This is a genomic window from Nocardia vulneris (assembly GCF_001613425.1).
Classification (GTDB): Bacteria; Actinomycetota; Actinomycetes; order Mycobacteriales; family Mycobacteriaceae; genus Nocardia; species Nocardia vulneris.
Window position 1 is genome coordinate 55069 of record NZ_BDCI01000030.1, and the last position, 57671, is coordinate 112739.

At 68.7% G+C, this 57671-nt stretch carries 52 protein-coding genes and 1 pseudogene (2 of these 53 only partly in view); 21 read left to right on the forward strand and 32 right to left on the reverse strand.

What is annotated here, in order from left to right:
* Together NVU01S_RS28820 and NVU01S_RS28825 are read left to right on the forward strand one after the other, a co-directional pair.
* Positions 1-2220, forward strand: partial view of a PEP/pyruvate-binding domain-containing protein gene (locus tag NVU01S_RS28820; protein ID WP_043669451.1) — the 3' portion only. It extends 390 nt beyond the left edge of the window; the window shows 2220 of its 2610 coding nt (coding positions 391-2610); its start codon lies beyond the left edge, outside the window; it ends in the stop codon at positions 2218-2220.
* A gap of 14 nt (positions 2221-2234) precedes the next feature.
* Positions 2235-3053, forward strand: a complete 819-nt coding sequence (locus NVU01S_RS28825; protein ID WP_052280525.1) for an alpha/beta hydrolase — start codon at positions 2235-2237, stop codon at positions 3051-3053.
* A gap of 4 nt (positions 3054-3057) precedes the next feature.
* Here NVU01S_RS28825 and NVU01S_RS28830 read toward each other — a convergent pair whose 3' ends face one another.
* Positions 3058-3861: a transporter substrate-binding domain-containing protein gene (locus NVU01S_RS28830; RefSeq protein ID WP_052280526.1), complete on the reverse strand. Its 804-nt coding sequence runs from the start codon at positions 3859-3861 to the stop codon at positions 3058-3060.
* Positions 3862-3866: 5 nt separating this feature from the next.
* Complete coding sequence (locus NVU01S_RS28835; protein ID WP_029892701.1) at positions 3867-4217, reverse strand: hypothetical protein; 351 nt, start codon at positions 4215-4217, stop codon at positions 3867-3869.
* A 60-nt stretch (positions 4218-4277) separates the two neighbouring features.
* Here NVU01S_RS28835 and NVU01S_RS28840 point away from each other — a divergent pair, with 60 nt between their 5' ends.
* Complete coding sequence (locus NVU01S_RS28840; protein WP_063048184.1) at positions 4278-5243, forward strand: quinone oxidoreductase family protein; 966 nt, start codon at positions 4278-4280, stop codon at positions 5241-5243.
* A 6-nt stretch (positions 5244-5249) separates the two neighbouring features.
* Here the strand turns inward: NVU01S_RS28840 and NVU01S_RS28845 are convergent, their stop codons facing one another.
* Complete coding sequence (locus NVU01S_RS28845; protein WP_042258969.1) at positions 5250-5846, reverse strand: TetR/AcrR family transcriptional regulator; 597 nt, start codon at positions 5844-5846, stop codon at positions 5250-5252.
* A 93-nt stretch (positions 5847-5939) separates the two neighbouring features.
* Between NVU01S_RS28845 and NVU01S_RS28850 the strand changes: the two genes are divergently transcribed.
* The gene (locus NVU01S_RS28850; RefSeq protein WP_043682263.1) at positions 5940-7367 is read left to right on the forward strand and encodes an FAD-dependent monooxygenase; all 1428 of its coding nucleotides are present in this window, start codon (positions 5940-5942) and stop codon (positions 7365-7367) included.
* 7 nt (positions 7368-7374) lie between these two features.
* Here the strand turns inward: NVU01S_RS28850 and NVU01S_RS28855 are convergent, their stop codons facing one another.
* Positions 7375-8364 (reverse strand): heme o synthase, encoded by a 990-nt coding sequence (locus NVU01S_RS28855; RefSeq protein ID WP_042258886.1) that lies wholly within the window; start codon positions 8362-8364, stop codon positions 7375-7377.
* 386 nt (positions 8365-8750) lie between these two features.
* On the opposite strand from NVU01S_RS28855, the gene tkt reads away from it, so the two are divergent.
* The 6 genes from tkt to NVU01S_RS28885 all read left to right on the forward strand — a co-directional run bounded on the left by tkt (position 8751) and on the right by NVU01S_RS28885 (position 17829).
* A complete protein-coding gene (gene tkt, locus NVU01S_RS28860; protein ID WP_043682260.1) occupies positions 8751-10892 on the forward strand; it encodes a transketolase in 2142 nt (713 codons plus the stop codon).
* A 6-nt stretch (positions 10893-10898) separates the two neighbouring features.
* Positions 10899-12029, forward strand: a complete 1131-nt coding sequence (tal, locus tag NVU01S_RS28865) for a transaldolase (RefSeq protein ID WP_043682256.1) — start codon at positions 10899-10901, stop codon at positions 12027-12029.
* A 4-nt stretch (positions 12030-12033) separates the two neighbouring features.
* Positions 12034-13593 (forward strand): glucose-6-phosphate dehydrogenase, encoded by a 1560-nt coding sequence (gene zwf / locus NVU01S_RS28870; protein ID WP_043682253.1) that lies wholly within the window; start codon positions 12034-12036, stop codon positions 13591-13593.
* Positions 13590-14498 carry a glucose-6-phosphate dehydrogenase assembly protein OpcA gene (opcA, locus tag NVU01S_RS28875; RefSeq protein WP_014986390.1) on the forward strand — a complete coding sequence of 303 codons (909 nt, stop codon included), beginning with the start codon at positions 13590-13592 and terminating at the stop codon, positions 14496-14498. Before zwf ends, opcA begins: the two co-directional genes overlap by 4 nt.
* Positions 14491-15264 carry a 6-phosphogluconolactonase gene (gene pgl / locus NVU01S_RS28880; protein WP_052281406.1) on the forward strand — a complete coding sequence of 258 codons (774 nt, stop codon included), beginning with the start codon at positions 14491-14493 and terminating at the stop codon, positions 15262-15264. Before opcA ends, pgl begins: the two co-directional genes overlap by 8 nt.
* A 348-nt stretch (positions 15265-15612) precedes the next feature.
* On the forward strand, positions 15613-17829 hold the full coding sequence (locus tag NVU01S_RS28885; protein WP_043682251.1) for a thiamine pyrophosphate-dependent enzyme: 2217 nt from the start codon (positions 15613-15615) through the stop codon (positions 17827-17829).
* Between the two features lie 47 nt (positions 17830-17876).
* Here NVU01S_RS28885 and NVU01S_RS28890 read toward each other — a convergent pair whose 3' ends face one another.
* The 7 genes from NVU01S_RS28890 to NVU01S_RS28920 all read right to left on the reverse strand — a co-directional run bounded on the left by NVU01S_RS28890 (position 17877) and on the right by NVU01S_RS28920 (position 24338).
* Positions 17877-18716 carry a type IV toxin-antitoxin system AbiEi family antitoxin gene (locus NVU01S_RS28890; RefSeq protein WP_244467553.1) on the reverse strand — a complete coding sequence of 280 codons (840 nt, stop codon included), beginning with the start codon at positions 18714-18716 and terminating at the stop codon, positions 17877-17879.
* 309 nt (positions 18717-19025) lie between these two features.
* Entirely contained in the window at positions 19026-20243 is a 1218-nt protein-coding gene (locus tag NVU01S_RS28895; RefSeq protein WP_043682245.1) for a cytochrome P450 family protein, read from the reverse strand.
* On the reverse strand, positions 20240-21520 hold the full coding sequence (locus tag NVU01S_RS28900) for a cytochrome P450 (protein ID WP_043682243.1): 1281 nt from the start codon (positions 21518-21520) through the stop codon (positions 20240-20242). Before NVU01S_RS28900 ends, NVU01S_RS28895 begins: the two co-directional genes overlap by 4 nt.
* Positions 21517-22131 carry a GTP-binding protein gene (locus NVU01S_RS28905; protein WP_043682240.1) on the reverse strand — a complete coding sequence of 205 codons (615 nt, stop codon included), beginning with the start codon at positions 22129-22131 and terminating at the stop codon, positions 21517-21519. Before NVU01S_RS28905 ends, NVU01S_RS28900 begins: the two co-directional genes overlap by 4 nt.
* The gene (locus tag NVU01S_RS28910; RefSeq protein ID WP_029903214.1) at positions 22112-22483 is read right to left on the reverse strand and encodes a DUF742 domain-containing protein; all 372 of its coding nucleotides are present in this window, start codon (positions 22481-22483) and stop codon (positions 22112-22114) included. The genes NVU01S_RS28905 and NVU01S_RS28910 overlap by 20 nt, the downstream gene beginning before the upstream one ends.
* On the reverse strand, positions 22480-22986 hold the full coding sequence (locus tag NVU01S_RS28915; protein ID WP_082032467.1) for a roadblock/LC7 domain-containing protein: 507 nt from the start codon (positions 22984-22986) through the stop codon (positions 22480-22482). Before NVU01S_RS28915 ends, NVU01S_RS28910 begins: the two co-directional genes overlap by 4 nt.
* Complete coding sequence (locus NVU01S_RS28920; protein ID WP_043682237.1) at positions 22983-24338, reverse strand: sensor histidine kinase; 1356 nt, start codon at positions 24336-24338, stop codon at positions 22983-22985. Before NVU01S_RS28920 ends, NVU01S_RS28915 begins: the two co-directional genes overlap by 4 nt.
* Before the next feature lie 508 nt (positions 24339-24846).
* Between NVU01S_RS28920 and NVU01S_RS28925 the strand changes: the two genes are divergently transcribed.
* Positions 24847-25323, forward strand: a complete 477-nt coding sequence (locus NVU01S_RS28925; RefSeq protein ID WP_043682235.1) for an SRPBCC domain-containing protein — start codon at positions 24847-24849, stop codon at positions 25321-25323.
* A 5-nt stretch (positions 25324-25328) separates the two neighbouring features.
* Here the strand turns inward: NVU01S_RS28925 and NVU01S_RS28930 are convergent, their stop codons facing one another.
* Complete coding sequence (locus NVU01S_RS28930) at positions 25329-25931, reverse strand: DUF7691 family protein (RefSeq protein WP_014986401.1); 603 nt, start codon at positions 25929-25931, stop codon at positions 25329-25331.
* A gap of 59 nt (positions 25932-25990) precedes the next feature.
* Complete coding sequence (locus tag NVU01S_RS28935) at positions 25991-26980, reverse strand: alpha/beta hydrolase (protein WP_043682233.1); 990 nt, start codon at positions 26978-26980, stop codon at positions 25991-25993.
* Positions 26981-27036: 56 nt separating this feature from the next.
* On the opposite strand from NVU01S_RS28935, the gene NVU01S_RS28940 reads away from it, so the two are divergent.
* Positions 27037-27885: an SDR family NAD(P)-dependent oxidoreductase gene (locus tag NVU01S_RS28940; protein WP_043682231.1), complete on the forward strand. Its 849-nt coding sequence runs from the start codon at positions 27037-27039 to the stop codon at positions 27883-27885.
* Positions 27886-27889: 4 nt separating this feature from the next.
* On the opposite strand, the gene NVU01S_RS28945 is transcribed toward NVU01S_RS28940, so the two are convergent.
* The gene (locus tag NVU01S_RS28945) at positions 27890-28789 is read right to left on the reverse strand and encodes a LysR family transcriptional regulator (RefSeq protein ID WP_052281405.1); all 900 of its coding nucleotides are present in this window, start codon (positions 28787-28789) and stop codon (positions 27890-27892) included.
* Between the two features lie 68 nt (positions 28790-28857).
* Here NVU01S_RS28945 and NVU01S_RS28950 point away from each other — a divergent pair, with 68 nt between their 5' ends.
* Entirely contained in the window at positions 28858-29991 is a 1134-nt protein-coding gene (locus NVU01S_RS28950; RefSeq protein WP_043682228.1) for a YbfB/YjiJ family MFS transporter, read from the forward strand.
* Here the strand turns inward: NVU01S_RS28950 and secG are convergent.
* The 5 genes from secG to NVU01S_RS28975 all read right to left on the reverse strand — a co-directional run bounded on the left by secG (position 29978) and on the right by NVU01S_RS28975 (position 35334).
* Entirely contained in the window at positions 29978-30211 is a 234-nt protein-coding gene (secG, locus tag NVU01S_RS28955; RefSeq protein ID WP_043682225.1) for a preprotein translocase subunit SecG, read from the reverse strand. The two genes, NVU01S_RS28950 and secG, sit on opposite strands and share 14 nt — an antisense overlap.
* Positions 30212-30283: 72 nt before the next feature.
* A complete protein-coding gene (locus NVU01S_RS28960) occupies positions 30284-31879 on the reverse strand; it encodes an MFS transporter (RefSeq protein WP_043682222.1) in 1596 nt (531 codons plus the stop codon).
* 244 nt (positions 31880-32123) lie between these two features.
* Positions 32124-33038, reverse strand: a complete 915-nt coding sequence (locus NVU01S_RS28965; RefSeq protein ID WP_043682219.1) for a DMT family transporter — start codon at positions 33036-33038, stop codon at positions 32124-32126.
* A 1125-nt stretch (positions 33039-34163) separates the two neighbouring features.
* On the reverse strand, positions 34164-34691 hold the full coding sequence (locus NVU01S_RS28970; protein ID WP_052281423.1) for a hypothetical protein: 528 nt from the start codon (positions 34689-34691) through the stop codon (positions 34164-34166).
* Between the two features lie 4 nt (positions 34692-34695).
* A complete protein-coding gene (locus tag NVU01S_RS28975) occupies positions 34696-35334 on the reverse strand; it encodes a TetR/AcrR family transcriptional regulator (protein WP_043682506.1) in 639 nt (212 codons plus the stop codon).
* Positions 35335-35504: 170 nt separating this feature from the next.
* Here NVU01S_RS28975 and NVU01S_RS28980 point away from each other — a divergent pair, with 170 nt between their 5' ends.
* Genes NVU01S_RS28980 through NVU01S_RS28990 form a run of 3 tightly spaced genes read left to right on the forward strand, consistent with a single transcriptional unit; the run spans position 35505 to position 38742 of the window.
* The gene (locus tag NVU01S_RS28980) at positions 35505-36926 is read left to right on the forward strand and encodes a lipase family protein (RefSeq protein WP_043682509.1); all 1422 of its coding nucleotides are present in this window, start codon (positions 35505-35507) and stop codon (positions 36924-36926) included.
* Positions 36927-36974: 48 nt separating this feature from the next.
* Positions 36975-37763 (forward strand): META domain-containing protein, encoded by a 789-nt coding sequence (locus NVU01S_RS28985; protein WP_052281424.1) that lies wholly within the window; start codon positions 36975-36977, stop codon positions 37761-37763.
* Positions 37764-37818: 55 nt separating this feature from the next.
* On the forward strand, positions 37819-38742 hold the full coding sequence (locus NVU01S_RS28990) for a hypothetical protein (RefSeq protein WP_043682513.1): 924 nt from the start codon (positions 37819-37821) through the stop codon (positions 38740-38742).
* Positions 38743-38799: 57 nt separating this feature from the next.
* Here the strand turns inward: NVU01S_RS28990 and tpiA are convergent, their stop codons facing one another.
* The 8 genes from tpiA to NVU01S_RS29030 form a co-directional block, all read right to left on the reverse strand.
* Positions 38800-39585 (reverse strand): triose-phosphate isomerase, encoded by a 786-nt coding sequence (tpiA, locus tag NVU01S_RS45000; protein WP_043682517.1) that lies wholly within the window; start codon positions 39583-39585, stop codon positions 38800-38802.
* Between the two features lie 3 nt (positions 39586-39588).
* Positions 39589-40803 (reverse strand): phosphoglycerate kinase, encoded by a 1215-nt coding sequence (locus NVU01S_RS45005; protein ID WP_043682520.1) that lies wholly within the window; start codon positions 40801-40803, stop codon positions 39589-39591.
* A 4-nt stretch (positions 40804-40807) separates the two neighbouring features.
* Positions 40808-41827 carry a type I glyceraldehyde-3-phosphate dehydrogenase gene (gap, locus tag NVU01S_RS29005; RefSeq protein WP_014986416.1) on the reverse strand — a complete coding sequence of 340 codons (1020 nt, stop codon included), beginning with the start codon at positions 41825-41827 and terminating at the stop codon, positions 40808-40810.
* 843 nt (positions 41828-42670) lie between these two features.
* Positions 42671-43654 (reverse strand): DNA-binding protein WhiA, encoded by a 984-nt coding sequence (gene whiA, locus NVU01S_RS29010; protein ID WP_014986417.1) that lies wholly within the window; start codon positions 43652-43654, stop codon positions 42671-42673.
* A complete protein-coding gene (locus NVU01S_RS29015; RefSeq protein WP_014986418.1) occupies positions 43645-44691 on the reverse strand; it encodes a gluconeogenesis factor YvcK family protein in 1047 nt (348 codons plus the stop codon). The genes whiA and NVU01S_RS29015 overlap by 10 nt, the downstream gene beginning before the upstream one ends.
* Positions 44688-45668, reverse strand: coding sequence for an RNase adapter RapZ (gene rapZ / locus NVU01S_RS29020; RefSeq protein ID WP_029903176.1), 981 nt, complete (start codon positions 45666-45668; stop codon positions 44688-44690). Before rapZ ends, NVU01S_RS29015 begins: the two co-directional genes overlap by 4 nt.
* Before the next feature lie 175 nt (positions 45669-45843).
* Positions 45844-47850 (reverse strand): excinuclease ABC subunit UvrC, encoded by a 2007-nt coding sequence (gene uvrC / locus NVU01S_RS29025; protein WP_043682525.1) that lies wholly within the window; start codon positions 47848-47850, stop codon positions 45844-45846.
* 180 nt (positions 47851-48030) lie between these two features.
* Positions 48031-48726 (reverse strand): HAD family hydrolase, encoded by a 696-nt coding sequence (locus NVU01S_RS29030; RefSeq protein ID WP_043682529.1) that lies wholly within the window; start codon positions 48724-48726, stop codon positions 48031-48033.
* A 138-nt stretch (positions 48727-48864) separates the two neighbouring features.
* On the opposite strand from NVU01S_RS29030, the gene NVU01S_RS29035 reads away from it, so the two are divergent.
* The gene (locus NVU01S_RS29035; protein WP_043682532.1) at positions 48865-50829 is read left to right on the forward strand and encodes a gamma-glutamyltransferase family protein; all 1965 of its coding nucleotides are present in this window, start codon (positions 48865-48867) and stop codon (positions 50827-50829) included.
* Positions 50830-51461: 632 nt separating this feature from the next.
* Here the strand turns inward: NVU01S_RS29035 and NVU01S_RS29040 are convergent.
* The gene (locus tag NVU01S_RS29040) at positions 51462-52001 is read right to left on the reverse strand and encodes a GNAT family N-acetyltransferase (RefSeq protein ID WP_043682535.1); all 540 of its coding nucleotides are present in this window, start codon (positions 51999-52001) and stop codon (positions 51462-51464) included.
* Between the two features lie 172 nt (positions 52002-52173).
* Between NVU01S_RS29040 and NVU01S_RS45010 the strand changes: the two are divergent.
* Positions 52174-52320 (forward strand): annotated as a pseudogene (locus NVU01S_RS45010) (ATP-binding protein); the annotation flags it as partial.
* Here the strand turns inward: NVU01S_RS45010 and NVU01S_RS29045 are convergent.
* Both NVU01S_RS29045 and NVU01S_RS29050 read right to left on the reverse strand, forming a co-directional pair.
* Positions 52304-52711, reverse strand: coding sequence for a nitroreductase/quinone reductase family protein (locus NVU01S_RS29045; RefSeq protein ID WP_043682561.1), 408 nt, complete (start codon positions 52709-52711; stop codon positions 52304-52306). The pseudogene NVU01S_RS45010 and the gene NVU01S_RS29045 overlap by 17 nt on opposite strands.
* Before the next feature lie 426 nt (positions 52712-53137).
* Positions 53138-53986: an SDR family oxidoreductase gene (locus tag NVU01S_RS29050; protein WP_043682564.1), complete on the reverse strand. Its 849-nt coding sequence runs from the start codon at positions 53984-53986 to the stop codon at positions 53138-53140.
* Positions 53987-54142: 156 nt separating this feature from the next.
* Here NVU01S_RS29050 and NVU01S_RS29055 point away from each other — a divergent pair, with 156 nt between their 5' ends.
* Positions 54143-54466: a winged helix-turn-helix transcriptional regulator gene (locus NVU01S_RS29055; RefSeq protein WP_244896322.1), complete on the forward strand. Its 324-nt coding sequence runs from the start codon at positions 54143-54145 to the stop codon at positions 54464-54466.
* Positions 54467-54553: 87 nt separating this feature from the next.
* Here the strand turns inward: NVU01S_RS29055 and NVU01S_RS29060 are convergent, their stop codons facing one another.
* Entirely contained in the window at positions 54554-55135 is a 582-nt protein-coding gene (locus NVU01S_RS29060) for a TetR/AcrR family transcriptional regulator (RefSeq protein WP_043682541.1), read from the reverse strand.
* 146 nt (positions 55136-55281) lie between these two features.
* On the opposite strand from NVU01S_RS29060, the gene NVU01S_RS29065 reads away from it, so the two are divergent.
* Positions 55282-56448, forward strand: a complete 1167-nt coding sequence (locus NVU01S_RS29065) for an EstA family serine hydrolase (RefSeq protein WP_043682545.1) — start codon at positions 55282-55284, stop codon at positions 56446-56448.
* Positions 56449-56584: 136 nt separating this feature from the next.
* Complete coding sequence (locus NVU01S_RS29070; RefSeq protein WP_244467564.1) at positions 56585-57100, forward strand: SRPBCC family protein; 516 nt, start codon at positions 56585-56587, stop codon at positions 57098-57100.
* 84 nt (positions 57101-57184) lie between these two features.
* Here the strand turns inward: NVU01S_RS29070 and NVU01S_RS29075 are convergent, their stop codons facing one another.
* Positions 57185-57671 carry the 3' portion of a PH domain-containing protein gene (locus tag NVU01S_RS29075; protein WP_052281425.1) on the reverse strand. Its footprint extends 8 nt past the window's final position, so the window shows 487 of its 495 coding nt (coding positions 9-495); the start codon falls outside the window, past its right edge — the gene reads right to left on this strand; the stop codon is at positions 57185-57187.

Here is a 57671-nt window from a genome sequence, read left to right on the forward strand (position 1 = left end):
TCCTTCGCGGGCCAGCAGGAGACCTATCTCAATATGCGCGGTGCCGACGAGGTCATGGCGGCGGTGCAACGCTGCTGGGCGTCGCTGTGGACCGCGCGTGCCATCGACTATCGCGCCCGGCAGGGGATCGAGTCGGACGAGGTGGACCTGGCCGTCGTGGTGCAGCGACTCGTGCCCGCCGACGCCGCGGGCGTGCTGTTCACCGCGGATCCGGTGACGGGCGCGCGGGACCGGGTGATGATCAATGCCGCGTGGGGTCTCGGCGAGGCGATCGTCAGCGGCAACGTCACGCCGGACACGCTGCTCGTGGCGAAGGCCGACCGCAGCATGCTGCGGCAGGACATCAGCGACAAAGATACGATGACCGTGCGCACCGACACCGGCACCGCCGAGGTCCCGGTGCCTGCCGCGCAGCGGCGCGCCCCGGTCCTGGACGCGGCGAAAGCCGGGGAGCTCACCGAGATCGCGCTGCGGATCGAGCAGCTGTACGGGCAGCCGATGGACATCGAGTGGGCGCTGCACGGCGCGGAGCTGTTCATCGTGCAGGCGCGGCCGATCACCGTACTGCCCGATGCGGCGGCGCAACAGCAGCCGGCCCAGTGGCGGCTGCCCGATCCCAAGGGCAAGTACATGCGGGCCAGCGTGCTCGAACTGCTGCCGAATCCCTTGTCCCCCTTGTTCGCCACGCTGGGCCTGCCCGCCGTGGCACAGGCCACCAAGGACCGGTACCACTCCCTCGGCCTGCCGTACCTCGACAACCCGCTGGTGGTCATCAACGGCTACGGCTACTACGACATCACCTACCCGCCGGGCATGCTCGCCCGAATGGCGTTGGCGCAGCCACGTTTTCTGGCCAGAACCCTCCCCCGCGCGTTGCGTACGGCACCGCAACGCTGGCGCGCGGCGCACGCCCGGTACGCCGAAATCACCGCGGCCGAACGCGCGACGGACCCCGACGCACGGACGGCCACGGATCTGCTCGCCGCGGCGCGCGCGCTCGTCGAGGAGGCCGGCCGCTACTACCTGACGCTGCAGGGCGGCATTCTGCCCGCGACCTATATCAGCGAGGGGCTGTTCACCGCCGCCTACAAGACGATGCGGCGGCGCACCGATCCACCGGCGCTGACATTCCTGCTCGGCTTCGACAGCAAACCGTTGCGCGCCGAGCAGTCGCTCTACGGGCTCGCGCAGTGGGTGGCAACGCAGCCCGGGCTGGCCGAGCGGATCGAAAAGCTCTCCGGCACAGAGATTCTCTGCGAAAGCGCCGCCGATGATCCGGCGCTGACCGAGTTCACCGATCGTTTCGCCGACCATCTGGCGACCTATGGCGACACGGTGTACGACTTCGATTTCGCCGCCCCGCTCCCGGTCGACGATCCGGCGCCGGTGCTGCACACGCTCGAATTCTTCGGCAGCCCAGCGGCGCAGGATCCGAGCGCACGCCAGCGCGACGCGCAGGCACGCCGCGAGCAGGCCGTGCGCGGCCTCGAAGCACGCCGCTTCGGGCTGCGCCGCGGCTTGACACTGCGCCTGCTCCGCTGGGCGCAGACGATGAGCCCGCTGCGCGAGGACGGCCTCGCCGACGTGGGACTCGGCTGGCCGACAGTGCGCCGGTTGCTGCAGACGATCGGCGCACGCCTGGTCGCCGCCGAGGTGCTCGACGCCCCGGACGACGTGTTCTGGCTGCGGCTGGATGAGGTGACCGCCGCGGCCGCCGCGCTGGATGCCGCTCGCGCGCCGCAGGATTCGCGTGCCCTCGTCGCCGAGCGCCGAGCCACCTGGACGGCGCAGCGGACCGTCACGCCGCCACACGCGCTCCCGGTCGGCGGCGGCACCAAGCTGCTCGGCCTCGATTTCGGCAAGCTGCTGCCCGCCGGCTCGGACGAGACGTCCGACGCGGTGGTCAAGGGCGTGCCCGGCAGTCCGGGGCGGGTCACCGCACCGGCGCGAATCATCGACGGCCCGAGCGACTTCGGGCGGCTGCGTCCGGGTGACGTCCTGGTCGCCAAGATCACGACGCCGGCCTGGACACCGCTGTTCGCGGTGGCCTCGGCGATCGTCACCGACGTCGGCGGCCCGTTGAGCCACAGCTCGATCGTGGCCCGGGAGTATCACATTCCCGCGGTGCTCGGCACCGGCGTCGCGACCGAGCGGCTGACCGACGGCGCCCCGGTCACCGTCGACGGGGATGCCGGAACGGTCACCCGCGCCACCGCCTGAGCCGAGGAATTCGCATGCACACCAAGACATCCGAAGAGATCATCCCACTCCGGCCCGACTCGGGCGGCTCGGCTGCCTACGGACAGGAGACCGTCGTCCCCGAACTGTTCGGGGACAAGGAGGTCGGACTGATCCGCAACGTGACCGCGCCCGCCTTGACCGTGCACCGGCCCGACCCGGCGCGAGCCACGGGGACGGCCGTGATCGTGTGCCCGGGCGGGAGTTTCGTCACGCTGACCCACGGCACCGGCCGTGCGATCGCGAAGGCCATTGCCGCCCAGGGGCATACCGCGTTCGTCCTGCGCTATCGCCTATTGGCGACGCCGCCGCGGGACGCGGATTTCCTCGAGCACTGGGCGACCCACTATTCGATGGACGACATCAAGGCGCAGTCCTACACCGCGACGGCCGACGGCGGCAGCGCGGTCGGGTTCGTCCGGGCCCGGGCGGCGGACTGGGATCTCGACCCGCACCGCATCGGCATCCTCGGTTCCTCGGCGGGTGGTCTGGTAACCGTCGGCGCCGCAACGACATACGACGAAGCCCACCGCCCGGACTTCGCGACCGTCCTGTATCCGCCCACCTGGCACGAATACACCGTCCCCGCCGACGCTCCCCCACTGTTCGTCACGTTCGCCGCCGACGATCCGGACGCGGGCGTCGTCGACGGCAACCTGGGGCTCTATCGTGCCTGGCGCGCCGCGGATCGTCCGGTCGAACTGCACGCCTACGCCGCGGGCGGCCACGGTTTCGCCATGGCCGCGCGCGGCCTGCCCTGCGACTCCTGGCTGGACCGCTGGCACGACTGGCTCGGCTCGCTCCGCCTGCCCTGATCGTCTACGCGGTGGCGTCCGGCCCGATCCACTGGGCGAAGAGGCGATCCGTTGCGCCCGTGGCGATCTGGGCACCCAGCCAGGCGTTCAACGCGAAGCCCAGGCACGGATCGTCCTTGCGCACCAGCATGATCTTGCCGAACGAGTCGAACGGTTGGTCCGGATGCAGGACCTGCAGGCCGGGATGCTGCCGGACGCGATAGCGGCCCTCCACGGCATCGGTGACGAAGACGTCCGCACGGCCCTGCTCGATCTCGTCGAAGATGGTGCGGTTCTCCGGCCAGAGGGTGAGCTGGGCGTCGGGGAAGTGCCTGCGGGCGAATTCCTCGTTGGTACCACCGCGATTGGCGATCACCCGGACGCCGGGGCGATTGATCTGCTCGATGGTCGCGTACTCGGTCTCGGTGCCGCGCCGGGTGATCGGCGTCTTCCCGTCGGTGCCGTAGGTGATCGAGAAATCGGCGAACGCCCGGCGCGCGGGCGCGTCGGAGATGCCGCCGACGGCGATATCGCAGTGCAGCGCGGCGAAATCCGTCTTCAAGCTCGCCCAGGTCAGCGGGACGAATTCGATCGGACGGCGCATCGCGTCGGCGAAACCGCGGGCCAGATCGATGTCGACGCCGCGATAGCCACCCTCGGTGGTCGCGTACGGCGGGTAGTCACCGGGGGTGCACACGCGCAACTCGGGTGCTCGGGCGACGGCCGGAACGGCCGGGGCGACAAGCAGACCCGCCGCGAGCACCGCACCGGCGCGGGCCACGAGCCGAAGCAGCCGGCCCCGGTCCGTGGTCCGTGTGCGCCTGCGCATCCGGCTCACTTCTCGTTGCGCGCCTTGGGGAATCGGGTCTGCCGAGCCACCCAGCCCGCCATCTGCGCCCAGTGGCTGCGCCGCGGGGTGACGATCGAGGTCAGCTCGCGCTCCCATTCGTCGGCCTCGGTGAGGCCGTCGACGGTGGCGACGAGTTCCTTCGCGGTGGCCATATCGTCGACGACGCGGTCGCCGAGGATGCCGTCGGCGCCGACCAGGGTCACCCGCACGCCGATCCGGCCGATCGGTTGCAGGACCGCGGTGGCCGAACCGTCGTGATCGGCGACGAAACCCTTGACGGACTCCACGAGGGCGCCCGACAACTTCACTGGAGCCGTGGCGGCATGAGCACTCATGCTCCGGAGTTTACCGGCCAGTAGGAAACGGTCCAGCCCTTCGGGTGTAGAACGGATCTCATGCGCGCCATTCAGGTATCCGAGCACGGTGGTCCCGAAGTCCTGCACTACGTCGAGCTGCCCGACCCGCAGATCGACGCCGACCAGCTGCTGGTGGACGTGCAGGCGACCGGCATCAACTTCATCGACACCTACATCCGGACCGGCCGCTACCCCCAGGATGTGCCCTATGTGCCGGGCTCGGAAGCCTCCGGTGTGGTCGCCGAGGTCGGCGCGAACGTCACCGAGTTCGCGGTCGGTGATCGAGTGGCGTGGGCGAGCGCGCCGGGCAGTTACGCCGAACGCGTCGCGGTGCGCGCGGACGTCGCGATCAAGGTGCCGGACGGCGTCGAACCGCCGGTTGCCGCGTCGGCGCTGCTGCAAGGCATGACCGCGCACTACCTGCTCGAATCCATCTACACCCCGGAACCCGGGGAGACGGTGCTGGTCCACGCGGGCGCGGGTGGCGTCGGGCTGATCCTGACCCAGCTCGCGGTGGCCCGTGGCGCACGCGTCATCACGACCGTCTCCTCGGATGCCAAAGAGAAGCTGTCCCGCGAGGCAGGCGCCACCGACGTGCTGCGCTACGACGACGATCTCGCCGAGGAGGTCCGCACGCTGACCGACGGCGTCGGCGTGGCCGCGGTCTACGACGGTGTCGGCGCGTCCACCTTCGAGGCCAGTCTGCGCTCGCTGCGCGTGCGCGGCATGCTCGCCCTGTTCGGCGCGGCCAGCGGTCCGGTGCCCCCGTTCGACCTGCAGCGTCTCAACGGCGCGGGCTCGCTCTTCGTCACCCGCCCCAGCCTCGCGTTCTACACCCGCGACCGCGCCGAATTGCTCTGGCGCGCCACCGATATCTTCACCGCGATCGCCGAAGGCAGCCTGCAGATCCGGATCGGCGCCACCTACCCGCTCGCCGAGGCCGAACAGGCGCATCGCGATCTGGAAGCGCGCAAGACCACCGGATCGATCGTCCTGCTCCCCTGACCGGGATCAGTAGTCGCGGCCGGTGAGGCCGCGGTAGATGAAGCGGGTCAACCCGTCGACGGCCTGCCGGTCGGTGAGTTCGACCGTGCCCTCTTCCACCGCCTGGAGCAGGCCCGTGGTGAGCAGGAACATCATGGCCAGACTGGCGTCCGGGGTACTCGGCAGAGTCGGTCCGCCGGGCCCGAAACCGTCCAGGTGGTCGGCGATGTCGCGGCGCTGCTGAATCGCGAATTGCCCTGCCTGCCTGGCGAATTCCTCGTTGACCAGGGCCGCCTGCTGCATCGAGCGGAAGACCGCCCAGTGCTGCCTGGCCGCGGCCCAGTACTGCTCCACATGGAAATGGATCGCCGCCGGATCGGTGAAGTCCGGATTGTGGTCCGGGCCTTCGGCCGTCACGTCGCCTTGCGTCGCCACGTCGTTCAGCAGCGCCTGGAGTAGCTCCTCCTTGCCCGCGAAGTGGTTGTAGAACGAGCCGGCCGCGCGATTGGCGGCCGTCGTGATGTCGGCGATCTTGGTGTTCAGGTAGCCGCGCTCGGCGAACAGCCGCAATGCCGCGGCCTTCAGCGCGTGCTCGGTTTCGGCCGACTTCTCCTTGCGACTCATCGACACCCGCACCCACCTCCTCTTGACAGGCAACCTACCAACTCCAATACTGAATCCACATTCATTGAATCTCAATTCACCCTTGGAGGAAGCGTGCCCGAACAGGTGCTCATCGCAGGCGCCGGCCCGACCGGACTGACCCTCGCCATCGACTTGGCCCGCCGCGACATCCCGGTACGGATCGTCGACCAGGCCACCGAGTTCTTCGCCGGCTCGCGCGGCGACGGCATCCAGCCGCGCACGCTCGAGGTGTTCGACGACCTCGACGTGCTCGACGCGGTGCTCGCGGCGGGACGATCGGCGCCGACCATGCGGGTCCATCTCGGCGGTGACTTCATCGGCGAGCGGATCATGCGCGCGCCGGTCGACCCGACGCCGGACGTCCCTTACCCCAACGCCTGGATGCTCGGCCAGTCCAGGACCGAGGCGATCCTGCGCGATCGGCTCGCGGAACTGGGCGTACAGGTCGAACTCGGCACCGCGCTGGCCACTTTCACCCAGGACGCGGCCGGCGTCACCGCGACCCTGGGCCGCGACGGCGGGTCGGAGACCGTGCGCGCGGCCTATCTGGTCGGCGCCGACGGCGGTCGCAGCACGGTGCGCAAGACGCTCGGCGTCGCGTTCGAGGGCTCCACCGACGAGTCGATCCGGATGCTGCTGGGCGACGTCCGCGCCGACGCGCTCGACCACGAATTCGGCTACTGGTTCGCGGCGGCCGACCGGCCGATGGCCGGAATCGCACTGTCCCCGTTGCCCGGTGGACGGCAATTCCAGTTCGCCGCCCCGCTGGACGACGACGCCGCACCGACCCTCGCGGTGCTGCAGGAGTACCTCGACCGCTACTCCGGGCGCACCGACGTCACGCTGACCGACCTCACCTGGGTCACCGTGTGGCGGCCGAATGTCCGGTTGGCCGAACGATTCCGGGACGGCCGGGTGTTCCTGGCCGGTGACGCGGCACATGTGCACCCGCCGACCGGCGGGCAAGGATTGAACACCGGTATCCAGGACGCATACAACCTCGGCTGGAAGCTCGCGGCCGCGCTGCGCGGGGACGAATCACTGCTGCACAGTTACGAATCCGAACGCCGCACGGTCGCGGCCCGGGTGCTCGGCGTCAGCTCCGCACTGCTCGACAAGCTGAAGGACGGCGCCGAGGACGCGATGGAACGCGGCCCGGAGACCCAGCAATTGGATATCAGCTACCGCGATCCGGCCGCGCACGGGCCGCTCGTCCCCGGCGATCGCGCGCCCGACGCGCCGCTGAAAGACCTGGCGGGCAAGCCGATTCGCCTGTTCGACCTGTTCCGCGGTCCGCACGCGACCGTGCTGTGCTTCGGCGAAACCGGTGCGCTGCCCGCGATTGCGGACGCCCAGGTGTATGCGGTGGTCCGGCCCGGGACCGCGGCGCAGGGGCGGCACGTCATCGATGTGGAGGGCCACGCGTTCGCCGCGTATCACGCGCTCGACGGCACCCGGATCACGGTCCGGCCGGACGGTTACCTCGGTCGCCGCGCCTGAATCGGCCTCAGCCGAAGAAGCTGCCGACCGTATCCCAGCCGAGCACCGAATCGACCGCGAGACCGCAGAACACCACGGCCAGATAGTTGTTCGACTGCAGGAACAGCCGCAGCGGCTTCACCGACTCGCCGCGCCGTACGCCTGCGTACAGCTGGTGCGCCATGAGCAGGAACCACGCGCCGGCCACCAGCGCGACGGCGGCGTAGACCACGCCGGTGGCGGGCACCAGCGCCAATGTGGTGAGCACGGTGAGCCAGGTGTAGATGACGATCTGCTTGGTCACCGCCTGCTCGGTGGCCACGACCGGCAACATCGGCACGCCCGCCGCGCGGTAGTCCTCCTTGTAGCGCATGGCCAGCGCCCAGGTGTGCGGCGGCGTCCAGAAGAAGATGACACCGAACAGCGCGATCGCGGGCCAGCCGATGCCGCCCGTCGCCGCGGACCAGCCGACCAGGGCGGGCATGCAGCCGGCCGCACCGCCCCACACCACGTTCTGCGAGGTGCGGCGCTTCAGGCCGAGGGTGTAGACGAAGACGTAGAACAGGATCGTCGCGACCACGAGCGCGCCGCTGAGCAGGTTCGCCTGCCACCACAGCCAAGCGAACGAGGCCAGGCCGAGCACGACGCCGAACACGAAGGCGTGCGAGGTGGGCACCGCCTCCCGGGCCAGCGGGCGCTTCGCGGTGCGCTTCATCACCTTGTCGATATCGGCGTCGGCGACGCAGTTCAGCGTGTTCGCGCTCGCCGCGCCCATCCAGCCGCCGAACAGGGTGACCAGGATGAGCCGGATATCGATGGTGCCGCGGTCGGCGAGCAGCATCGTCGGGATCGTCGCGACGAGCAGCAATTCGATGACGCGCGGCTTGGTGAGCGCGATGTAGGCGAGCACTCGTCGCAGCACTCGGGACGGCAGGCCCGGTCCGGTGAACCGTTCGGTCAGCACCGTCGGAGCGGAGCCGTGCGCGCCATTGCCACCCGGCTGTTGCCCAATCCGCACTGTTTCTCCTCGCACGCTGTGCATCGCCTCCGGCATGGACCAAGCAGCGCGCGCGTTTCCCGCTGTGCTGGATGCGCGAGACCTGGACATACGTCCGCCTCGGCGCCCCTACAGCCGATGCGGCGCGGCTACTACTACAGAGGATGGTAGACCCCCACCGACCCCGCCCCCTCCAGAGCCCCAAGCAACCGCACCCGAATTGTGGTCCACCACACGATGGATCGCCGCGCCCGCGCGGCAAATAAACACAGGGTTACTCGTATGCCGCTCATGGGGCACATCTAGGGTGGTTGGGTACACACCCGGTATGCACACCGTCGCTGCCGCGCGTTCATCGCCGCCAGCAAGCCGCCGTCGACGAAACCAATGTCAGGAGAACCTCGGTCGTGTCAGTCACAGACGACATCCGCGCCCTCACTCAGCCGAACCACCCGGACGACTGGACGGATCTGGACACCAAGGCCGTCGACACTGTCCGAGTGCTTGCCGCCGACGCGGTGCAGAACGCCGGGAACGGGCATCCCGGTACCGCGATGAGCTTGGCGCCGTTGGCGTATTCGCTCTATCAGCGCACCATGCGGATCGATCCGAGTGATCCGTCGTGGGTCGGCCGGGACCGTTTCGTGCTGTCCTGCGGGCATTCCAGCATCACCCAGTACATCCAGCTCTACCTGGCCGGTTTCGGTCTGGAGCTCGATGATCTGCAGAACCTGCGCAAGTGGGGTTCGCTCACGCCGGGTCACCCCGAGTTCCGGCACACCGACGGCGTCGAGATCACCACCGGCCCGCTGGGTCAGGGTCTGGCTTCCGCGGTCGGTATGGCGATGGCCGCGCGTCGCGAGCGCGGCTTGTTCGATCCGAGCGCCGCGCCGGGTACCAGCCCGTTCGATCACTTCATCTATGTCGTCGCGTCCGACGGTGACATGGAGGAGGGCGTCACCTCCGAGGCGTCGTCGCTGGCGGGCACCCAGCAGCTCGGCAACCTCGTGCTGATCTACGACGACAACAAGATCTCCATCGAAGACGACACCACCATCGCGTTCACCGAGGATGTCGCCAAGCGCTACGAGGCGTACGGCTGGCACGTGCAGGTGGTCGAGGGCGGCGAGGACGTCGTCGCCATCGAGGGCGCGCTGGCGGCCGCGAAGGCCGAGCTGGATCGCCCGTCGATCATCATCCTGCGCACCATCATCGGCTACCCGGCCCCGAACAAGATGAACACCGGTGCCGCGCACGGCGCCGCGCTGGGCGCCGAGGAGGTGGCCGCCACCAAGAAGGTGCTCGGTTTCGATCCGGAGCAGACCTTCGAGGTCGCGCCCGAGGTCATCGCGCACACCCGCAAAGCGGTCGAGCGTGGCCAGGCGGCGCACGCGCAGTGGCAGCAGCAGTTCGACCGGTGGGCGCAGGCCAACCCGGCCGGCAAGGAGCTGTTCGACCGGCTCGCCAAGCGCGACCTGCCGGCCGGCTGGGCCGCGAATCTGCCGACGTACGAGGCGGATCCGAAGGGCATGGCCACCCGTAAGGCGTCCGGCAAGGTGCTCGCCGCGCTCGCGCCCGTGCTGCCGGAGCTGTGGGGCGGCTCGGCCGACCTGGCCGAGTCCAACAACACCACGATGCCCGACACCCCGAGCTTCGGCCCGGAGTCGATCTCGACCGGTATGTGGAAGGCCGATCCGTACGGCCGCACGCTGCACTTCGGTGTGCGCGAGCACGCGATGGGCGCGATCCTGAACGGCATCGCGCTGCACGGCCCGACCCGGCCGTACGGTGGCACCTTCCTGGTGTTCAGCGACTACATGCGCCCCGCGGTCCGGCTGGCCGCGCTGATGCGCGTGCCCGCCATCTACGTGTGGACGCACGATTCGATCGGCCTCGGCGAGGACGGTCCGACGCATCAGCCGATCGAGCACCTCGCCGCGCTGCGCGCGATCCCCGGCCTGAACGTGGTACGCCCGGGTGACGCGAACGAGACCACCTACGCGTGGCGCACCATTCTCGAGCGCGACAGCAGCGAGCACACCTCGCACTTCTCCGTCTCCGAGCCCGCGCACCAGGACGGTCCGTCGGCGCTCGCGCTGACCCGCCAGGATCTGCCGATCCAGGAGGGCACCAGCTTCGAGGGCGTGGCCAAGGGCGGCTATGTGCTCGCCGAGGCGTCCACCGGCACGCCGCAGGTGATCCTGATCGCCACCGGTTCGGAGCTGCAGCTCGCCGTCGCGGCCCGCACTACGCTGGAGGAGCAGGGCATCGGCACCCGCGTGGTCTCGATGCCGTGTGTGGAGTGGTTCGACGCGCAGGACAAGGCGTACCGGGACGAGGTGCTCCCGCCGTCGGTGGGTGCGCGTGTCGCGGTCGAGGCCGGTATCGCGATGCCGTGGCACCGGTTCGTCGGTGACGCGGGCGAGATCGTCTCGATCGAGCACTTCGGTGCGTCCGCCGATTTCAAGACCCTGTTCCGCGAGTTCGGGATCACTGCCGAAAACGTCGTTGCCGCCGCGCAGCGCACACTCGAGAACGTGAAGGGATAAGCGCTCATGGCACAGAACGAGAATCTCGCCGCCCTCTCCGCGGCAGGCGTGTCCGTATGGCTCGACGACCTGTCCAGGGACCGGATCCAGTCCGGCAATCTCGCCGAGCTGATCGCCACCCGCAGCGTGGTCGGCGTGACCACCAACCCGACCATCTTCCAGGGCGCGCTGAGCCAGGGGCACGCCTACGACGGACAGCTGAAAGAGCTTGCCGCCCAAGGCGCCGACGCCGACGCCGCGATCCGCATCATCACCACCGACGACGTGCGCTCGGCCTGTGACGTGTTCACCGAGGTGTTCGAGGCGTCCAACGGCGTGGACGGCCGGGTCTCCATCGAGGTCGATCCCCGCTTCGCGTTCGACGCGGACAAGACCGTCGCGCAGGCCATCGACCTGTGGAAGACCGTCGACCGGCCGAACCTGTTCATCAAGATCCCGGCCACCGAGGCGGGCCTGCCCGCGATCAGCAAGGTGATCGCCGAGGGCATCAGCGTGAACGTCACGCTGATCTTCTCGGTCGCGCGCTACCGCGCGGTGATGGGCGCCTACCTCGACGGTCTGCGCAGCGCCAAGATCGCGGGCCACGATCTCGGCAAGATCCATTCGGTGGCTTCGTTCTTCGTGTCCCGGGTGGACACCGAGATCGACAAGCGGCTCGAGGCGATCGGCACCGAGGAGGCGCTGGCCCTGCGCGGACAGGCCGGTATCGCCAACGCCCGCTTGGCCTATGCCGAATACCAGGACGTGTTCGACGGCGGCAAGCACACCTCGACCTACAACCACCTGGGCGCGGCGGGCGCGAACCGGCAGCGGCCGCTGTGGGCCTCGACCGGCGTGAAGAACCCGGAGTACTCCGACGTCATGTACGTCACCGAGCTGGTGGGCAAGAACACGGTGAACACCCTGCCGGAGAAGACGCTCAAGGCCGTCGCCGATCACGGCGCGGTCCGGGGCGACACGGTCAGCGGCACCGCGGCGCAGGCCCAGGAGGTCTTCGACAAGCTGTCCGCGGCCGGGATCGACCTCGACGACGTGTTCCAGGTGCTCGAGACCGAAGGCGTGGACAAGTTCGAGAAGTCGTGGGGCGAACTGCTTTCCGCCACGACCGAAGAGCTCACCGCGGCCGGGAACAACTGACCCGATGGCCGGCCCGAAAACTCAGACCTGGCAGAACCCGCTGCGCGACGAGCGGGACAAGCGGGTGCCGCGCATCGCGGGCCCGTGCAGCATGGTGATCTTCGGTGTCACCGGTGACCTGTCCCGGAAAAAGTTGATGCCGGCCATCTACGACCTCGCGAACCGGGGGCTGCTGCCCCCGGGTTTCGCGCTGGTCGGCTTCGCCCGGCGCGACTACGCGGACGAGGACTTCGCCGAGGTCGTGCTCGACGCGGTGAAGGCGCACGCGCGCACACCGTTTCGGCAGGAGGTGTGGGATCACCTGGCCGAGGGCATCCGCTTCGTGCAGGGCTCCTTCGACGACGACAGCGCGTTCGCCACGCTGTCCGACACCTTGGCCAAGCTGGACAAGGATCGCGGCACCGGCGGGAATCACGCCTTCTACCTGTCGATTCCGCCGAACATGTTCCCCGTGGTGCTCGATCAGCTCTCCGAACACGGTCTCGCGCAACCGTCCACGACCGACGCGGCGGGTCGCAAGCCGTGGCGGCGGGTGGTGATCGAGAAGCCGTTCGGGCACGACCTGGAAAGCGCCCAGGAGCTCAACGCGCTGGTCAACCGGGTGTTCCCGGAGGAGACGGTGTTCCGCATCGACCATTATCTCGGCAAAGAGACGGTGCAGAACATCCTGGCGCTGCGCTTCGCCAACCAGCTCTACGATCCGATCTGGAACGCCAACTACGTCGACCATGTGCAGATCACCATGGCCGAGGACATCGGATTGGGCGGGCGCGCAGGCTATTACGACGGCATCGGCGCCGCGCGCGACGTGATCCAGAACCATCTGCTGCAATTGCTCGCGCTCACCGCGATGGAAGAGCCGATCAGCTTCCAGCCCAAGCAGTTACAGGCCGAGAAGATCAAGGTGCTCTCCGCCACCAAACTCGTCGAGCCGCTCGACGAGACGACGGCGCGCGGACAGTACGCCGAAGGCTGGCAGGGCGGCGAGCACGTGGTGGGCTTGCTCGACGAGGAGGGTTTCGACCCGCAGTCGCGCACGGAGACCTACGCCGCGATCACCCTGGAGGTCGACACGCGCCGCTGGGCGGGCGTGCCGTTCTATCTCCGTACCGGAAAACGCTTGGGCCGCCGGGTCACCGAGATCGCGGTGATGTTCAAGCGCGCGCCGCACCTGCCGTTCGACCAGACCATGACCGAGGATCTCGGGCAGAACGCGCTGGTCATCCGGGTGCAGCCGGACGAGGGCATCACCACCCGGTTCGGGTCGAAGGTGCCGGGGTCGAGCATGGAAGTGCGCGACGTCAACATGGATTTCAGCTACGGCGAGGCGTTCACCGAATCCTCCCCCGAGGCCTACGAGCGTCTGATCCTCGATGTGCTGCTCGGGGTGCCGTCGCTGTTCCCGGTGAACGCGGAGGTCGAATTGTCCTGGAGCATCCTCGATCCGGTGCTCGAGCACTGGTCCACCGAGGGCAAGCCCGAGCCCTACGAGGCGGGCACCTGGGGTCCGGCCTCGGCCGACGAGATGCTCGCCCGCACCGGGCGGGAATGGCGGCGGCCATGATCATCGATATGCCGGACACCACCACCGGCGAGGTCACCAAGCGGATCGTGCAGCTGCGCGAGAGCAACGGCGTGATCACCATGATGCGGGTGCTCACCCTGGTGGTGTGCACGCTGGACAGCTCCGAGGCCGAGGACGCGATCGACGCCGCCAACGACGCCAGCCGCGAACACCCTTGCCGGGTCGTCGTTCTCGCGCGCGGTGACCGGGAGGCCGAAACCCGGCTGGACGCCCAGATCCGGGTCGGCGGCGACGCGGGCGCGGCCGAGGTGATCGTGCTGCGGTTGCAGGGCGAGCTGATCAATCACGAGAGCAGCGTCGTCATCCCATTCCTGCTGCCGGACACCCCCGTGGTGGCCTGGTGGCCGCGCGGGGCCCCGGAGTTCCCGTCCAAGGACTCGGTGGGGCGCTTGGCGACTCGGCGCATCACCGACGCCACCTTCGCGGCCGATCCGCAGGCGACGATCAAGAAGCGGCTGGAATCCTATTCCACCGGCGATACCGATCTGGCGTGGAGCCGGATCACCTACTGGCGCGCGCTGCTCGCCGCCGCGCTGGACGAACCGCCGTACGAGCCGGTCGAATCGGTGCTCGTGTCCGGGCTGCGCAACGAACCGGCCCTGGACATCCTCGCGGGCTGGCTCGCCATCCGCCTGGACTGCCCGGTGCGCCGTCGCTCCGGCGCGCTCAAGGTGGAGATCCACCGGCCGTCGGTGTCCGTCGCGATCGAACGCCCGCAGACCGGGCGCACCGCGACGCTGACCCGCACCGGCGACCCTGACCAGCGAATTGCCTTGGCCCGCCGGGAAACTCGGGACTGCCTCGCGGAAGAGCTGCGTAGACTCGACGCCGATGAGATCTATGCAGAAGCTCTCGCCGGAATCGAGAAGGTGACCTATGAGTGAAACCGGAACGCAGGACAACGACACCTCCGCCAGCGACACCGTCGAGGTCCACGTGGACACCGACTCGCTGGTCGCCGCCGCGGCCGCCAAATTCGTCGACGTCGTGCTCGCGGCCCAGGCCGCCCGCGGATCCGCCTCCGTGGTGCTGACCGGTGGCGGCACCGGCATCGGCCTGCTCGAGGTGGTGCGCAAAGCGCCCGGCGCCATCGACTGGTCCCAGCTCGACGTGTTCTGGGGCGACGAACGATTCGTGCCCGCCGCCGACGGTGAACGCAACGACCTGCAAGCCCGCCAGGCCCTGCTCGACCATGTCCCGGTCGATCCGGCCCGCGTGCACCCGGTCGCGGCCTCCGACGGCGAATATCCCGACCCGATCGAGGCCGCCGCCGAATACTCCGCCGCGGTCCACGCCTACCTCGCCGAACACGGCGCCTTCGACCTGCACCTGCTCGGCATGGGCGGCGAGGGGCACGTCAACTCCCTGTTCCCCGCCACCGACGCGGTCCGCGAAGACCACGAACTCGTTGTCGCCGTGACGGATTCGCCCAAGCCGCCGCCGGTCCGGGTCACCCTCACGGTCCCCGCGATCCGCCGCACCCGCCACGTCGTCCTGGTCGTCGGCGGTGCCGCCAAGGCCGAGGCCGTCGCCGCCGCCATCGCGGGCGCCGACCCCGTCGACATTCCCGCCGCAGGTGCCGTCGGCCTCGAATCCACCACCTGGTTGCTCGACCAGCCCGCCGCCTCCGCCCTCCAACTCCCCGACTGAGGTATCGCACCCCGCCGTCCCCGGACGGCGGGGTTCCGGCATGCTCCGTTCCGTGGGCGCATGATGCTCGGCGGTTGCCGCGCAGGTTCCGGCGCCGCGCAAGTTTCCGCGCCGCGCAGGTTTTCGCGCCGCGCGAGCGTGTCGGTCGAAGGACACGCGCGCGGCACCACAAAATGTGCGCGGGACATCGAATGCGACTCGCCTACGGCGCTGTACAGCGTGGCGCCATCACGAGCCTAGCGCGCCCTCCTGGCTGCATATCCGGCGTTATGGTGCAGCGGCAGGAAAAAGTTCGGCGGGATCGGGGATGGCGCGCATAATCGTCGGCGGTGGGGATACAGTGGGGCCGTGAGCGAGCGGGAAGCTGTTTCCGGGGCGAGTCCGGGCAAGATTCTTGACGAACGGTTTCGGGCGGCCGTCACCGCATTACCTCCGGGGGTGCGCCGCGCAGTGGGCCTCGAGGTGGCACCGGGCATCAGCGGGGTCACCCTGCTGGAACTGTTCGAGTCCCAGGCGACGAGCAGGCAGCTGGATCTGGCCGCGCGTCAACTAGGAGCGAGCAAGCGGGGGTATTACAGCATCGGCTCGTCGGGGCACGAAGGAAACGCGGCGCTCGGATCGGCGCTGCGCGTGGACGATCCGGCGCTGCTGCACTATCGGTCGGGCGGCTTCTTCGTCCAGCGCGCCCGGCGCGTACCCGGCCTCGACCCGATCCGGGACGTCCTGCTCGGCGTCGTCGCGGCGGCCGCCGACCCGATTTCCGGTGGGCGGCACAAGGTTTTCGGCAGCAAGGCCGCGAGCATCATCCCGCAGACCTCCACCATCGCCTCGCATCTGCCGCGCGCGGTAGGTCTCGCGTTCGCCATCGATCGTGCGGCGCGACTGGGCATTTCGAGCGAATGGCCGTCGGATGCGGTGGTGCTGTGCAGTTTCGGGGACGCCTCGGCCAATCACTCCACCGCGACCGGCGCGATCAATTCGGCGATCCACACTGCGCGGCAAGGAGTTGCGCTGCCGCTGCTGTTCCTGTGTGAAGACAACGGCATCGGCATCAGCGTGCCCACTCCCCCGGACTGGATCCTGCAGGCGTACGGATCACGCCCCGGCCTGGCGTATTTCGACGCCGACGGCTGCGATGCCGTCGACGCGCTGACCACCGCGAGCGCCGCCGCCGACTGGGTCCGGGAGCATCGCAAACCCGCGTTCCTGCGGCTGCGCACCGTGCGCCTGATGGGTCACGCCGGCTCCGACGTCGAGGCCGCCTACCGCAAACCCGCCGACATCACCGCCGACCTGCTCCGCGATCCGCTCGTGGCCACCGCCCGCCTCCTGGTTTCCGCGGGCGTCGCCACCCCCACCGAACTCCTCGACCGCTACGACGCCATCGCACACCGCGTCACCGCCACCGCCGAAGCGGTCTGGCGCGAACCCAAACTGGACTCCGCCCCCGCCGTCATCGCTCCGCTCGCCCCCACCCGCCCCGATCGCATCCGCGCCGACGCCCGCCGCACCACCACGGTCACTCCGAGCACGAAAGCTATTGTGGGCGGCGAAGAGCCGGTGACACTCGGGCTCGCGGTCAATCGCACGCTGGCGCGGTTGCTGGCGCGGGACCGGGATGTGCTGGTGTTCGGCGAGGACGTCGGGCGCAAGGGTGGGGTGTACGGGGCGACCAAGGGGTTGCAGAAGCAGTTCGGGCGGCGCCGGGTCTTCGACACGCTGCTCGACGAGCAGAGCGTCCTCGGCACCGCGCTGGGTGCCGCGCTGGCCGGATTCGTGCCGATTCCGGAAATCCAGTATCTGGCGTATGTGCACAACGCGGCCGATCAGTTGCGCGGCGAAGCGGCCACCCTGTCGTTCTTTTCCGCTGGGCAGTACCACAATCCGATGGTGGTGCGGATCGCGGGCTACGCCTACCAGAAGGGTTTCGGCGGGCACTTCCACAACGACAACTCGATCGCCGCACTGCGCGATATCCCCGGCGTCGTCGTCGCGTCCCCGTCCCGCGCCGACGACGCCGCCGCCCTGCTGCGCACCTGTGTGTCTGCGGCGCGCGTCGACGGCCGCGTGTGCGTCTACCTCGAGCCGATCGCGCTGTACCACACCCGCGATTTGTACGAGGCGGGCGACAACGGTTGGCTCGCACCGGTTTCCGACACCGAGCACGTCGATATCGGCCGCGCCCGGGTGTACGGCGACGGCACCGATCTCACCATCGTCAGCTTCGCCAACGGCGTCCCGATGAGCTTGCGCGTCGCCCGTCGCCTCGCCGCGCGCGGCATCCACGCCCGCGTCCTGGACCTGCGCTGGCTCTCCCCTCTCCCCGTCGACGACCTCCTCCGCCATGCCCGCGCCACCGGCCGCGTCCTCGTCGCCGACGAAACCCGCCGCAGCGGCGGCGTTTCCGAATCCGTCTACGCCGCCCTCCTCGACGCCTCCTTCGACGGCCGCCTGGCCCGAGTAACCAGCGAAGACACCTTCATCCCCCTAGGCCCCGCCGCCGACACCGTCCTACTCGACGAAACCAAAATCGAAACCGCCGCAGGCAAACTCCTCGCAGAGTAACCACGACATCTACACCCTTTCTCGGGACTTACACCCCCTCTGAACGCTCAGAACGGGTGTAGATCCCGAGAAGGGGTGCGGATTCGCGCGGCTTGCTCGACGTGGCCGTCGGCAGGCGCGCGGCGGGCACGGGCCAGGGCCGCGCGGACGCGGCCGGCGACCTGGTCGGAGTCCAGGTCCGACCAGGTCCATCGGACGAGCTGAAACCCGCAGGCCCGCATGGCATCTTCGCGGACCTTCTCCGCGAAGACCACGTCACCGGCATCTTGCCCCGGATGGAGCAGGCGACCGTATTTCACGCGGCCGTCGAATTCGCACAGCACGCCGGTGCCTTCGAAATAGAAGTCGACGCGCCCGAGGAAATTGCCGTCGCCGTCGAAAACGTTTCCCTGCGAGGTCGGATCGGGCAGACCCGAGCGAGCCAGCAGTACCCTACTGCGGGATTCGCCCGCGCTCTCGGTGCGCCCGTCCAGGAACGCGATCACTCGTTTGGCGGCCGCGATACCGGAACGCGACTTCGCCTGTTCGAGCTCGACTGCAAGCTCGTCGTCAGATAGACCGAAGTCGCGCAAGAGCATGTCGCCGGTGACAACCGCGGATTCGAACGGCAGCGTACGTGCGAGATCGACCACCGTTCGAGCAGGCGTTGTGACCAGCAGCCCGTCGACCTCGGCGACGGCATCGAGCGGCGCACAATGGATTTTGACGTCCGATTTGACGCGGCCACCGGTCCGCCGATCCCGAGTAACGTTGACTTTGTCGAGCGGCACGCGCCACAGCGGCGCGGCGTACACGACGGCAGCGGATTGATGGCTGATCGCAGTTCCCTGCGCAGCAACGGATGCGACAGCATCGATCAGAGTGCGATGCCTGCCGATCGGATCCAATTCCCGATAAGTCGCGCGATCGACATACGCACCGCGCCTGAGACGGCACCAGTCACCGCCGGAGTAGCGCTGCCGGATCTCTTCGTCGCTCAGCCCACGCCGCAGTTCGACACTTCGCCGATGCACACCCACCCGATCCATGCCCCATACTCACCCCGCGCCACACCCCCACCCCACCCGAACCCCACCCGATGTGCACAACCCGCGCCTGTGGATAACCACGACATCTACACCCTTTGTCGGGACTTACACCCCCTCTGAACGCTCAGAAATGGTGTAGATCCCGGGAAGGGGTGCGGATTTCGGGGTTCACACGTGGACGGGGAAGGTGGCGAGGTCGTTTTGGGTGAGGACGGGGAGGTTGCGGATTTCGGTGAGGGGGACGGCGAGGCGCAGGTTCGGGAAGCGGGCGAAGAGGGCGGGGAGGGCGACGCCTGCTTCGAGGCGGGACAGGGCGGCGCCGGGGCAGATGTGCGGGCCGTGCCCGAAAGTCATGTGGCGGTGCGCGGTCGGTCGGGTGAGGTCGAAATCGTCGGAGTCCACACCGTGTACGGCGGTGTCGCGGCCGATGGCACGGTAGGACATGACGACTCCGTCGCCCTTTTCGATCACCGTGTCGCCGACGGTAATGTCTTCGGTGGCGAAACGCATCAGCAGGTGGGTGACGGGGCTGTCCCAGCGCAGCGTTTCCTCCACGGCCGCTTTCCATTCGAAGTCGCCGCCGCGGACCTTGGCGAGCTGTTCGGGCCGGGTCAGCAGGGCGCGCACGGCGTTGAGGATGAGGCCGACGGTGGTTTCGTGCCCGGCCGCGACGAGCGCCTTGAGGTTGCCCACGACTTCTTCTTCGGTGAGCGGCTCGCCGCCGTCGTCGGCGAAGATCAGCGCGGTGGTGAGGTCGTCGGTGGGGTCGGCGGTCTTCTTGCGCACCAGATCGGTGTAGTAGGAGTCCATTTCGTCGATCACCCGTAGTCGCTCGTCCTGCGGGGTGAGCAGCGAGAAGAACGCCTTGTACCAGTCCAGCAGCATGGGATGGTCGGCACGGTCCACGCCCATCAGCTCGCTGACGACGCGCATCGGCAGCGGGTAGGCGAACACCTGCTTGAGGTCGACCACCGCGCCGTCGGCGCCCGCGGCCTCGAGATCGTCGAGCAGTTCAGCGGTCAGCCGCTCGATCACCGGCCGGATGTCTTCGAGCCGCCGCGGCGAGAGCGCCTGGGTGGTTTTGATCCGCAACCGTCGATGCTCGGCGCCGTCCACGGTGAACATGGAACGCCCGGCGTCGATCATCCCGATCAGCGGCCACTGCCGGGTCACCACCCCCGAGTTCCACAGCGACCAGCCGTTGATGTCCTTGATCAGCCGCGGATCGACGAGCAACTGCCGGGCGACGGCGTGTTCGGTGACGGTCCAGGCGGGCACGCCGAGCAGTTCGATGCGGGTGATCGGGCCCGCGGCCCGCAGGTGTGCGGTCTCCCCGTCCAGGTCACCGACCATGGGATCGATGGCGAATGGGCATGTTTCCGTCACGGGGTACCTCCAACTGCACGAACTGGTGTGAATCGAACCGGCAAGGACGTCATGCCACGCAGGAAGGCCGACGGCCGCCGGACCAGGTTCTGCGCGGGCACCATGAGATCGATGTCGGGCAGCCGGTCGAGCAGCACCTCGATGCTGGTCCGCGCGATGATCTCGGCCAGTTGCTGAGCGGGGAACGGGCAGCGGTATTCGCCGTAACTGAACGCGAAGTGCGCGCTGTTTCCCGCGTGTGCCGTCGCCGCGCCGTCGGCGAGGTGCTGGCGCACGTGCGGGTCGGCGTTGGCCGCGGCGAGCCCGAGCAGCAGCATGTCGCCGGATCGGATCACCTTGTCCGCCAACCGGGTATCCCGAGCGGCCCAGCGTCCGGCGAGGATCTGCGTCGGGGTGTCCTCCCACAGCACCTCGTTCATCGCCTCGCCGATGCTGCGACGCCCCCCGCCCAGCGCGGCCGCGAACCGGTCGTCGGTGAGCATCAGACGCACCGAGTTGCCGATCCAGTCGGCGGTCGGCAGGTGGCCCGCGGCGGTGACCGCCATGAGGTCCTGCACGTATTCCTCGTCGGTGAACTGCCCGGGGTGCGCGAGCATGCGCGACACGAGATCGTTTCCGGGCCTGGCCTTTTTGGCAGCGAGCACCTGCATCATCTGCTCGTAGTAGCGGCCGTACGCGGCTTGCGCGTCGGCGCCACCGTCGGCGAGGGCCTTCATGCTCCACGCGAGCCGCGGCCCGTCCTCGTCCGGGAACCCGAGCACCCACGCCAGTGCGAGCACGGGCATCAGGACCGCGAACTCGGCGACCAGGTCGGCTTCGCCGCGGCCACAGAAGCCGTCGATCAGCCGGTCCGCCAATTCCTCACAGGTGCGGCGCAATTCGAACGGATCGACCGAATCCAGCGCGGGCTCGACCATCGCCAGATGCCTGCGGTGCTCGGCGCCCGCGGTGAAATAGATCGACGGTCGCGGCTGGCCGACCATCGGCAGCAGCGGCCAGTCCTCCGGAATGTTCGGCCATTGGTTCCACAGGCTGACATCGCGCGGGAACAGCTCCGGGTCGCTGGTCACCTGATGCAGTTCGCGGTAGCCGATGACCAGCCACGCGGGCACGTCACCAGGCAGCTCGACGGCGACCACCGGCCCGTGTTCGCGGCGCATCTCGCGATACAGATGCTGCGGATCGGTGTGGAAGCGCGGACCGCTGAGCGGGACGGCGGACTGCGGCTGCACGGGGCAGCCGCCGAAACCGGCGGACGCGGCGCTCGGACTGGTCATGAGGCGGTCTCCGCTCGCGGTGCGTCGGCGTAGATGTGCTCGACCAGGGTGATCAGCACCTGTTTGCTGGATTCGCGGGAGCGCGCGTCACATTCGACCAGCGGCACGTGCGGGTCGAGGTCCAGCGCGTCGCGCACCTCGTCTGGGCGCGAGGGCCCGCCGAAGTTGTTGCACGCCACGATGAATCGAGTCCGTTGCGCTTCCAGCCGGTCGATGGCGTACCAGGAGTCGGCGATGCGGCGCTGGTCGACGAGCACGATCGCGCCGAGCGCCCCGGTGAACAGCCGGTCCCACAGGAACCAGAACCGTTCCTGTCCGGGCGCGCCGAACAGATACAGCACGTTCTCGGTGTCGATGGTGATCCGGCCGAAGTCGAAGGCGACCGTCGTGGTCGACTTGCCCGGCGCGCCGCTCGGGTCATCGATCCCGACGCCGGCGTCGGTCATCGTCGCCTCGGTGTCGAGCGGGCGGATCTCGCTGACCGCGCGGACCATGGTGGTCTTGCCGACGCCGAAGCCGCCGACGATGACGATCTTGAGTCCCTGGCGGGTCGCGCTGTGCAACGGTGCGTCGGCGCGGGCGGGTCGGGGGTCAGAGATTGCGGAGTCCAACGAGCACCTTCTCGAGGGTGGTGGAGTCTGGCACGGCATTCCACGGCGCGTCCGGCAAGCCGGGGCCGATGTTCGGATGCCGGACGGTGATCTTGCCCGCGTACAGCAGGTCCGAGAGCAGAATGGTCGCGATGCCGACCGGCAGCCGCAGTTCGGCGGCGATCTCGACGACCGCGGTCGGGGCCCGGCACATGTCGAGGATGGCCACGTGCTCGGACTGCATGCCCGGCGTCGGATCGCATTCGCTGACCACGAGCGTCACCAGGTCGAAGCTGTCGGAGTCGGGTTTGCTGCGTCCCCCGGTGAGCGTGTAGAGCCGGTCGGGGTCGTCGTCGCGGCCGGGCCTGTTCACGACACGCTCGCCCCTGTACTAGCCCACCCCTGGTCGGCTTCGCCGCCCTGCCGTCCCCCGGTATTCGCCCACCCCGGATCGGCTTCGCCGCTCGGCCGTCCCCCCGGATTGCGCGGCGCCGACGCGAGGTGGTGACCCAGTTGCTCGACCAGTTCGCGCATGTTGTGCCCGACCAGGCCCGCGTCGGCGTCCTCGGCGGCGACGACCGCGATGTGCGCGGCCAATCCCGCCTCGACGATGAACAGGATGCCGCCGTAGAACTCGGTCATCGACTGCCGTACACCCCCGCGGCCGTCACCGAACTCGACCGACGCGCCGTGCGAAAGACTTTGGATGCCCGCGGCGATCGCGGCGAGCTGATCGGCTTTGTCCATCCCGAGTTCCGGGGTGTGGCAGATCTTGAGTCCGTCGCCGGACAGCAGCAGCGCGTGCCTGGTGCGCGGGGTGCGAGCGAGTAGCTGCTCCAACAGCCAGCTGAGTTGGGACGGCACAGACGTGGTCATCGATCGTTCTCCACGGCAACGGTAGGGGACGGGGAAGGTGTTGCGGCGGCGGCGCTTTCGCCGTCACGCCCGGCGATCGCGCGCTGGAAGGCACCGAACGCGGCCGGGCTGGCCGCGGGCGCGGGCGCCGCTGCGGACGCGCCGGGCTCGGGTAGCGAGAGCCCGGCCGGATGCACCGCGGCCAGGGTGCTGCCGCGGCGCCGCTTCGGTAGGCCCATGCTGGTGACCTCGGCGGTCGGCGCGGGAGCGGTCGCGACGGCGGCCGGTTCGCGCTCGGTGGCCGGCTCCGCGAGCGCCACCGCCTGCGGGGCGGTTCGAGGGGCCGGCACCGCCGGCAGCGACGGATTGGTGGCGGGCGCCGACGGCTGCGAACGATCCACGCGCGCAGTGAGATCCCGCGGCACCACCACGACCACCGCCGTGCCGCCGATCGCGGAGGGCCGGTAGGACACGGTGAGCCCGTGCTTGCGCGCGAGGTGGCCGACCACCGCCAGCCCGAGCCGGGTACCGCTGAGCGAGGACAGGTCCGCCGAACGTTGGCCGCGCCCGTCGGGCCCGGTCACCGACACGGTCTGTTCGGCACGCCGCAGCGCCGATTCGCTCATCACCAGGCCGCTGTCCTCGATGGTGAGCACCACGCCCGCGGGCACTTCGGCGGCGTATACGTGCACCTCGGTGGTCGGCGGCGAGAAGTTGCACGCGTTGTCGAGCAGTTCGGCCAGGGTGTGCATGATGCCCTCGGCGGCGTGACCGGCGATGGCGATCTCGGCGATCGCGCGCAACCGCACCCGCTGATAGCCCGCGACGCGGCCCATGGCGCCGCGCAGAATGGATTCCATCGCAATGGGTTTGGCCCAGCGCCGGCCGGACCGCGCGCCGCTGAGCACGGCGATGCTGTCGGCGAGGCGCCCGGCCTGGGCGGTGCGGTGGTCGAGTTCCAGCAGGTCGGCGAGGACCTTCGGGTCGGCGTGCCGGTGTTCCATCTCGCGCAGTTCGGCGAGCATGCTGGTGGTCATCGCCTGCATCCGGCCCGCGGCGCCGGCGAACGCGGCCATGGCGGCGGAGCGGCGGTTCTCGTTGTTCTTCGACTCCCAGGCGTGCGCCTCGGCCGCGTTCTCGGCGGCCTGGACCCGCGCGGTCGCCGTCGCGGTGAGCGCGGCCGCCTCGCTGGTCGCCCGCCGGGCCACGCCCCGATAGTGCACGGCCGCGGTGCACGCGGCGCACAGCAGGAGGGCGGCGACGACCGCACCGATGGCCAGCGGGACGCGAAAGTCGCTCGGCGCGAAGTACACCGCGACCACCACCGCGACCGACGTGACGGCGGCGCTGCCGAACAAGGCCAGCAGCGGCATGCGCTGACGTCGAACGACAGGTTCCCGACGCTCGCCTTCCGGCGCGTTCAATGACTGTGACAAGTTCCGTACTTCCGCACTCACGTTCACCAAAAAGGCATGTCGCTGAACGCCCGACCCCCTGCTGCCAGTTCGGGCTGAACCAAATGTACAGATTGCCAAGCACTTCCGCATCTCGACCGTAGTCACCCGGCACATGGCGCATGCGGTGGCGCACGATAGTTGTATTCTATTGCGCTACTTTATTTTTCAATCAGGCACCGACTACTGCGCGAACGTTGTTGTTCGCCGAGCGATCTCGGCGCGCACCGTGCATTTGTTCGCGCGACGACCGCGCCCGGCCGCTCGAGTCCCCTGCACAAAAGCCTCGCCTGCGCCGCCTGTCCCCGCGCCCTGTGCTCGTCGGCGCGATGACTCGATGCCCGGATTCCGCCGATTCCGGATTGGACCGGGGAATACTGGAAAGACAGTGCCAGTGACGCCTGACCAGCAGCAGAGGAGCGCGGCGATGACGATGTCCATGCTCGGCGAGGTTCGACCGGAGCACGATCGCACCGACGACGGCGATCTGGTGCTCCTGCACTATCTGCGTTCATTCCACCGGCCGGTGCTGGAGGTCTGGACGGCGGCGACCGAGCGGGCGCACCTGGCGCAGTGGCTCGGCGCGGTGACGGGCGACGCGCACACCGTGACGATCGAACCGCTGGACGGGCCGGTCGCCGGGCCGATCACCGTCCGGATCGAGCACTGCCGGGCCCCGCACGACCTGGTCGTGCGGATCGATGACTGCCTGGTGGAGGTGCGCATGACCCAGGTCGGCGTGGTCACCAATGTCGAACTGATCCGCCGCCACGTCTGCCAGCGCGACGCCGCCGCGATCGGCCCGCGCTGGCAGTACCTGCTCGATCGGCTGACCGCCCACCTGAACCAGCAGCCGCTGCCGCGCTGGGACGGCTACCCGAATCTGGCCGACGAATACCGTTGAGCGACTCAGAAGAAGAATCCGGCGATCCCCCAGCCGGGCCGGGCCTGCGCCTCGCGGATCCACTCCATGCACGATTCGATGGCGGCGAGCACCTCGTGATCGACGGACTCGCGCGACTCCGGCGTGGTCGACTCCCACTGCACCAACGCTTCGGCGCATTGCTCCGGCGTCCACTCGCCGTAGCCGGGTAGCTCGTCCGGCTGGGGCAGGGCGGGCGGAAAGGCATGGTAGAGAAAGCCGGTCAGGCTGATCGCCTTGATGCCGAGCTCGGCCAGGCCCTCGTCCACCTGTTCCAGCCAGCTGCCGCGGAACGGCGAGAAGTAGCGGTTGTCCAGGAACCTGCCGTAGAACTGGCAGATCGTTTGGTAGGCATAGGCGTATTGGAATCCGTAGGCGGGATCGAACGGACCGCCGTCGATCACGGCGCGCACCGCGTCGTACCGGGCCGGCGCACCGTTCGCGATCTCCTCGGCGAACCAGTCGTCGGCGTGCGCGAGCTGGGCTTTGAAGCGACCTCCGATCATGCGCCGGAGCTTGTCGTCCCGCGACGCGATGGCGCCCCTGACCCTGTCCAGTTCGACGACGTAAACGCTCAGGCTGTAACTCATGAGCGAACATTAGCGGTGCCCACCGACACCGAACGTGCCTCCGGCCGAAGGCGTTCGGCCTACGCGGGCACCCCGGACGGATTCGGCACGAGTTCGCGCAGGTGGGATGTCAGCAGCGCGTCGACCTCCGCGGAACGTTCCAATTGGACCAGGTGTCCTGCGTCCGCGATCTTGGTCACCGCGCGCAGCTGCGGGACATGGCGGCGCAGCGTGGTCAGCGGATCGCGGCCGCTGAAACCCTCCATATCCGGGTCGCGATCGCCGTACATGAAGTAGGCGGGCACCGTGACCGACGCGTCGGCGTAGTCGGCGGTCAGCTCCCAGTTGCGGTCGAGGGCGCGGTACCAGTTGAGCCCGCCGGTGAACCCGGTGCGTTCGAAATCCTGTGCCAGGATGTCGAATTCGTCCTGCGCGAGCCAGCGCCAGGGCAGCGGCGGCGCCTCGGGCAGCACGTCGAGGTAGCCGGTGCCCTCGGCCGGGAACTGCCAGGTGTCGAGGTAGTGATAGTCGGCACTGAGCGAGAAGTACACCCTGGCCAGGAATTCCCTTGGCCGAGCGCCCAATTCCGCATCGGCCACGCCGGGTTCCTGAAAGTAGTGCAGGTGCAGGAAGTGTCGCGCGGCGGCCTTCGCCCACAGCTGCGACGGCGCGCGCGGCGGCCGCGGCGCGAACGGATTGTTCAGCACGATCACGCCGCGCACCCGCTCCGGCGCGCGCAACGCCAGCTCCCACACCAGCGCGGCCCCGAAATCCAGGCCGACGAAGACCGCCTGCTCGGCGCCGAGGTCGTCGAGCAGGCCGAGCAGATCGCCGATCACCGCCTCGTTCGTGTAGGCCGCCACGTCGGCGGGCCGGTCGGTCTGCCCGTAGCCGCGCAGATCCGGCGCGATGGCCCGATATCCCGCACCGGCCACGGCTGCCAACTGACGCCGCCAGATGAACCAGGTGTGCGGAAAGCCGTGGCAGAAGATCACCGGATACCCCGCGCCCTGCTCGGCGACGTGCATCCGGACGCCGTTGGTCGTCACGAACCGATGCGTCAACTCCACTGCCGGACCTCCAAAATCTAGAACGTGTTCCTATTTCACGGTAATGTCCCTGTCTCATGAACGGAATAGCCAAACCGCTCGACGGCCGGATCGCGGTGGTGACCGGGGCGAGCCGCGGCATCGGCAAGGGCATCGCGGTCGAACTCGGCGCCGCGGGCGCGACCGTGTACGTGACCGGGCGGTCCGACACCCCGGGCCGGCTGCCGGGCACGGTGGGCGAGACCGCCGCCGCGGTCGACGCGGCCGGCGGCGTCGGTGTCCCGTTCGTCTGCGACCACCGCGACGACGACGCGGTCCGCGGGCTGTTCGAGCAGATCCGCACGGCCCACGCCCGGCTCGATGTGCTGGTGAACAACGTCTACAACTCCCCCGCCGCGGCGCGCTGGCTCGGCAAACCGTTCTGGGAAGTACCGCCGAAGGCGTGGGACGAGACGTTCGATATCGGCGTCCGATCGCACTACGTGGCAAGCGTTTACGCGGCCCCGCTGCTGATCGCGGCGGACGGGTTGATCGTCAACATCTCCTCGCCCGGTGCCGAAAGGTACATGCACAACGCGATTTACGGCGTCGCGAAGGCCGCGCTCGACCGGTTGACCGCCGATCTGGCGCACAATCTGGCCGATACCGGCGTCACCGCGGTCTCGCTGTGGCCGGGCATCGTGGACACCGAACTGCTGCAACTGGTTCCGGCCGGTGCCGACGGACGCCGAGTGGTCACGCTGCCCGGCGAAGGCACCTTCGACCTCGCCGCGGCCGAAACCCCGCGCTTCCCCGGCCGCGCGGTGGTCGCCCTGGCCGCCGATGCCGAACGCCGCACGCGCACCGGGTCCGCTTGGCGGGTAGCCGATCTCGCGCAGGCCTACGGTTTCACCGACGTCGACGGCCGGGTGCCGCGCACGGACTGATCCGTCAGGCGACGCCGAGGAATCGTTGCACCGCCCGTGATTCGGGTTTGGTGTGCCAGGCAAGGTAGACGTGCGACGGCGGCGCGTCGGCCACGTCCAGGTAGACGACTCCGGGATGCGGGGCACGGGTGCGGGCCAGCGCGGGCACCCCGCCGATCCCCCGGTCCGCCGCGACGAGTTCGATCCACTCGTCGAAATTGCGGCAGGTGATGATCGGCCGGTCCGGGTCGCTGTCCGCCCACGAATCGGCATGTGTCGTACCGGATACCACGTTCACCACCAGCGGATAGCCCGCGAGATCGGCCCAGCGCAGTTCGGTCGCCGTCGCCAGCGGCGAGTGCGCGGCGACCGCGAGCATGCGCCGTTCCGTCGCGATCACCCGGGACGCGAGATGACCGGGCAGTTCGGTTTCCCGGCGGTAGATGGCGATATCGATGGACCTGGCGTCGAGCGCGGCCAGCGGATCGTCGATGCGGCGCAGCGCGATCCGGCCGCCGAGCGCCTCGTAGCGGCGGCGCGTCGCCGCCAGCCAGTGCGTGGGCAGCAGCCAGGCGAAACCGATTTCGACCGCGGTGCGTGAGCGCAGTTGCGCGGCAACGGTATCGACGTCGGCGAGGATGCGCCTGCTGTGCGTCAGCAGTTCGGCGCCCTCCTCGGTCAGCTCGAAGCGCCGCGAGCTGCGCTCGATCAATCGGCATTCGACAAGCCGTTCCAGCTGCTGGATGGTTCTGGTCAACGCCGGTTGGCTCAGATGCAGCCGGGCCGCGGTCCGCGTGTAGTTCCCTTCCTCGCACAGCGCGACGTACGCCCGTAGATGCCGCAGTTCCAGCTGCGAACTGCCGAGGTCACCGGCCGCACGCGCAGGCTGCGGACGCTCGACCGGCGACCCGTCGTCCCTATCCATGCGCCCAGCGTATACATGGTGCACAGAAAGCATTTCACAGGCGTCGGCACGGACCGTACGGTCAGCTGGTGACCGCAGTAATCGCGCCCGCACCGCGCCACAGCCTCGTCCCCGCGTTCGCGGCCGCCGCCGGACTCGCGGCCGCGATGGGAGTCGGCCGGTTCGTCTACACGCCCCTGCTCCCGATCATGGTGGACGCGCACCGAATCGACGCGCACGACGGCGCCGTCATCGCCACCGCCAACTACGCGGGTTATCTGCTCGGCGCTTTGCTGCTCACCCGCTGGCCGGAGCTGAACAGCCGCACCACCTTTCGCGTCTCCGCGGCGCTGCTGATCGCGAGCGAACTGCTGATGGCGATGCCCGCGCCGACGCTCTTTCCCGCGACGTTACGCCTGATCGCGGGCGTCACCAGCGCCGTCGTCTTCGTCGCGTGCGCGGGCGTGGCGGCGCGGCCGGGCAGCGCCAGGGAGGCCGCCGGGATCACCTTCTGCGGCGTCGGCTTCGGTATCGCACTCACCGGCGTGCTGGTGCTGGCGGTCCGACCGTTCCTCGGCTGGCAGGCGATGTGGCTGGTGTCGGCGGCGCTCACCGCGCTGTTGCTGCTGCCCGCCCTGCGGCTCGACATCCGGCCCGGCCATCGGGCGGGTAAGGCCGTCATCCGGTCGGTCGGCGCGTGGCGGGCGCTGCTGGTGTCGTACTTCCTGGAGGGCCTCGGCTACATCGTGATCGGAACGTTCCTGGTCGCGGCGGTCAGCGGCGAACGAGGCGAAGTGGTCGGCTCCGCGATCTGGGTGGTGGTCGGCGCGGCCGCCGTCCCCGCGACCGTGCTGTGGGGCGTGGCGGGCCGGCGCTGGTCCCCCGCCGTCGCCATGCCGATCGCACTGCTCGCCCAATGCTTTTCGGCGGTGCTACCGGCATGGACGAGCGCGGTGTGGGCCGCGGTGCTCGCGGCGGCGCTGTTCGGCGCGACGTTCCTCGGCATCGTGATGCTGGCCATGCGGATCGGCAGCGAACTGTCCGACAGCGGCGCGGCGGCTCCGCTCACGGCCGTCTACGGCGCGGGGCAGATGCTGGGTCCGCTGGTGGTGGCGCCGGTGATCGGCGACAGCTTTCCGGCCGCGTTCGTCATCGCCGCCCTCGTGCTGGCGGCTGCGACGATCGCGGCCGGTGTAGTGACTCGCCTGATCAGGCGAACTTGATCTCCAGACCGATGCCGATGATGGCGATGAACCAGACCAGGCCGGTGAAGATGGTGATGCGGTCGAGGTTCTTCTCGACGACGGTCGAGCCGGACAGGCTCGACTGCACACCGCCACCGAAAAGGCTGGACAGACCTCCACCCTTGGCGCGGTGCAACAGCACCAGCAGCACCAGCAGCACGCTGGCGATGATCAGGAGGATATCCAGGAACATCCGCATGACCGACAGTGTATGCGGTCGGGCGGATCCCACCGAATCAGGCACTCGGCAACGCTCCCCAGCGCCGTGTGCTCACCGGGCGGGCATCACCGCGACCAAGTGGGTGACCCGATCGTCGCCGACGGTGTACTTCGAAGCCGCCTGCTCGCGGAGCTGATCCTGGGCGGTGAGCCGGACCTGATGCTGATGCATGTGTTCGGCCCACGAGCGGACGACGAACGCCTCCACATAGCGGTCGAGCACGCCGACATCGCGATACAGCCGCCATTCCATCGCGCCGGTGCGCTGCCGGGACCGGCCCACGAACGCCATCGCGGTCATGAACTCCGCCACGTTCTCCGCCGGGACGTCGTAGGTGCGGAACACCATGACCGGGCCGTCGGCCGGGTCGGGTTCCACCACCAGTTGCGGTTCCGGCCAGAACGCGGACGGCGTCTGGTCCAGGTTCTCCGCGTTGTGACTGATCGGCAGCCACACCGTGCTCACCGCACACACCGCGAGCAGCGCCGCCGCGCTCACCAGCGCGAACACCGGTCCCATCGCACCGGCGAGCAAACCCCAGACCAGCGAACCCAGCGCTTGACCGCCCATGAACACCAGCAGATAGACGGACAGGCCGCGCGCCCGCACCCACCCGGGCAGCAGCAACTGCATCGTCGAATTCATCGTCGACATCGCGAGCAGCCAGGCGAAGCCGGCGAACACCAGCAGGATCAACACCACCGGCACCACATGCAGCACGGCGGTGGCCGCGGTCGCGAGACCGAACAGCACGGCCGCGGTGGTCAACCGTTGCGTGGGCGTCAGCAGGGCACGCAACCGGGTCAGGCCGACGGCGCCGAGAACCGCGCCGATACCGAGCGCGGCCAGCATCAGGCCATACCCCGACGAGGTGAGCCCGAGTTCGTCGCGCGCGATCACCGGCAGCAGCGCCCACAGCGCGCTGGCCGGGGCGATGAACAGGATCGAACGCAGCAGCACCCGGCGGATCGCGGGCGCGGCCCGGATGAACCGGGTGCCCGCCTGCAGCGCCGCGAGCGGACGCTCCGACGGCAGGCCACGATCGGTGCGCGGCCTGCGCCACACGGTCAGCACGGCCACGATCCCCGCGAACGACACCGCGTTCAACGCGAACACCAGCGTCGGCCCGGAAACCGAGACCAGCACCCCCGCCAGCGCCGGGCCCACCGCGCGCCCGATGTTGATGTTCATGCTGCCGAGCGCGGCCGCCGACGGAATCTGTTCCCGCGGAACCAGTTCCGGCTGGATCGCCTGCCACGCGGGACCGGTCAGCGCCTGCCCGCAGCCCAGCAGGAACAGCAAGGTCAGCAGCACCGCCGGGGTGGTGTGGCCGGTCGCCGTGGAGATCGCGAGCACCGTCGCCAGCAGCGCCATCGTGGACTGCGCGCCCACCAGCAACCTGCGCCGATCCACCAGATCCGCGATCACCCCGGACGGGATGGCCAGCAGCATCACCGGCAGCGTGATCGCGGTCTGCACGAACGAAACCAGCGCGGCCGCGTTCGGCTCGTCGACCAGAATCCACTGGGCGCCGACCGTCTGCATCCAGGTCCCCAAATTGGACACCAACTGCGCTATCCACAGCGCGCGATACACCTTCGACCGCATCGGCGCCCAGGTAGAGACGGTAGTAGCCACAGTGGTCACTCCCCGGAGCTTAGCGCCCTCGCCGACCGCCCTGCTCGAGCCGCGGTCGGGTCCTGTGCGCCGACCGCCGACAGCAGCACACGATCCGGACCACAGGCCCGAGCGCTCCCCGCGGTGCGATACGAGTGGACTGCGGTGCACGTCGCAGCAGCTGTACGCCGACCGTAGGTCGCCTCAATCGTGCGCTTGCCACTGCAGTCGTAACCGTCTTGGAGGACGGTAACCGAGGCCGCGGCTGGGCCGATCAGGTGAGGTCGCCGGCGGCTCCGGTCTGTTCGGTTGCAGTGAGGAGGAGGGCGAGGGTCAGGACCGCGGCGCCGGCGAGGGCGCTGGGAGTGAGACGTTCGCCGAGGAGGAGGGCGGCGAGGACAGCGCCCGTGAGCGGTTCGAGCAGGGCTAGGACGGCGGCGGTGCCGGAACCTGCGGCGGGGAGGCCGCGGAAATAGAGGGTGTAGGCGATCGCGGTCGGGACCAGGCCGAGGGTGAGGACCAGGGCGAGACCCGCGACGGACGGGTGGAAGGTGAGGCCGGTCGTCACCGCCACCGGCGCGAGAAGCAGTGCGCCCGCGGTGAAGCCGAGACCCGTCGTCGTCATCGCGTCGAGGCCCGGGACGGGGCGCGTGTTGATCACGGTCACCGTCGAGAACGCGGTCGCGGCCGCGACGGCGAGGGTCGCACCGGCGAGCAGACCGGTGGCATCGACGTCATCGGACGGCACGCCGATCAGCAGCGCCAAACCCGTCAGTGCGAGGCAGATCGTGCCCGCGCGACGGCGATCCAAGCGGCGGCGGCCGGTGAGCTGTTCGAGCAGCGCGACCACCACCGGCGATGTGCCGATGGTGAGCAACGTCGCGACACTCACCGACGACGCGGCGACCGCACCGAAATAGCACGCCTGGAAGGCTGCGGCCAGCACGGCGACCGCACCGATCCGGCGCCACGCCTGCGGATTTCGCGGCCAAGGACGCCGGGTCGCCGCCAGTAGCGCGACGAGCAGCAGACCGCCGACGGCGAGCCGGCAGGTGGCGACCGCGACCGGGGACAGACCGGTGGCCCGCCCGAGCAGCGTGCCGAGCAGACCGCCGGTGCCCCAGAGCATTCCGGCGCCGACGAGATAGACCAGCCCCGAACGGCCGGCCGTGGACAGAGTTGTGGACATGAAAGTTTGCGCTCCTGCGACAGAAGGATTGGTGGTCGCTGAAGCGAGGTGCACAACGAATACCGCAGCGCTACACGCACCCTGAGGAAGCTCCGCCCGCGAGCCACGCCCACGCACCGGTGGCAACCGCAGCGGGCCGGTCCGCCCAGCCCTACCGAACGGAACCCACTACGCCGTCAACGCCGCCTGAGCCCATATCCGCAACGGTCCGCACCGACACAGTCCAAGCCGCACCGCAACCCGCCGCCACTCGCATCTCGAACCAGATGCAAGGCACGAGCTGCCGAGGCCGAACGAAGTCACGCCTGCCCTGCACAGCCGAACCGATATCGGAACAACAACGAGCACAGCAGAACTCAGTCCCCTGTCGACCGCCCGGACGCAACAAACACCGCCACGTGCAGCACGAGCACTGCCGAACGGCGCTCTCGCCAGTCACGCATGGGACGGGCGAACGCGGGGGTACGCAGAACAGACGCAGCCGGACGAAGTCCGCCCTTAGACGCGCATGGCCGGAGCGAATGCGGAGGTACGCAGAGCAGACGCAGCCGGACGTAGTCCGTCGTTAGACGCGCATGGCCGGAGCGGATGCGGAGGTACGCAGAGCAGACGCAGCCGGACGAAGTCCGTCGTTAGACGCGCATGGCCGGAGCGAATGCGGAGGTACGCAGAACAGACGCAGCCGGACGAAGTCCGTCCTTTGACGCGCATGGCCGGAGCGAATGCGGAGGTACGCCTACACCTCGCTAGGAGGCGGGCGGCGGGGATATCGGGAAGCATCGATGCACGAGGCCGATCCTAACGCCCACCACCGCGCGGCGTCGCCCCGGTATTTCCGACGGCACCTGCCACTGCCTGCGCACGCCGAATCAGCACGCGGGCCCAGCGAGCAGCACGGTCGAAGCCGAGCGTTCCGCACCGGTGAGGGCGCGGCGCAAGTGCGAACTCCATCCAGCCCATCGCGGGGCTCTAAGGTCTGGCCCGGCAGCGACCAGCGCAACCCGCGCTGGAGAGCACCGGCGTCGCAGCGGCTACGCGGGAACCCGCACTGCACTGCAACAGCAATGGCAAGCCCATATTTCCCGCACCTGCGCTGACTCACACGCGCACCGAAGCGCATCTCCTTCACGACTCGAGCCCCTGGAGGTCTGGGTCGGCGGCGATGCGGGCGGCGGTTTGGGGGTCGGGTGGGTAGGGGGTGGCTCGGGTGATCCATTCGCGGCGGAGTTCGGGGAGGGTGACCTGGAGTTGGTCGCGGGCCCAGGTGCGGCGGCCGGTCCAGTCCATTCGGTCGGGTCCGTCGGTGAAGCCCATGGTGTGGGCGAGGTAGTCGTTCCAGGCGCCGTATGAGGTGACGAGCGTGAACCGTTCGGGCACAGCCAGTTTCAGCAGCCAGCGGCCGTGTGCCCATTCATGGTCGCCGAGCAGGAGATTCGCGGTGGTCCGCACCGTGGCAGCGCGCCACGCCCGGCCGGGCCAGCACCACACCGGCGGGGCCGCGGCGCAATCCATTCCGCGCCTTGTCATCTCGGCCGTCATCGCCCGGAACGCGGTGTGCCAGTTCGGCGTGACGAGGTCCCAGCGCGCCCGATACCCGCCGTTCGCGCGCACGGCCGCAACAACTTCGGGCGCCTGCAGCGTCCACAGTCGCATGGCCCTAGGACTCGCCGGGTTCGACCGACTCGGCGTACATATGCAGCATGTCCTCCAGCAGCGCGAGGACCGCGTCGTCGACCTCGGGTTTCGGATACACCCCCCGGACCACGGCCTGACCCGAGAACACATGCAGCGCAAGGTAGAACAGCGGCTCACGCACTCGTTTCGGATAGCGGCGCAGCACGCCGGTGTGCTCGACCGCGGCCACGATTTCGTCGTAGTAGGTCTCCACGGTCGGTGCGATCCGCGTCCGCAGTTCGGCGTCCGAGCGCGCCGCGAGGTAGATCTCCCGCAGCGCGTGGGTGATCTCCGACGATTGCGCGGCCCGCAGGAACCGCAGCGCGGTGGTGAGCGGATTCGTTTGGTCCTCGAGGTGTTCCATCATCACCAGAAACGCGACCCGCTGCCGGGTGACGATCTCTTCGGCGGTCCGCACGATCAGATCCAGCCTGCCGTCGAACTGACGGAACATCGCGCCGACGGAAAGCCCTGCGCGCCCGCAGATCTCCTGCACGGTGGTGCGCTGGTAGCCGACTTCGCTGATCGCGGCGATGGTCGCGTCGACGAGCTTGGCGACGGTCGCGGCCCGGCGTTCCTGCTGGGTCCTGCGCGGACGCGAGATTTCGGCGCTACCGGTCATGACTGTCCATCCTGCCCGGCGTCCAGAACGCTACCGATCGGCGGGTCGGCGTGACCGTTGACACATCGCCGCACCGCCCTCTACAGTCGACGCGCCAGTTAGGAAACGATTGCTCTCTTTATGCCCGAGAGCCGTGTCTCGCAACGTTGCGTTGAGGTCTAGGAGTTCGAATGAAGATGGGCACCGTCGGGCGCACCAAGAAAGTGGTCGCTCACACCTGCCTTGCTCTGACCGCGGGGCTGACCCTCGCGGTGTGCCCGGCGCTGGGCGCCGCGGCGCTCGCGGATCCGGTGCCGGTCGCACCCCCGCTCCCCTTTCCCCTTCCCCCGGCCCCGCCGTACTTGGATCCGGGCTTCTACAACCCGGATCCGGCCAGGGTGGCCGCGGCCCAGCCCGGTGAGATCCTCGGCGCCCGGCAGGTGAACCTCGCCAATTTCTTCCTGATCCCGCTGAATGTGCGGGCGTGGCAGCTGTCGTACCGCAGCACCAACACCCGTGGTGAGGCGATTCCCGCGGTCGCCACCGTGATCGTGCCGCATCGCCCGTCGCCGACACCCGACCGCAGCCTGGTCTCGTTCCAATTCGCCGAGGACTCCCTGTCGGTGAACTGCGCGCCCTCTTACGTGCTGCAGATGGGCTCGCTGCCCAACCCGACCAATACCGTGATCGGGTTGGAATTCATCGAGGTCCAGGCCATGCTGCAACTCGGGCACGCCGTGGTGGTGCCCGATCACCAGGGCCCGAACGCGGCGTACGCGACCGGCCCGCTCGGCGCGCGGATCACCCTGGACGCGATCCGCGCCGCGCAGAACTTCGAGCCCGCAGGGCTGCCCGGCACGGCGACCCGCACGGCACTGTGGGGCTACTCCGGCGGCGCGATCCCGACCGCGCACGCGGCCGAACTGCAACGCGAGTACGCGCCGGAGCTGAGCCTGGTGGGCACCGCGGCCGGCGGGGTGATGGCCGATATCCGCACGGCCATCGATTACAACAACGGCACCTCCACCTTCGGCGGCGCGGTCCTCGGCGGATTGTTCGGTGTAGCAAGGGAGTATCCCGAGCTCAGCCAGTTCATCGACAAGTACATGAACCCACTCGGCAAAGCCGTGCGCGTGGTGCACGAAGGACAGTGCGTCGCACTGCAATTCGCGGGCTTCCCGTTCGTGAACATCAAGGGTTTGTTCGACTATCCCGGCGGCGATCCGTTGAGCGCACCCGAATTACAGCCCATGCTCGAAGAGATCAGCCTCGGCCGCCGTGGCACACCCGCGTCGCCGATGTACTTCTATCAGGCGCCGCTCGACGAAGTCATGCCGGTGAACGCGCTCAACAAGGTCTACGACACCTACTGCAAGGACCCGGACGCCAAGGTCGCCTACACCCGCGAGATCATCAGCGAGCACGGGATCGCGGCGGCCTCGGGCGCGGGTTCGGCCGTGATGTGGTTGCACGATCGGCTCAACGGCGTCCCGGCGCAGCAGGGTTGCACCAACCGGGACGTGCCGTTGCAGATCCTCGATCCGGGCGCGGCGGCCATGGTGGTCAACGCCCTCGGCCAGACCCTCGCCTCCGCGCTCGGCATGCCGGTCTGACCGGCCGAAACCCGGGCCGAACCGCACGACATCGGTAGCATCGCCGTCATGGCGGCTAATCTCGTGCGGTTCGGCCCGATCGTCCTGCTCGCAGTTCTCGCGATCAACGCCTGCTCGAGCGGGGATTCGAACTCTCCCGCGAACCCGCCGGATCAAACGCTGATGGGCCGCACCTTCGTCTCCACCGGGGTCGAGGGCGCACCGATACCCGGCGGCGGCCCACTCCAGCTGACCTTCAAGGACAATCGCGTCTCCGCGGACGCGGGCTGCAACACCCATTCGGGCGCGGTGGCATTGGCGGAGCAGAAGCTGATCGTGTCCAGCCTCGCGAGCACCCTGATGGCCTGCGGCGGCGACCGGCAGGGTGCCGACGAGTGGCTCAGCGGCCTGCTCAACTCCCAGCCCGCCTGGCAGCTCGACGGCCCGAAACTGACGTTGAAGAGCGACAACCTGACCGTCACCATGCTCGACAAGAAGGTCGCCGAACCCGACAAACCCTTGCGCGGCACCACCTGGATCGTCACGGCGCTGCTCACTCCGGAGGCCCAGATCCGTTCGCAGGCCATCGATGACGTGAAACCGACCCTCACCATCGCCACCGACGGCAAGGTCTCCGGCACCGCGGGCTGCAACACGATGAACGGCAGCGCCACGGGCACCGACCCCGAACTCACCTTCCGGATCGCCACCACCAGGATGGCCTGCGCGCCCGAGGTGATGGAGGTCGAGCAAGCCGTCCTGAAAGCCTTGGACGGCAAGGCGACCGCGACCGTCGACGCGAACGCCCTCACCATCAAGAACGAGAACGGCAACGGTCTGGTCCTACACGCGGAATGAGCCCCCGGAATTCGGGCCGCCCCCTGCCTGGCCGGACGCCGGTACCATCAGCTACATGTCAGCAATCCAGACCGAGGTCGGCGAGATCGAACTCCACACCACCATCGATGACCGTCTGGTGGCGGAGTTACCCGCCGGTCAACCGTCGGTAGCCGGTGCCTCGGACACCGAAAGCGAGCTCCGAGAGCTACGCGAGCAACTGATCGGCCCGCATACCCGCGGGGTGCTGACGGTGCGCAGGCAAGGCGCGGTGGTGGGCTGGACGTTGCTGGTGGACCCGGAGGATCCGGAACGGTATCTGCTCGCCGTCCCGGTGGTCGACGAGGGTGACACCGACACCTACCGCGCCATGCTGAGCGCGGCCGTCGACGCGGCCCGCTCCTCGAAACACACTGCGGTGCAATGGATCGTCCAGGATCGCGACGGTGTCGCGGTCGCGACGGACCTCGGCCTGCGCCCGCATCGGGAACTCGACTGCGAGTGGCGCGCCGAAGGCGGCGACTGGCCCGAGACCCCGGCGGCGTACGTCGAGGAACTTCCGGCCCCGCCGACCGGGGAAACGCTCGCCCGATACGCCCGCCTGTACACCGACGCGGGCCTGAGCCGCTGCGACGACACCGGCTGCACCGATCGCTGGACCGCCGAAACCGTGGGCGAACTGCTCGCCGATCGGGACGAATACCTGGAGACCACGTTCACCCTCGGCTACCTCGACGTGGACGGCACACTACGCGCCGAATCCTCGGCCGGTGTCCGCGGCGACACCGCGGTGCTGAACATCGTGCACGCGGAGGCCCTCGTGCCGGAATTGAGCGCGCTGCTGGCGAGCACCCTGCACCGCCTGCGCCGCGATCACCCCGAGGTCACGACCGCCGATCTGTCCGCCGACCCGGCCGATCAGGCGCTGCGCACCGCCCTCACCGGCACGGGATTCACCTTGCGCGGCAGCATCTCCGAGTACCGCATCCCCGTGGACTGACACCCGAAAAGGGCCGAGCACCTGCTGATGCTCGGCCCTTGCACGGTTCGAAAACCCTTACGGCAGTGGGCCGCCCGCGGCGATCGCGGACAGGGTGGCGAACTCGTCACCCTTCAGCGAGGCGCCGCCGACCAGCGCACCGTCGATATCGGTCTGCTTGATCAGCTCGCCGATGTTCTTGGCGTTGACCGAACCGCCGTAGAGCACGCGCAGGTCCGCGGCCACCTCCGCGGAGGCGAGCTCGACCAGCTCGCCACGGATGGCCCCGCACACTTCCTGCGCGTCGGCCGGGGTGGCGACCTTGCCGGTGCCGATCGCCCAGACCGGCTCGTAGGCGATGACGATCTTCGAGATCTCCTCCGCCGTCAGGCCCTTCAGCGAACCCCGCAGCTGCTCGAGGTTGTACTCGACGTGCGTCTTCGCCTCGCGCACATCCAGACCCTCACCGATGCAGACGATCGGGGTGAGTCCGTGCTTGAGCGCCTGCTTGGCCTTGGCGAGCACGGTGGCGTCGTCCTCGCCGTGGTACTGCCGCCGCTCCGAATGCCCGACCACCACATAGGTGCAACCCAGCTTCGCCAGCATGGCGCCGCTGATCTCACCGGTGTAAGCGCCGGCATCGTGCTGCGAAAGATCCTGCGCCCCATAGGTGAGCAGGAGCTTGTCGCCCTCCACCAGGGTCTGCACACTGCGCAGATCGGTGAACGGCGGCACGACGGTGACGTCGACCTTGGCGAAGTACTTCTCCGGCAGGGCGAACGCGATCTTCTGCACCAGAGCGATGGCCTCGAGGTGATTGAGGTTCATCTTCCAGTTGCCCGCGATGAGCGGCTTGCGTGCCATTGCTCAGCCCTCCAGCACTGCGATGCCCGGAAGTTCTTTGCCCTCCAGGTATTCCAGCGACGCGCCGCCGCCGGTCGAGATGTGCGAGAAGCCGTCCTCGGGCAGGCCGAGCGCGCGCACGGCCGCGGCCGAATCACCGCCGCCCACCACGGTGAACGCGCCCTTGCCGGTCGCCGTCACGATCGCCTCGGCCACCCCACGGGTGCCCGCCGCGAAGTTCTCGAACTCGAACACGCCCATCGGGCCGTTCCAGAACACCGTCTTCGCCTCGGTGAGCAGCGCCGCGAACCGATCGGTCGACTCGGGACCGATGTCCAGACCCATCCAGCCGTCCGGAATCTCGTGCGCCGGAACGACCTTCGAGTCGGCATCGGCCGCGAACCGCTCCGCCGCGACGATATCGCGCGGCAGGTGGATCACGTCGGCGTACCGTTCCAGCAGGCCCTTGCAGGTGTCGATCATCTCCTCCTGCAACAGCGAGGAACCCACCGAAAGACCCTGGGCGGCAAGGAAGGTGAAGCACATGCCGCCACCGATGACGAGCGTGTCGACCTTCGGCGCGAGCGCCTCGATCACCGCGAGCTTGTCGGAGACCTTCGAACCGCCGAGCACCACCGCGTACGGCCGCTCGGTGTCCGCGGTCAGCTTCGCGAGCACGTCCACCTCGGCGGCGACCAGCTTGCCCGCGTAATGCGGCAGCAGCTTCGCCACGTCGTAGACCGACGCCTGCTTGCGGTGCACCACGCCGAAGCCGTCGGAGACGAACGCGCCGTCGTCGCCGACCAGCTCGACCAGCGCGGCGGCCAGCTTGGCCCGGTCCGCGTCGTCCTTGCTGGTCTCGCGCGGATCGAAGCGGATGTTCTCCAGCAGCAGCACGTCGCCGTCGGTCAGCCCCTCGGAGCGCGCGAGCGCGTCCTGGCCGACCACGTCACCGGCGAGCTGGACGTTACGACCCAGCTCCTCGGCGAGCTTCGCGGCCACGGGGGCCAGCGAGAGCTTGGCGTCCGGTGCGCCCTTCGGCCGGCCGAGATGCGCGGTGAGTACCACCTTCGCACCGGCCTCGACCAGTGCCTTGATGGTGGGCACGGACGCGAGGATGCGACCGGGATCGGTGATCTGGCCGTTGTCGTCGAGGGGGACGTTCAGGTCGGAGCGCACCAGCACGCCCCGACCTTCGACACCCTCGCTCAGCAGATCGTCGAGAGTTTTGACTGCCATGGCCTCAGAGCGACTTGCCGACGAGGCCGATGAGGTCGGCGAGACGGTTCGAGTAGCCCCACTCGTTGTCGTACCAGGACACGACCTTGACCTGGTCGTCGATCACCTTGGTGAGCGGCGCGTCGTAGATCGAGGAGTGCGGGTCGGTGACGATGTCGCTCGACACGATCGGGTCGACGTTGTACTTGAGGATGCCCTTCAGCGGGCCCTCGGCGGCAGCCTTGTACGCGGCGTTGATCTCGTCGATCGAGGCGGCGGTGCGCAGGGTGACGGTCAGGTCGGTGACCGAACCCGTCGGGACCGGCACGCGCAGCGCGTAACCGTCGAGCTTGCCCTGCAGCTCCGGGAGCACGAGGCCGATGGCCTTGGCGGCGCCGGTGCCGGTCGGCACGATGTTCAGCGCGGCGGCGCGGGCGCGACGCAGGTCGCTGTGCGGGCCGTCCTGCAGGTTCTGGTCCTGCGTGTAGGCGTGGATGGTGGTCATCAGACCACGCTCGATGCCGAAGCTGTCGTTCAGCACCTTCGCCAGCGGGCCGAGGCAGTTGGTGGTGCACGAGGCGTTGGAGATGATGTTCTGGCTGCCGTCGTACTTCTCGTCGTTGACGCCCATGACGACGGTCAGGTCCTCGCCCTTGGCGGGCGCGGAGATGATGACCTTCTTGGCACCGGCCGCGAGGTGGCCCTTGGCCTTGGTCGCGTCGGTGAAGATGCCCGTGGACTCGACCACCACGTCGACACCCAGGTCGCCCCACGGCAGCGCCGCCGGGCCCTCCTTGATGGCCAGCGCCTTGATCCGCTGGTCACCGACCACGATGGTGTCATCGCCGTCGAGCGAGACGTCCTGCGGCAAGCGGCCCAGGATCGAGTCGTACTTGAGCAGGGTCGCGAGCGTCGCGTTGTCGGTGAGGTCGTTGACCGCGACGATCTCGATGTCGGTGGTGCCCAGCGCCTTCTGCGCCTCCACCGCCCGGAAGAAGTTACGTCCGATACGACCGAAGCCGTTGATGCCTACCCGGACAGTCACGTTATCGCTCCTCAGCTTTCAAGCGGATCATTCCGATGTCTAGTAACAGTAGTGCCCGCCCTGCACCGCACCGACATGCACCTGTCCGTTGTGAACTGGACATCTGTCGGCGGGCTGCCGGGTCGCCGGATGATCGACCTGTCCGGCGCCGTCCTGGAGTCGGCTGAGGGACCACCCCCCTACGGTAACCAGCGACCTCGATCACCGACCGGTCTGTTTCCTCACACCCCACCCCACCGACCAGCCCCAACCCTCCGTCAACCCCACTGCCACCCCACCCCAGTAGGGGTACCCGCCACATCCACACCACTTCTCGGGATACGCACCCTTTCAGGACCTCCAGAAGCAGTGCAAATCCCGAGAACCGGTGCAAATTGCGCCCACCGGGCACGGCGGGGGGCGCGCTCGTGTGGCGCCGCAACGCTCCCGAGGTCCAGGGCAGCACTGCAGCCGCACGTGGCAGCGCACCGCTCGGGCCCGGCCACGTCACCACGCCACGGCTCGGGCCCGGCCGCGTCACCACGCGACAGCGCACGGCTCGAGCCTGGCCACGTCACCACGCACGGCTCGGGCCCGGCCACGTCACTACGCGACAGCGCACCGCTCGAGCCCGGTTACGTCACCCCGCGACAGCGCATCGCTCGAGCCCGGCCATGTCACCACGCACCGCTCGGACCCGGCCGTGTCAGCGCACGGCTCGGACCCAGCCGCGTCAGCGCACGGCTCTGGCCCGGCCACGTCACCCTGTCGTCTGCACTGCTTCTCTCGGGTCGGGCTGCGTCATCGCACCCCGAACGCGCAGCACCCTCCCGGGCGCCTGGCCCGGGAGGGTGCGAACGCGACTCAGGCCTCGTCGAGCAGTTCGGCCGTGACGGCGGATTCGGTGTCGGGGACGCCGAGTTCCTTGGCGCGCCGGTCCGCCATCGACAGCAGGCGCCGAATCCGGCCTGCCACAGCGTCTTTGGTCATCGGCGGGTCGGCGAGCTGGCCGAGTTCCTCCAGCGACGCCTGCCGGTGCTGCACGCGCAGTTTGCCCGCGGCGGCGAGATGGTCGGGCACCTCGTCGCTGAGGATCTCCAGCGCGCGCTCCACCCTGGCGGCCGCGGCGACCGCGGCCCGGGCGGAACGACGCAGGTTGGCGTCGTCGAAGTTGGCCAGCCGGTTCGCCGTGGCCCGCACCTCGCGGCGCAGCCTGCGCTCCTCCCAGACGATCCGGGTGCCGTGCGCACCCATCCGGGTGAGCAGCGCGCCGATGGCCTCGCCGTCCCGCACCACCACCCGATCGGTACCGCGCACCTCGCGCGCCTTCGCCGTGATGCCGAGCCGGCGGGCCGCGCCGACGAGCGCGAGCGCCGCCTCCGGGCCCGGGCAGCTGACCTCGAGCGCCGAGGAGCGACCCGGCTCGGTGAGCGAGCCGTGCGCGAGAAACGCTCCGCGCCAAGCGGCTTCGGCGTCGGCGATGCTGCCGCCGACCACCTGCGCGGGCAGCCCGCGCACCGGCCGGCCCCGCACATCGAGCAGACCCGTCTGCCGGGCCAGCGCCTCGCCCTCCTTCGACACCCGCACCACATAGCGCGAGGTCTTGCGCAGGCCGCCCGCCCCGAGCACATGCACATCGGAACCGTAGCCGTACAACTCGAAGATCTCCCTGCGGAGTCGGCGAGCGATGGAACCCATGTCCACCTCGGCCTCGACGATCACCCGCCCTCCGACGATGTGTAGACCGCCCGCGAACCGCAGCAGCGCCGACAGTTCCGCCTTCCGGGAACTGACCTGCGACACCGTGAGCCTGCTCAGCTCGTCCTTCACATCGGCTGTCATCGCCACGAGACGCGCTCCTTTCCACCCAACCCGGAACGCACATCCTGACCCATGTGCCGTCCCTCGACTCGAAGCCCTGCCATTTGCGGCCGAGGTTGCCGGATCAGTTGATCCAGTGCGGCGGCAAGCTTTCCGGGGTGATGCCGGTCCGTTCCCGCTTCGGCGACATCGGAGAAGGTTACTCGCGCGCGCAACTGTTCGGCAGCTCTGGCCACATGTTCTCTTTCGCGACCTTCCGGAACCGACCCTGAATCGACCACCACCTCGTCGACCACGAATTCCGGTGCGTGCTGGGACAATACATGCAGGTGCCGTTCGGCGGAGAAACCCGCCGTTTCGCCGGGCTCGGCGGCGAGGTTCAGCACGAGAACTTTTCTGGCTCGGGTGTACACGAGCGCCTCTCGTAGTTCGGGGACGAGCACATGGGGGATGACACTGGTGAACCATGATCCCGGCCCGAGCACGACCACGTCGGCGTGTTCGATGGCCGAGGTCGCTTCCGGACTGGCCGGCGGATCGGACGGAATCAACCGGACGCGGCGTACCTTGCCCGGGGTGGTCGCGATCGCGACCTGGCCGCGGATACAGCGGCTGACCCGCGGATCCGCTTCCAGCCCAGCGACATCGGCTTCGATGTCGAGGGCGATGGGTGACATCGGCAGTACCCGCCCGGTGATCCGCAGCAGCTTGGCGACCTCGTCCAGGGCGGCGACCGGGTCGCCGAGCACCTCGGTGAGACCGGCCAGGATCAGGTTGCCGACCGAGTGGCCGGCCAGCGCTCCGGTGCCGCCGAAGCGGTGCTGCACGGTGCGGGTCAAGACATCGTCGGCGTCGGCGGCCAACGCGGCCAACGCCATCCGTAGATCACCCGGCGGCAGCACCCCTAGTTCGCTGCGTAGCCGCCCGGACGAACCGCCGTCGTCGGCGACCGTCACGACGGCGCAGATCTTTCTGGTCAACCGCCGGACCGCGGTCAGCGTCGCGTACAGGCCGTGCCCGCCGCCCAGCGCGACGATGCTGGGATCGGATTCCCAACCACTCATTCGCGCCCCAGATCCCGGTGCACGACCCGCACCACGTCGGCGGATCCCTCGGCCACGTCGGTGACCGCGCTCATCAGTTCACCGAGGGCCTCGGCTATCGCCACGCTGCGGTGTTTTCCTCCGGTGCAGCCCACTGCCACCGTCATGTATCGCTTCCCCTCTTGGCGGTAACCGTTCATGGTCAGATCCACCAGGTGGTGACAGGTACGCAGGTAATCCGCCGCGCCGGGGCGCGACAGCACGTACTCACTCACCACCGGTTCCTGACCAGTGTGTTCCCGCAATTCTGGAATCCAATGTGGATTAGGTAGAAAACGCACATCCAACACCATGTCGGCGTCCAGTGGAACCCCGTGCTTGAAGCCGAAAGATTGCACGGTGAGCTGCAACGCGCTCGGCGCACCGCCGCCGTAGGCCTCCTCCAGCTTGCGATGCAGCTGGTGGATGGACAGCTCGGTGGTGTCGATGACCAGGTCGGCGGCGGTTTTCACGGCGGAGAGCCGAACCCGTTCGGCGGCGATGCCCGCGGAGAGGGTGCCGTCTTTGCTTTCGCTTTGCAGCGGATGCCGGCGCCGGGCGAACCCGTAGCGCCGGATCAGCACGTCATCGGACGCTTCCAGGAACAGCACCCGGGTCTCGATGCCGAGCTTGCGCAGCTGTTCGGTGACCACCGAGAGATCACCGGTGAAGAAGCGGCTGCGCACGTCCATCACCAGGGCGAGGCGCCGGATCGGCGGCTCGGTGGCCGCGCCGAGTTCGATCATCCGGCCGATCAGTTCCGGCGGCAGGTTATCGGTGACGTACCAGCCCAGATCCTCGAGCACGCGGGCGGCGGTACCGCGGCCCGCGCCGGATAGTCCGGTCACGATCACGACCTCGACCTGCGGGTTCGCCGCGGTGACAGCGCTCGCGAAGCTGTCCTGCCCCGCGGTCTGTCGCGGATTGCCCGCCGTGTTGTTCGATTCGACGCGTGTCATGTCCTACCGGATCCGTCTCGTGGTTACCTCTCGAATCATCCCGCACCGGTTCCGGTAGCGGGCGCAGACATGCGCGGTCACCCTCCGTGGTGCCCGAGGCCGGTGATCGAACATGTGCTGGAACGGTAACGAGGATATAGGTGCATCGGTGAAAAGCTGGTGATTCCGAACTTCCTCACCCCTCCTGTAATGCGGCGAGCACCGCTTTGGCCGTCGCCAGGCCGATCCCGGGGACCTCGGTGATCTGTTCGACCGTGGCCTCCTTGAGTTTCGCGACCGAGCCGAAGTGGGTGACCAGCGCGGTGCGGCGCGCCGCGCCCAAGCCGGGCACCGAGTCCAACGCGGAGGCGGTCATCCGGCGCGACCGCTTGCTGCGATGGAAGGTGATCGCGAAACGGTGCGCCTCGTCCCGGACCCGTTGCAGCAGGAACAGCGCCTCGCTGTTGCGCGGCATGATCACCGGGTCGCTCTCCCCCGGCACCCACACCTCTTCCAGTCGTTTGGCCAGGCCGATCACCGCGACATCGGTGATGCCCAGTTCGTCGAGCACCTCGGCGGCGGCCGCGACCTGGGGCGCGCCGCCGTCGACGACGTACAGGTTCGGCGGGTAGGCGAACTTGCGCGGCCGTCCGGTCTGCGGATCGATGCCCGGCCGGGCGTCGAGATCGGCTGCGGCGTCCGCGGTTTCGGCCGCCAGGTCTTCGCTCGCCAGCAGTTCGCGTTCCTTCTGCAGCTTGTAGAACCGCCGCCGGGTGACCTCCCGGATGCTGCCCACGTCGTCGGAGCGGCCCTCCCCCGCGGCCTCCTTGATCGTGTAGTGGCGGTACTCGGATTTGCGCGCCAGACCGTCCTCGAACACCACCAGCGAGGCCACCACGTCGGTGCCCTGCACATGGCTGATGTCGACACATTCGATCCGCAACGGGGCGCTGTCCAGTTCCAAGGCGTCCTGAATGGCCTGCAGCGCAGCCGATCTCGACGTGAGATCGCCCGCGCGCTTGAGCTTGTGCTGCTGCAGCGCCTCCATCGCGTTGCGCTGCACGGTCTCCGCGAGCGCCTTCTTGTCGCCGCGCTGGGGCACCCGCAACTGCACGGCCGAGCCGCGCAGGTCCGACAGCCACTCCTGGACCTGTTCGGCGTCCCCGGGCAACTCGGGGACGAGCACCTCCCGCGGCACCACGGTCGCGGGCTGCTCCCCCGCACCGAACTCGGCGACGGCCACCTGCTCGCCGTAGAACTGGGTGAGGAACTGCTCGACCAGCACTGCCATCTCACTGCCGGTTTCCGGCGCGTCGATGGCGTCGCCGGATTTGTCGACCACCCAGCCGCGCTGGCCGCGCACCCGGCCGTCCCGGACGTGGAAGATCTGTACCGCGGCTTCCAGTTCGTCGGTGGCGAAGGCGATCACGTCGGCGTCGGTGCCGGTGCCCAGCACCACCGCCTGCTTCTCCAGCGCCCGGCGCAGCGCCTGCACGTCGTCCCGCAGCCGCGCGGCGTTCTCGAAATCGAGGTCCTCGGCCGCCTCCTGCATGCGCCGTTCCAGCTGACGCACCATGCGGTCGGTGCGGCCGGCCAGGAAGTCGCAGAAGTCCTCCACAATCCGGCGATGCTCGTCGGCACTGACCCGGCCGATACACGGCGCCGAGCACTTGTCGATATACCCGAGCAGGCAGGGACGGCCGATCTGGCTGTGCCGTTTGAACACTCCGTTGGAGCAGGTCCGTGCGGGAAAGACGCGCAGCAGCAGGTCCAGGGTTTCCCGGATCGCCCAGGCATGCGCGTACGGGCCGAAGTAGCGCACGCCCTTCTTGCGCGCGCCGCGGTAGACGAACAGCCGGGGGAACTCCTCGTTCAACGTCACCGCGAGCACCGGATACGACTTGTCGTCCCGGTATCGGACGTTGAACCGCGGATCGAACTCCTTGATCCAGTTGTATTCGAGTTGCAGCGCCTCCACCTCGGTGGAGACGACCGTCCATTCGACGCTCGCCGCGGTGGTGACCATCTGCTTCGTGCGCGGATGCAGCGACGCCACGTCGGCGAAGTACGAGTTCAACCGGCTGCGCAGGCTCTTCGCCTTACCGACGTAGATGACCTGTCGATGCGCGTCCCGGAACTTGTACACCCCTGGTTCGACGGGAATCGTGCCCGGCTTGGGCCGGTACGTCGCTGGATCTGCCACCAGTCAAGCCTAGAGGGAGGCTACGACAGGTTCGCCGGGGTGCTCGGGACCGCGGTGTCGCGCCGGGCCGGAGCGCTCCGGTCGGCGTCGTTGCTTCGAAACATCTTGCACCGCAGCGTGTATCGCAAGCTACGGCCGGTAGACCACCGGTGCCCGGTGGTGCGACTGCCGTGGCAGGGTTCACTGCCGGCGGGCGACACCGTGCTGTGCGACCGCGTCCAGCAGACCGGACCGGCGTTCGCCGGTGGGAGTCGGCTCGACCAGCGCGAAGCGACAGCCGATGGCGGTGGCGCCGCCGTCGGCTTCGGCGCTGTCGCCGACCATCAACGCGGCCTCCGGGTCGACGCCGAGTTTGTCGAGCGTGGCGGCGAAGATACGAGGTTGCGGCTTGATCGCGCCGATCTCGAAGGAGAGGGCGAACGCGTCGATATAGCGGTCCCAGCCGCGGGCGGTGAACGCCGGCCGGATGTCGAACGCGATATTGCTCACCACCGCCACCTGGATGCCTTGGGCGGCAAGGGAAGTCAGCACCTCCTCGACGTCCGGGTACGGCGTCCACTCCAGCGGGTCGATCATCCGGTCGTAGAGCTTGGCGGCCTGATCGTCGAACGGCACGCCCGACTTGCGCAGCACCTCCAGGTAAGCCTTCCGGTGCAGTTCGGGGTCGAGGTCGCGGTTGTCCCAGGCGTACTGGCCCGCCGCGTCGAACTCGACGATCTGGTGCACCGGCGCGGTCATCCGGCGCAGGAGCTCGGTCTTCTCGTGGACATCCAAGGCCCGGCCATCGGCAGCGACCAGATCATCACCCCATGATTGCTTCTCCTCCAGTCGAAACAAGGTCCCGGAATAGTCGAACAGCACCGCCTCGAGAGTCACGAAAACAGCCTACCGACGGGTTGGTGCGGGCTCCGGTCGTCGCAGGCCGCGGGCACCGGGCCGGACGCCGCGAATGTCCGTTGCGTCCGGGTGATCAAACGCTCCCGAGGTGTCGGTGCCGACGGTTAGAGTCCCTGCATGAGTCGCACGCGAGGAACCTGGACCAGCGTGGTGGCGGCAGTACTGCTCGTCGCCGGCATGGCCACCGCTTGTTCGTCCGATGACACGGACAAGGCCGCCGACGTCTGCGCGACGACGCCGAACGGGACGCTGGTCGCGGCGTCGCCGACCGGGCCGACGGGCAGCAAGGACATCAGCACCAATCCGGAGCTGTCCACCGGCTACCGGTCCGGGATGGTGGCCGCGCGCACCAAGACCTTCGCCGTGGCGACCGCGAACACCCTGGCCAGCAAGGCGGCATGTGAGGTCCTGCGCGACGGCGGCACGGCCGCGGACGCGCTGATCACCGCGCAGACCATGCTCGGCCTGGTAGAACCCCAGTCGTCGGGCATCGGCGGCGGTGCGTTCCTGATGTACTACGACGCGGCGAGCAAGTCGGTGGAGGCGTACGACGGACGCGAGGTCGCGCCCGCCGCTGCCACCGAGAACTACCTGCGCTGGGTCAGCGACACCGACCGCACCGAACCCAAGCCGAACACGCGTGCCAGCGGCCGCTCCATCGGCGTGCCGGGCGTGCTGCGGATGCTGGAGATGGTGCATCGCGAGCACGGCAAAACCGGGTGGCGCGAATTGTTCGATCCGGCAATCGGACTCGCGGATCGCGGCTTCTCGATCAGCCCCAGGCTCGCCGCCCAGGTCGCCGAACAGGCCAAGAACCTCGCCCTGGACGAGGCCGCGAAGGCGTACTTCCTCAATCCCGACGGCACGCCCAAGCCGGCCGACACGCTGCTCACCAACCCGGCGATGGCCAAGACGCTGGGCGCCATCGCGTCCGAGGGCGCGCAGGCCTTCTACACCGGCGCCATCGCGCAGGACATCGTCGCCGCGGCCACCTCGACCAGCGGCGGCCGCACGCCCAGCCTGATCACCGCCGCCGACCTGGCCGGTTACCAGGCGAAGAAGCGCACGGCCCTGTGCACCGACTACCGCAACCATCAGATCTGCGGCATGCCGAACCCGTCGTCCGGCGGCAGCACCGTCGCCGCCACCCTCGGCATCCTGGAGAACTTCGACCTCGCCGCGCTGCCCCCGGACAACCTCGGCGCCGGCTCCGACACCGCCCGCAACGGCGGCAAGCCGAAGGCCGAAGCCGTGCACCTCATCGCCGAAGCCGAGCGGCTCGCCTACGCCGATCGCAACAAGTACGTCGCGGACACCGATTTCGTTCCGCTGCCCGGTAATTCGCTGCAGACCCTGCTCAACAAGGACTACCTGAAGCAGCGCTCCGCCCTGATCGACCGCAACCGCAGCATGGGCACCGCGCAGCCCGGCGACTTCGGCCCCGTCCCGGTCGGCGTCGGCCCGCAACCGCCGGAACACGGCACCAGCCATATCTCCGTCGTCGACCAGTACGGCAATGCGGCCGCCATGACCACCACCGTGGAATCCGAATTCGGTTCCTTCCATCTCGTCGACGGCTTCGTGCTGAACAACCAGCTCACCGACTTCTCGGCGGACCCGCTGGGCACCGACGGCGCACCGGTCGCCAACCGGCTCCAGCCCAACAAGCGTCCGCGCAGCTCGATGAGCCCCACCCTGGTCTTCGACAAGGCGCCCGACGGCGCCCGCGGCAACCTCACCCATGTCGCGGGCTCCCCCGGCGGTTCGGTGATCATCCAGTTCGTCGTGAAAACCCTTGTCGGCATGCTCGATTGGGGCCTCGACCCGCAACAGGCCGTCTCCGCCCTGTCCTTCGGCGCCGGCAACTCCCCCGCCACCGGCGTCGGCGGCGAACACCCGAGCATCAACACCGCAGACAACGGCGACCACGACGCCCTCGTCCTGCGCCTACGCGAACTGGGCCACCAGGTCTCCGTCGCCCCTCAATCCAGCGGCCTCAGCGCCCTCACCCGCGACGGCACCGCCTGGGTCGGCGGCGCCGACCCCCGCCGCGAAGGAGCAGTCCTCGGCGACAACCGCTGAAAGATCGGTGCCCGGTGGCGCCTGCACTGAACACCGGGCACCAGGCCCTGCCCCACTGAATGCCGGACGGCCTGCCGCACCCACTACGCAGCACTCGCGACGTGACGCGGGCACCCACGCTGACCGGGCCACGTCAAACCGATTCTCCACCTGGGCCACCGCCGTTGTTGCGCACCGCGCCGGCATCGCGCCGCCTGCCGCGCCACTAGGCAGCACTCACGACGTGACGCGGGCACCCACGCTGACAGGGCCACGTCAAACCGATTCTCCGCCTGGGACACCGCCGTTGTTTGCGCACCCGCGCCAGCATCGCGCCGCCTGCCGCGCCCACTAGGCAGCACTGGTCGCGACGTGACGCGGGCACCCGCGCTGACCGGCGGGCCCGCTGCAAGGTGAACTCGCCCGCGACAGGCATGACGCGCCGCCGCAGGACGTTCTGGCATCCGGAGCCCTCGCCGCTCAGTTGTTCCCGTTGTCGCTCATGGCGGAACCTCGCGAACATGCCTGCCCGGCGTCGGTGCGAGGCGCACGTTCACCTGCTCTGCACATCCGCACCCCTTCTAGGGGCCCGCACCCTCTCTGCTGGTCCGCAAGTGGTGCGAACCCCTGGAAACGGTGCGGATTTCGGGGGTTCAGCGCGCCAGGCGCATGGGGTAGAGGACGGGGCCGTGGTCGAGGGGAAGTTCGGGTTCGGGGTGGAAGCCGAAGCGGTCGTAGAAGGGCATGGTGGTTTTGGCGTTCGCGATCAGGAAGCACGGTTCGGTCGAGGTCGCCAACCGCTGTTCCAGGAGGGAGGTCGCGAAACCTTTGCGTTGCGCGTCGGGCCGCGTGCCGACGGCGGCCAGGTAGAGATGCGGGGTCGAGGGCCGCGCCTCTTCCATCCGATGCGATACCGCAAGCGCCCGCGGCAGACTGCTCCGCAACGCCCGAACCAGCGTGAAATGCTTGGCAATCGGCGAGATCACCCCGACGGGCTCCCACAGCGCGACGCTCACGACGCTCCGATCCTCGTCGAGCGCGAGATCGACCATGCCGGTCTCCGCCCGCGCCGCAATCCGCGCTTCCCAGAACAACGGTAACGCCTTACCCCGCCGCTCCGCATTCGGCCAGAAGTACGTCATCAGCGGATCGTCGGCATACGCCTCCGCCAGCACCACCGCACCCAACTCCATAGCGCGAGGCTATCGAATCGGCCGTCGTGTCAGGTGGAGGCAGTCCTGTCCCAGCGTGGCCATCCGGCGGCAGTGCCGTGCTCGAGCGCTCCCTCGACGAGGCGCGGCTTCGAGCGGGGCGCCGTTGCGCCTCGGCGTGCCTAACCGAGGCCAACCGCTGTGAGCCAGGGGCTCCATGTTCGACCGCCTGGTGCACCACGCCGAGGTCATCTCCCTCGAGGGTGACAGTTACCGGCTCGAGGACCGCGACCTCGGCCGCGTTCCCGCCGCCGACGTTGGAAGTTCCGCGGCCAGGCCGCGAATCAACTGGTTCGGGTGATCCGCAGCACCGGGATCCGTCGCCGTGTCTTGGCCTCGAACTCGGCGAAACCCGGTTGGGCGGCTATGGCCTTCGCGAGCAGCCGGGTGCGCTCCTCGCCCTCGGTGGGCGTCGCTTCGGCCCGGTAGCTGTCGGCGCCGATTTCGACGGTGAGTTCCGGGTTGGCGACGAGGTTGTGATACCAGGCCGGATTCCGGTCGGAACCGGCGGCGGAGGCGACGACGAAAATGTCGTCACCGTCGGTGAAGTACACGACAGGGCTGACGCGCGTCAGGCCGGTCCGGGCGCCGACGGTGGTCAGCAATGCCATATCGAACGTGGCGAATCGGCCGCCGACCCGGCCGCTGTTGGCACGGAATTCGGCGATGACTTCGGGGTTGTACTCGAACATTCCGTTCCGATCGTCGAGTCGGATGTTGGTGCGGGACAACGAGGATGCCGGATCGCAGGACCGGCCCGGGTCGTACGAGCCGGCGCCAGCAGCCGAAGTGGCCTGGGGCCCGTCTCGATCGCCACCGCGTCGCCTCGCCGACCGCCGGAATCGGCCAGCCCTCACATTGTCTTTATCGTGAATCAAATGGTTTTATTGCGAGTCAATCACAAGGCTCTGTCGTCGTCAATCGCTCGCGTATCGCCGCGTGGCCTGTCGGTGCACTCTCCGAGGGTGGGGGTGCTATGAGAGGCGTGGGTCGCGGCATTGCCGGATGTTCGTGTCCTGCTGCCCGAGTTCGGCATGCCTACGGCTCCGCCTGCGCGAGTCGCCGAGTCTGACCCGGGGCCGCCCTCGGGGCGTCCGATCTCCGATCAGGTCTTACCGTTATCGGAAAGCGGTGACGTGCTCGGTGATGAAGGTGCGCAGGCTGCGTGGTGTGGTCCCGGTGATCGATACCACGTCGTCGGTCAGCCACGCCGCATCGCCGGCGGCGATCAGGCCGAACACCTGGGCGTTCGAGGTGGCGACGGCCTCGGGGACGCCGGCCCGGATCATCTCCGCGCGGTGCTCGCCGGGAGAGACGCGGCGGTACTCGACCTCCCGTCCCAGCGCGTGGGTCAACTCTTTCGCGACCTCGGCGTAGGTGATCAGGTCGGGACCGGTGAGCAGGTAGGTTCGGCCCGCGTGCTGCTCGGGCGTTGCGGCGATCGCCGCAGCGGTGGCACCGACGTCGCGGGCGTCGATCATCGCGAACCGGCCGTCGCCGGTCGACATCGTGAATCCACCTGTCTGCTTGATCATCGGCGCGGCGGCGAGCAGATTTTGCATGAAGAGGTTCGGTGCGAGCAGCGTGTACGCCAATCCGGTTCCTTTCAGATATGCCTCGATCCGTGCATGAGCGCGTCGACGGTCGACCGGTGAGTCGGCGGTCGCTTTGTGGTTGGTGATCTTGACGATGTGCCGCACGCCGTGGCGGAGGGCGCTCTCGATGATCGCGATCTCCGCCACCGGCTGGGACGGGCTGATGAGCAGGACGGTGTCGATGCCGTGCATGGGCGTGTCGAGCGTGTCGGGGCGGTCGAAGTCGCCCACCGCGATTTCGGCGCCCGCCGCGCCACCGCCTGCCGCGCGTGCCGGGTCACGCACCAGCGCCCGGGTGGGGTGGTGCCGGGCGGCGAGCAGCCGGACGGCTTCGGATCCAACCTTGCCGGTCGCACCGGTGACCAAGATCATGACCTGTCCCTTCGAATCGCGTATACGAGCGAGTTCGATCATCCCGGTCACGGTATCTCTTGTGAAGAAGGCACCGTTTGGATATATAGGTACCTGATGGATACCGATAGGCAACCCACGTATGCGAAGCAGTGCCCGTCCCGCACGGTGGTCGACGTGCTGGCCAATAAGTGGGTGCTCTACGTCCTCGGCCTACTACGCCGCTACGACCGGCCGCTGCGTTTCACCGAGCTGCGTCGCCAGATCGAGGGCGTGACGCAGAAATCCCTGACCCAGGCGCTGCGCAACCTCGAACGCGACGGGCTGATCAGCCGCACCGTTTACCCGACCATCCCGCCGCGTGTCGAGTACGCCCTCACCGACCTCGGTGTCGCGGCCGGCGCCCTCACCACCGCGATCGCCGACTGGTCCCTGACCAACGCGACCCGCGTCCTGGAATCACGCGCGGCCTACGACGACCGGCTCGCCGACCAGTCGTGACGTTCCTCAGGACGCAAGCGGCACACAAACCGGTGTGGACCTGACGTTCTCATCGGTTACGCCACAGGACTGCCGGAAATCAACGGTTCACGGTCGTACGGCACCGGGCTCACGGGCGGGTAGGCCACGCAGCAGCGTGTCGAGGAACAGGTCGAATCTCGGTGCGCCGGCGCCGAGGTGGAGGGGATTCTCGGTGGTCGCCAACCAGCCGACGACGCAGGTCATGAAGATCTGCCAGCTGTGCTCGGCCATCTCGGCGGTCACCCCGGACCGGCGGAGAACGGCGCTGACCGCGCCCCGGACGCGGTCGATCGAGTGCGCGTTGTGCTCGTGCGGACGAGACAGGTGCGTGGCATAGCCGGGCAGGGCAAGGAATTCATCGCGCATCGCCCACGCGAGTCGGGTGAGCCAGGCTCGCCATTCCGGATCTCCGGCATCGGCTCGCAGCAGGATTCGCTCGACGACGACCTCGCTGAGGAGATCGAAGAGCTCGTCGCGGTTCTTGATCCACCGGTAGAGCGCGCTGTGGCTGACGCCGAGGCTCGCTGCGAGCTCGCGCATGGTCAGCGTGTCGACGTTGTCGGCCTGCGACACCGCTTCGACGATCTTGTCCCGGCTGATCTGGGCGGGACGGCCCGGACCTCGTCGCTCGGCCACTTCGTCACTCATGAATCAGACGATAGACAGTGCCCGCCGCCGAACGCGCCTCCGTCGGTGGCTGCGACACCTCTCACCCTATTAGTGACCATTGGTCACTAATAGGCTAGTGTGAGTCGTGTCGACGGATCGGCCGTCACGCAACAGCGGGAGACACGATGAAAGAAGCACTCGAGGAGGCGGCTGGCATCCAAGGCGCGGTCGCGCCGGGATTCGAGGCTGTGCGCGAGCAGTTCGCCGCACTGCTGGCCGCAGAGGGTAGCGAACTGGACGCCCAATTGGCCGCCTACCACCGCGGAGAGAAGGTGGTCGACCTATGGGCGGGGCCGGATACGAACGCCGACTCGATCATGGGGATCTACTCGGCGAGCAAGGGGGTCACCCACCTGGTGGTGGCGCTGCTGGTCCAGGACGGCGTGGTGGACCTGGATCAGAAGGTGAGCCACTATTGGCCGCAGTTCGCGGTCGAGGGCAAGCGGGACCTCCTGGTGCGCGAACTGCTCTCCCACCAGGCCGGTCTGGTGGGTGCCGCGCACGGGTTCACGATGGAGGAACTCGCCGACGACCGACTCGTGGCCGAACGACTCGGCGCGCAGCGCCCGTTCTGGCGACCGGGCCGGGCAACCGGGTACCACGCGTTGGTGATGGCCGCGCTGAGCGGAGAACTCGTGTGTCGCGCCACCGGCCGCACCGTCCAGGAACACTTCGCCGAACGACTCCAGGCTCCGCTGAAGCTCGACCTGCACCTGGGCCTGCCCGCGGGTCGAGACGGCCAATTCCTCAGTGCCCAACCGATGACGGCGACCCCGGAACGCCTGCGCGAGCTTGCCGCGACCGCGACCTCCCCGGACAGTCTCAGCGGCATCGCCTTCAACCGGCACCATCCGCGCAACCGGGAGGTGTGGGAACTGCCCAATCTCCCGGTCGTCCGCTCCCGCGGGCCGGCCTCGTTCGGAGGCATCGGCACCGCCCGCAGCCTGGCCAAGCTGTATTCGGCGCTCGTGTCGCCGGTCGACGGCGTCGACCCGCTGCTCGAACCCGCCACCGCGTCGACGTTCGGCCAGATCCAGTCCAACGGTTTCGACTTGGTCCTGCGGCAGCCCAAGGCCTGGGCGGTCGGATTCCACGCGTCGTCGGAGATCTACCCGGTTCTCGGCGCCGGCGCGTTCGGCCACAGCGGAGCCGGTGGGCAGCAGGCGTTGGTCGACCCGCGCCACGAGCTGTCCTACGCCTTCCTGCGCCGCCGCTTCCTGTTGCCCAACCAGGCCGACGCCGACCATCTGCGACTGCTGGCTGCGCTGGTCACTGCTGCGCGGCGGGCCTGATCACTCGCGCGGACCGCCGCCGTCTCCCGGCAGATCGACGAGCTGAGCACGATCCCGCCGGGGCGAGCAAGTTCTGCTTGTCGGCTCGTCGGGATCTCCGCCGGGCGAGAAGCGCCTGGACCGGGAGGTGCGAAACATGTTGTCGTGCACTGGGAAAGGGCATGCGGACAGCTCCCGGCTAAGCTCGAATCTCGTGGTCGAAAAACTGGAAATCTCTCGTGACATCGCTGCTTCGCCCGACGCGGTTTACGCGGCCGTCGCGGATGTGACCCGCATGGGTGAGTGGTCACAGGAGTGCTACGCCTGCGAGTGGCATGAGGGCTTCGACGGCCCGGTCGTCGGCGCTACTTTCGAAGGTCACAACCGCAACGGTGAGCGCGAGTGGACCACTCAGGGCAAAGTCGTCGAGGCCGACCCCGGCCGAGCGTTCACCTTCGAATGCTCGATGCGCGATTTCCACTACGCGACTTGGGGTTACCGCATCGAACACACGCTGACGGGTTGCCGGGTGACCGAGTGGACCGAGGACCTGCGGCCACCGGAGGGCTTGGAGATCAGTAAGAAGATTTCCGGTGTGCAGGACCGGACAGCGCGTAACCGGGAGACCATCAGCGGCACCCTCGAGCGCCTCGCGGCCGCCCTGGAGAACTGAATCGAATCCGGTTCTCGCTGTTCGGAGTCTGTTCCTGGTGCCGGTCGGATTGGTCGACCGGCACGACGTCGTGGAGCGTGCCGACTACTTTTCGGCGGTGTACTTTGCGCCGAGTTCGCGGAGTTTGTCCATGGCGGTGGCGGCGTGGGCTTTGTCGTTGGAGCGGATGGCGAGGAGGGGAACGTAGTCGTCGTTGACGAGTTCGAGGCGGGCCCAGGATTTGCGGTCGGGAAAGGCGACGCCGCGGACGGTGTCCCAGGGGAATTCATTGTCGCCCAGTACATTTCGAACGGTGACGCCGCGCGGGCCGACGCGTACCCGAGGCCGGGTGAGCATGAGGACTCCGCCGGCGATGAGCAGGCCGATGCCGATCATGGCGATCTGGTCGGCCACCCGGAAGTTCACGCCGGTCGAACCGGAGCGCAGCCAGATGCCGCCGACGAGGAAGGCCGCGGCGATCAGGGTGGCGACGATCCACGCGGTACGCACCGCACGCCGCGGTCGCACCTCGAAGTCCCACTCGGGCGACGCGGCTTGCGCCGCTTCGGCGTTCCTCCGGAAAATGCGCACC

Coding starts and splice junctions, on each gene's coding strand:
- NVU01S_RS28930 (WP_014986401.1), bottom strand. CDS start 25,931: ATGAGTTACAGCCTGAGCGTTTACGTCGTCGAACTGGACAGGGTCAGG.
- NVU01S_RS29035 (WP_043682532.1), top strand. CDS start 48,865: ATGAGTCGCACGCGAGGAACCTGGACCAGCGTGGTGGCGGCAGTACTG.
- pgl (WP_052281406.1), top strand. CDS start 14,491: ATGAGTGAAACCGGAACGCAGGACAACGACACCTCCGCCAGCGACACC.
- NVU01S_RS28835 (WP_029892701.1), bottom strand. CDS start 4,217: ATGAGTGCTCATGCCGCCACGGCTCCAGTGAAGTTGTCGGGCGCCCTC.
- NVU01S_RS28970 (WP_052281423.1), bottom strand. CDS start 34,691: ATGCGACTGTGGACGCTGCAGGCGCCCGAAGTTGTTGCGGCCGTGCGC.
- NVU01S_RS28975 (WP_043682506.1), bottom strand. CDS start 35,334: ATGACCGGTAGCGCCGAAATCTCGCGTCCGCGCAGGACCCAGCAGGAA.
- NVU01S_RS28845 (WP_042258969.1), bottom strand. CDS start 5,846: ATGAGTCGCAAGGAGAAGTCGGCCGAAACCGAGCACGCGCTGAAGGCC.
- NVU01S_RS28945 (WP_052281405.1), bottom strand. CDS start 28,789: ATGGATAGGGACGACGGGTCGCCGGTCGAGCGTCCGCAGCCTGCGCGT.
- tpiA (WP_043682517.1), bottom strand. CDS start 39,585: ATGGCACGCAAGCCGCTCATCGCGGGCAACTGGAAGATGAACCTCAAT.
- NVU01S_RS28965 (WP_043682219.1), bottom strand. CDS start 33,038: ATGTCCACAACTCTGTCCACGGCCGGCCGTTCGGGGCTGGTCTATCTC.
- NVU01S_RS28825 (WP_052280525.1), top strand. CDS start 2,235: ATGCACACCAAGACATCCGAAGAGATCATCCCACTCCGGCCCGACTCG.
- NVU01S_RS29045 (WP_043682561.1), bottom strand. CDS start 52,711: ATGTTCGAGTACAACCCCGAAGTCATCGCCGAATTCCGTGCCAACAGC.
- opcA (WP_014986390.1), top strand. CDS start 13,590: ATGATCATCGATATGCCGGACACCACCACCGGCGAGGTCACCAAGCGG.
- NVU01S_RS28940 (WP_043682231.1), top strand. CDS start 27,037: ATGAACGGAATAGCCAAACCGCTCGACGGCCGGATCGCGGTGGTGACC.
- NVU01S_RS28840 (WP_063048184.1), top strand. CDS start 4,278: ATGCGCGCCATTCAGGTATCCGAGCACGGTGGTCCCGAAGTCCTGCAC.
- NVU01S_RS29065 (WP_043682545.1), top strand. CDS start 55,282: ATGAAAGAAGCACTCGAGGAGGCGGCTGGCATCCAAGGCGCGGTCGCG.
- rapZ (WP_029903176.1), bottom strand. CDS start 45,668: ATGACACGCGTCGAATCGAACAACACGGCGGGCAATCCGCGACAGACC.
- NVU01S_RS28920 (WP_043682237.1), bottom strand. CDS start 24,338: ATGCCGCTGCTGGCCTTGTTCGGCAGCGCCGCCGTCACGTCGGTCGCG.
- NVU01S_RS29060 (WP_043682541.1), bottom strand. CDS start 55,135: ATGAGTGACGAAGTGGCCGAGCGACGAGGTCCGGGCCGTCCCGCCCAG.
- NVU01S_RS28900 (WP_043682243.1), bottom strand. CDS start 21,520: ATGACCAGTCCGAGCGCCGCGTCCGCCGGTTTCGGCGGCTGCCCCGTG.
- NVU01S_RS29050 (WP_043682564.1), bottom strand. CDS start 53,986: ATGATCTTGGTCACCGGTGCGACCGGCAAGGTTGGATCCGAAGCCGTC.
- NVU01S_RS45005 (WP_043682520.1), bottom strand. CDS start 40,803: ATGGCAGTCAAAACTCTCGACGATCTGCTGAGCGAGGGTGTCGAAGGT.
- NVU01S_RS29070 (WP_244467564.1), top strand. CDS start 56,585: ATGTTGTCGTGCACTGGGAAAGGGCATGCGGACAGCTCCCGGCTAAGC.
- NVU01S_RS28985 (WP_052281424.1), top strand. CDS start 36,975: ATGGCGGCTAATCTCGTGCGGTTCGGCCCGATCGTCCTGCTCGCAGTT.
- NVU01S_RS29040 (WP_043682535.1), bottom strand. CDS start 52,001: ATGGAGTTGGGTGCGGTGGTGCTGGCGGAGGCGTATGCCGACGATCCG.
- NVU01S_RS28830 (WP_052280526.1), bottom strand. CDS start 3,861: ATGCGCAGGCGCACACGGACCACGGACCGGGGCCGGCTGCTTCGGCTC.
- NVU01S_RS28990 (WP_043682513.1), top strand. CDS start 37,819: ATGTCAGCAATCCAGACCGAGGTCGGCGAGATCGAACTCCACACCACC.
- secG (WP_043682225.1), bottom strand. CDS start 30,211: ATGCGGATGTTCCTGGATATCCTCCTGATCATCGCCAGCGTGCTGCTG.
- NVU01S_RS28915 (WP_082032467.1), bottom strand. CDS start 22,986: ATGACCACGTCTGTGCCGTCCCAACTCAGCTGGCTGTTGGAGCAGCTA.
- NVU01S_RS28980 (WP_043682509.1), top strand. CDS start 35,505: ATGAAGATGGGCACCGTCGGGCGCACCAAGAAAGTGGTCGCTCACACC.
- NVU01S_RS29015 (WP_014986418.1), bottom strand. CDS start 44,691: ATGAGTGGTTGGGAATCCGATCCCAGCATCGTCGCGCTGGGCGGCGGG.
- zwf (WP_043682253.1), top strand. CDS start 12,034: ATGGCCGGCCCGAAAACTCAGACCTGGCAGAACCCGCTGCGCGACGAG.
- tal (WP_043682256.1), top strand. CDS start 10,899: ATGGCACAGAACGAGAATCTCGCCGCCCTCTCCGCGGCAGGCGTGTCC.
- NVU01S_RS28925 (WP_043682235.1), top strand. CDS start 24,847: ATGACGATGTCCATGCTCGGCGAGGTTCGACCGGAGCACGATCGCACC.